The organism is Methylobacterium sp. E-005, from assembly GCF_022829725.1.
In the GTDB taxonomy this organism is placed as follows: Bacteria; Pseudomonadota; Alphaproteobacteria; order Rhizobiales; family Beijerinckiaceae; genus Methylobacterium.
On record NZ_JAKSYG010000240.1, the window covers coordinates 1 to 55,620 of the forward strand.

Consider the following 55,620-nt stretch of genomic DNA (forward strand, 5'->3'; position numbering starts at 1 on the left):
GCCCGGGCGGCCCGACGAACAGGACGTGGTCCAGCGCCTGGCCGGTCTTGCGGGCGGCCTCGATGAAGATCTGCATGTTGGCCCGGGCCGCCCGCTGGCCGATGAACTCGGCCAGGCTCAGCGGGCGGATCGTCTGATCCACGTCCTCGGTCCGCTTCTCCGGAGTCAGGAGCGCATTCGTCGGCGGTTTCGGCTTGCTCATGAAACTCTAGTTTCCGGACCCGCGCGTCGCAGACCGAGCCCGACCGATCCCCAGGCCGAGACCGCTGCAACGCGCCGGGCGCCGCGTGTGGGCCGGATCTCCTTAACGGCGATTGGCGGGAAGTCTAAGCGCCGCCATCGGATGCGCGGCCGCACACATCATCCACCGCGCGCGATGAAACCGAAGCGGCGGCCCGCGCATTTCTGCACCGAACCCCCAAGCACGGCCGTAGGGCGCCCCTTTCGCATGACTTTCCGAACGACCGCACTTGGCGCGGCCAGCGCCGCGCTTCTTCTCATGACCGCGACCGCACAGGCGTCGGGTGAACCCGCAAACACCAAGGTCGCCGATGCCGGCCCGCAGGTGCATGCCGTCGCCGCCGACCGGGACGACGAGGTCAGCTGCAGCCGGGCCCGCCGGCGTCTCTGGATCGAGGGGGAGGGTTGGGTCGTCCGTCGCATTACCACCTGCCGCTGACCGCGATCCGACCCGCCATCGCGGTCCAGGGCGCCGACGTTACGCAGTCTTCGCGACTGGAGCATCGGAACGGGCTGGGGTCGGGTCGGTTCTCCAGGCTCCTGCGCGCCACGCGCGCCGACAGATCGGAACCGGCCCATGGCGATCCGGACAATCCTGCCTCTCCTGGCGCTCGTGGTCGCGGCGCCCGCTTCGGCCCAAGGTTACGGGGCCGCCCTTCCGTATGCGCCGGCCTACGCGGACGGGTATGGCTTCGCCGGGGAATTCGTGCGGGGCGATTATATCGGCGCCCCGCTGACCCGGGTCCCGAGCCCGACGCAGATCGTCCCGTCGCCCTGGAGCTACGGCACCTATGGCGTCCCCACGGTCTCAGGCATCGCGCCGGCCCCCGCGGCACGGCCGACGCTCACGGTGATCCGCGCCGCCGGCCCCAGGGGGCGCCAGCACCTTGGGGCCGTGGCGGAGGAGCGGACGGCCGGCGCGCAGATCATCACGGTTCAGGTTCCCCGTCGCTGAGCCCGGCGTACCAATCCGCGTAGGGTGTGGTGCGGACGAGGTGCCGGTTGAGATCCGGCGCCCCGTCGCGCCACCAGACCGGTCCACGCTCCCCCAACCCGACCTTGGCTGCATCGACCTGAGCGCGGGCGGCCGCGAGGGCCCCGGCGGCACCCGCATCGCCGTCACGCTCGGCCTGCTTGGCCGCTTTCACCGCACGGCGCGCCGCCATCAGTTCGGCCACCAGATGGGTTCGACGATCCGCCGAGAGATCGGGATCGGCGCAGCGCCAAAGTCGTCCACGGACAATGATATAGCGCCGGTCAGGGGTACTTATTGACCTACTCATATTGTTATCCAAACCGTTTGTAGTGAGTTAAGTCTTGCGCGGTAGACTGCGGATATCGTGTCCAGGTCACGCCATGCAGATCGTCATCGTCGATTCAAGCCGCGTCGTTCTCCAGATTATCGCGTCGCTGATCGAGCCCCGGGGTCACGCCGTGCACGCCTTCACGGATTCGGTGCAGGCCCTCGCGTTCCTCAGATCGGCACCCGAGGTGCGCGTCCTCATCACCAGTCTCGAGGTCCGGCCGCTGTGCGGGCTCGAGCTGTGCTGGTCGGCCCGCCTGCTCGCGGAGGAACGGGGGCCGTTGCACGTGATCACGATGTCGTCTGCCCGGAACGTCCGCAGCCTCGCCGAAGCCCTCGATAGCGGCGCCGACGACTTCATCGAGAAGCCGCCGAGCGCCGAGGAGCTGAACGCGCGGCTGCGCGCCGCCGAGCGCCTGACCACCATGCAGGAGGAACTGATCCGCCTCGCCGAGACGGACCCCCTGACCGGTGCCCTCAACCGGCGCGCCTTCTTCAACCGGGCCCGCCTCGCTGCGGAGCAGAATGGTCGAGAGGGCGGCGTCTCGGCGATCCTAGCCGATATCGACCATTTCAAGCGCATCAATGACCAGTATGGACACGATGTCGGCGACCGCGCGATCACGGCCGTAGCCGATCTGATCGCTCAGGAGGGCATTGGCGGTCGGCTCGGGGGCGAGGAATTCGCCCTGGTCCTGCCAGGATGCGGCATTGCCGGCGCGACCGCGCAGGCCGAGCGCCTGCGCGCCGGCGTGCAGGACCTTCGGATCCGCGCGGGCAACGCCACGGTCTCGATGACGTGCAGCTTCGGCGTCAGCAGCTGGACCAACGGCGACAGCGTCGAAGCGTTGGTCAAGCGTGCGGATGTCGCCCTCTACGCAGCCAAGACCAGCGGACGAAACCGCGTCGTGGCGTCCTCGCGGGACACAATGCCAGTCGTCGCGTAATGAACCAGCCGCGCTGGCCCATATTGGCACGCCCGCATTAAGCATGACGCGACCATTTCCCGGAATGGGACGCAACCTCAAAGAAATACCCGGATTTGGCGGCTTATATGCCGATATAAAGCTTAATATTTCCCAATTCGTGTTGGAACAGTTCTTGGAACTAATCCTCCGATCCCAGTCGCCTGTATCGAGCTGGGAGAGCGGAGTGCGAGGCAATGAGTACCGCCGTTGGCGTCCTGATCTTGGATGAGCCGCAGGACCTGAGCGCGACTGTTCGCGCAACCCTGGAACACATGCCGGAATTCCACACGATCGGCGAGGCTGATCTGGAGATGGCCGATGCCGGGTCCGCGGTCGCCCTGGTCTTCCTCGATGAGATCCGGCTCGCCGACGGGATCGCCCGCATTGTCGGCCTGAAGGAGCGGCAGCCGAACCTGCGCACCCTGGTGGTGTTCGGCGCGCTGACGGCCGACGACCTGCGCGCCCTGCTGGCCGCGGGGGCCGACGCCTTGGTGGCGCGCTCGAAAGCCCCACGGGACCTCGCAGCGGCGCTGCTCGCCCTGGCAGAGGGCTCAGACTGTCTCGTGCCGCCGGAGCAGCCCCTGGCGCTGGTGCATGAGCCGGCCGACAGCCTCGGCCTCACGCCGCGGGAGGCGGAGGTTCTGCGCTTTCTCAGCTCGGGCTTCAGCAACAAGGAAGTGGCCCGGCGCCTCGCGCTCAGCGTGCGTACGGTGGAGACGCATCGGCTCAACCTGCGCCGCAAGACGCAGACCGGCCGGCTCAAGGACCTCGTCTCCCTGGCGCGCCAGCTCGGGCTGGCCCCGGTGGTGGACACCGCCGATCAGGTCCGACGCAACCCCGACCGGCGCTCGGCGGGTAACGACAGCCAGTCCCGGCACTGATCGGGATGTGGTGAGGTCGCGCGGCCACGGTGGCGCCTCAGGCGGCACCGGCCCGCGCGTCGGCCCCGGCGCGCGACGGGCGTTGCGTCTTCGTGGCCGATGGCTTGCGACGCACCGTCCCCGGCGAACCCAGCTTGGCGGCCGGCTTGACCCGCTTGCCGCTCCGGGCCGCGCTTTCGCTGGCCGACAGCCGCGCCTGGAGCAGTGCCAGCACCGCGGCCTCCTCGGAGCGGAGGCTGGAGAGATCCTCGCTCAGCTCGGATTCCACGACGTCCTTCACGTGCAGGAGCAGCCCTCCCTCCATGTAGCTGTCGAGGATCTGCGGATGGATGTAGCACTTGCGGCAGATCGTCGGCGTGTTGCCCAGACGCCCTGCGACGCTCTCGATCGCGGCCCGGACGTTGCGCTTGGCGGCCGCGTCGCTGTCGAAGCTCTCGAACTCCCGCAGGGCCAGCGCGGCCAGCACCGTGCCGGCCCAGGTGCGGAAGTCCTTGGCGGTGAAATCCTCGCCCGTGACCTCGCGCAGATACGCGTTCACGTCCGAGGAGGTGACGTCGCGCTGCGTGCCGTCCGCGTCGATGTACTGGAACAGCTCCTGCCCGGGCAGGTCCTGGCAGGCCTTCACGATCCGGGCGACGCGCCGGTCCTTCAGGGAGACGTCCCAGATCTTGCCGCTCTTGCCCTTGAAGCGGAACGACAGGGCCGAGCCCTCGATCCGGACATGGGGGTCGCGCAGGGTGGTGAGCCCGTAGCTCTTGTTGGTGCGCGCGTAATCATCGTTGCCGACGCGGATCAACGTCGTCTCGAGCAGGTGGACGACGGTGGCGAGCACCTTGTCGCGGGAGAGACCCGGCCGTCTCATGTCGGCACCGACCCGCTGGCGGAGAGCCGGCAGGGCGTTGGCGAAGGCCATGATCCGCGAGAACTTGTCGGCCTCCCGGGCCTGCCGGAAATCCGGATGATAGCGGTACTGCTTGCGCCCCTTGGCGTCCCGGCCGGTCGCCTGGATATGGCCGTTGCGCCGGGGGCAGATCCAGACATCCGTGTAGGCCGGGGGGATGGCGAGCGATTTGATGCGGGTCAGCACCGCCTTGTCGCGCACCGGGGCGCCCCGGGCATCGAGATAGCGGAAGCCTGTGCCGCTGCGCTTGCGGGTCAGGCCCGGCCGGCGGTCATCGACGTAGGTCAGCCCGGCCTCCTCGGCCGCTTCGCGCAGGTTCCTGCCGCCCTCTTCCGTCTCGACAGCCGCCATCGCCCATTCCTCCCGCATACGCCGCCGGATGCCCGCCCGGCGAGAAGGCTCTGGTCAACCGGTCGCGCGCGCGCGCTGTTCCGAGCCCTGATCGGGCCTGCGCATCCGCCGCAGGCCCACCGGCCGCGGCGTGCTAGAGGGTTGTGATGGATTCTGACGCCCCCCCCGGGAACACCTCCGCAACCTTGCCCGCCCCGATGCGCCACCTCGCCTTCGTGGTGACCGAGGATTGGTTCTTCGCCTCGCATTTCCTGCCGATGGCCCGGGCCGCCATCGCGATGGGGCTATCGGTCTCGGTCGTCACGCGGGTGCGCGCGCATCGCGCCGCCATCGAGGCGACCGGCGCCCGGGTCGTGCCCCTGGAGGCAGAGCGGTCGAGCCTCAACCCCATGGCGGCGGGCTACGCGGCCGGGCAGCTCGCCGGGAGCCTGAAGGCGCTCCGGGCCGATATCGTCCACTGCATCGCGCTGCGCGGGATCCTGATCGGCGGCACGGCCGCCGCGATGGCGGGCATCCCGGCGCGGGTCTACGCCCTGACCGGGCTCGGCCTCGTGGGGGCCCGCAGCGACCGCCTTGGATACGCGGCGCGGCTCGCCCTGCGCACGCTGATCCGTGGCCCGCTCGCCTCTTCGCGCACCCGCTTCCTGTTCGAGAACCCCGACGACGCCCGGGCGCTGGGCCTCGATCCGCTGGACCAGTCGGTCACCGTCATCGGCGGCGCCGGAGTCGACCCGGCCGCCTACGGGCCGCAGCCGCTGCCCCCGATGCCGCCCCTGCAGGTGGCCGTGGTCGCGCGCATGCTGTGGTCGAAGGGGATCGACGTCGCCGTGGAGGCCGTTCGCCTCGCCCGCGCGCAGGGGGCCCCGGTCGCGCTGGACCTCTACGGCGCGCCGGACCCGTCGAACCGGCGCGCGATCACCGAGGCGACGCTGCGAGACTGGAGCCGCGACGGCGTCGCGTGGCACGGGCCCACCACCGATGTGGCCGCTATCTGGGCATCACACCACGTCGCCTGCCTGCCGTCCCGGGGCGGGGAGGGGCTGCCGCGCACGCTGCTGGAGGCCGCCGCCTGCGGCCGGGCGCTGGTCGCCTCGGACGTCCCGGGTTGCCGCAGCCTCGTGCGCGACGGCGTCGAGGGCCTGCTCGTGCCAGCCGATGACGCGCCGGCTCTGGCCCAGGCCTTGGTTCGGCTGAGCCGCGATCCGGCGCTCGTGGCCGGTCTCGGTACGGCGGCGCGGGCGCGGATTGAAGCCGGGGGCTTCACCGAGGTCGCGGTGACCGAGGCCGTCTGCGCCCTCTGGCGCGACCTGCTGGAGGGTTGAGGATGCGCCCGCCCGACGATCCGGAAGGCTTCATCCGCGCCAACACGCGCCTGCTGCCGGTGCCGCACGCCCCGGAGATCCGGCTCCACGTCGCCGACGAGGCGACCGCCCTGTGGGAGAAGACCGAGGAGGAGCTGGGGGCGATCGGCCTTCCGCCGCCGTTCTGGGCCTTCGCCTGGGCGGGCGGTCAGGCGCTCGCGCGCTACATCCTCGACAATCCGGCGCTCGTGACCGGCGCCAGGATCATCGACTTCGCGTCGGGGTCCGGCCTCGTGGCGATCGCCGCGGCGCGGGCCGGCGCCCGGACCGTGACCGCCAGCGACCTCGACCCCTTCGCCATGGCGGCGATCCGCCTGAACGCTGCCGCCAACGACGTGGCAGGCGTGATCGAGCCGACCTCCGACAATCTCCTCGGGACGGAGCCCGCGGTCGACATCGTCCTGGCGGCCGACGTCTTCTATGAGCGCGACCTCGCCGAGGCGGTGACGGCGTGGCTGTGCAGGCTGCAGGCCCGTGGCGTTCAGATCCTGATCGGCGATCCGGGCCGGACCTACCTGCCGCGCGAACGGCTCGAGTGCCTGGCGAGCTATTCGGTTCCGGTCTCGCGATCCCTGGAAGATGCCGAGATCAAGCGCAGCCACGTTTGGCGGTTGCGGCCATGAGCATCGCCACGAGCATCGCCACGAGCATCCATCCCGATCGATTCACCCAATCGCGACCTGCGGGCGCGTCGAGGGTTCTTCCGGGACCGAAATGCGCTACCCTCGATCGGGCCGACGCGGCGTGTCGGGCAGGCGCCAGATCGTTTGACGACCCGAACCCGGGCGTCCCGCCGCGAAAGGTGATCCGATGAATAAGCCGTTGAGCGCCATGCCGCATCCCGCCCGCGTCGTTGCCTTCTCGGGAAGCGCCAAGCGCCCGTCCCGAACCCGCATCCTGGTCGAGGCGCTCGGGGCCGAACTCGGCCGCCTGCGCCGGATCGACCTGACGGTCTACGACCTGATCGATGCCGGACCGGGCCTCGGTGCGACGCAGCGCGACGAGCTCTCCGCGCCAGCCGCCCGGCTGATCGAAGCGATCGAGGGCGCGGACGCACTGATCGTCGGAACGCCTGTCTATCAAGGGGGTTACGCCGGTTTGTTCAAGCACGTGTTCGACTTCGTGGATCCCGCCCGCATGGCCGGGATGCCGGTGGCGATCACCGCCACGGGGGGCGGATTGCGCCACGCCCTGGTGGTCGAGCACAGCCTGCGGCCCCTGTTCGGCTTCTTCGCCGCGCACGTGGCGCCGACCTCGGTCTATGCGGGCTCCGACGACATGGCCGACGGCCAGATCCTGGACCCGACGGTCGCGGCCCGGGTCGGCTCGGCGGCGGCGGAACTCGCAGCCCTGATCGACGTGGCGCGGCCGGTGGATGTGGCCGTCCTGAACGCGCGGTAAGGCGCTCTGGAACCGGGGCACGGTGGTCAGGTTTCGAGGCACACGCTGAACCCGCCTCTCGCTCCCCCCTCCGCGGGCTACGACGCTCCGCATCGGGATCGGACGCCGCGGAACCGCGGCAGAGCGCGACGCTCCCCCTCTCTCGAGCGGGGGGTCGGGGTGAGGGACGAGAACTTTCCGTATGGGGCACGCCAGCGACGCACCGGTCAGGTGCGGCTCGCTCGAAGGGAATCCGCTCTCTCACCCGGCTTTCTGCGAAGGCAGGCCTCTCCCCCGCGGGAGCGGGGACCCGCGCTCGATCCTGAACCAGCATGTCCCGACCTGTTGCGTGAACCCAAGAACCCGCAGCGGAGGGAGGAATGCGGATGCAACCATGCCCATGCTCGGCCCCGAACCTGTGCGTTCGTGGGTTGCTGATCCGCATCGCCGCCCTGCCGCGGACTCGAAATCGCTTTCGGAAGCGATGCTGTAGCGCACTCCCCGGGATCGCAGCCGGCCCTAGGTCCTGACGGGACCACGCACACGGGCGAGGGATGATGTCAGGTTCTCCGATCACGATCGGCAAGGCCGCACCGACGGCACTGCCCGCCACATACGTCACGGCCACCGGAATGCCGCGCTACAATCCGGTCTCGCAGGCCCTGCATTGGCTGACAGCCGCCCTCGTGCTTGCGGTCCTGCCGCTCGCCTGGGTGGCGATCAGCCTGCCGCCCGCGCCCGCCAAGGGCACCATGTTCACCCTTCACAAGTCGGTCGGCCTGACGATCCTGGCGATCGTGGTCCTGCGGATCGTCTGGCGCATGATCCGGCCCGCGCCGCCGGATACCCAGGCGCCGCGGCTCCTGACGCTGATCGGACGCGTCAACCACTACCTGCTCTACGCGATCTTCCTGATCATGCCGATCAGCGGCTACCTGCTGAGCGCCTTCTCGGGGCGCGACACGCCGTATTTCTGGCTGTTCACGATCCCCGGCCTGACCAAGGACGAAGGCCCGCAGAGGATCGCGGAATCGATCCATGTCGTCGGACAATGGTTCGTCTATGCCCTGGTGCTCCTGCATCTCGCCGGCACCGCGTGGCACCTGATCGTCCGCCGCGACGGGCTTCTGGAGCGGATGCTGCCGGTCCAGGATGGCCGGAATTCGTCGCTTTAGGACTACTCAACGCGGCGCAGCACGAAGGTCGTGCCGACCTCCGGATCGCGCCGCCAGCGCCCGTCGCCGCCCGGCACGAGGTCGATGGTGTGCCCGCGCTTGGCCGTAAGGGTCATCCGGCCGTTGGCGTAGCGCCAGCGGACCGGATCGAAGACCTCCAGCCCGCCGTCGTGGCAGCCCGGGACGATGTGGACGCCGCCGCCGGCCCCATCCAGCGTGACCCGACAGGTATCGCGTTCCTGGAAGCGGTCGAGGGCGTAGGTTCCCGGGGCGGGCGATGGCCCGGCCGTCGCTACGGGCGCCTGGAGTTCGGCCGGAACCGGTGCGGCTGCCTGGAGGGCCGCGGGCTTCGAGGCCGCCGCCGTTTCCGGCTCGGCCTCCGCGGCCGCCGCGCCGCCCGGACGCATCGCCACGGTATCGAGGGGTACGAGGCTGTACGTCTCGCCGTTCTCCAGCTTGGCCACGTAGCTGCGCTTGTCAGGGCGGTGGAAGAATTCCAGGATCGGCCGGACATTGCGGTCGACGAGCCGAAGACCCCTGTCGACGAACAGCCAGCCGGCCATCCCGTTCATGATCGGCAATGCCCGCCGGCACCCGGCGGGGAAGCGCAGGCGTCGCCCGGCCTCGCCGCTGTCGAGGACGAGTGTCATGACGCAGCGCCGGTTGGTGCCGTCGCGCGACAGGTCCCAGGTCCCAGGAACCTCCCCGACCCTCTCCGGTAGGCCCGGCGGGGCAGGGGACGCGGACAGGGGCGCGGCGGGGGGCGTGGCGGCCGGTGCCGCGAAGATCGGCATGTCCGTCGCATCCGGTTCGGATGGGACCGCGGGATCGTCCTGCGCCGTGGCCGGCCATGGCGACAGGGCGAGGGCAACCAGCAGGGCGACCGATACCGGCTTCACGATTTCGGGCTCCACGGCGTCTCGGCGACGGGCGTCAGCGGGCCCCGCCCCTCGAACCACGAGACGACGTTGTCGACGACGAGCTGGGCCATCGCCGCACGGGTGTGCTCGGAGGCCGAGCCGACATGCGGCAGCAGCACCGTGTTGTCGAGGGCGGCGAGGTCCTCCGGCACGTGCGGCTCGTTCTCGAACACGTCGAGGCCCGCCCCCAGGATCGTTCCGGCCTTCAGAGCCGCGGTGAGCGCCGCCTCGTCGACCAGGGTGCCCCGCGCCACGTTGATCAGGATGCCCTCCGGCCCCAGCGCCTCCAGGACGGCGGCATCGATCAGCCCGCGGGTCTCGGGCCCACCGGGCGCGACCACGATCAGGATGTGGACCGCCCTGGCCATGCCGATCAGGCTGTCGTGATAGGTGTAGGGCACATCCGCCTGCCGGCGGCGGCCGTGATAGTCGATGGCGACCCCGAAGCTCTCCAGCCGATGGGCGATCGCCCGCCCGATCCGGCCCAGCCCGAGGATGCCGACGCGCCGCCCACGCAGCGAAGCGGTGAGCGGGAAGGGGGCCTTCGGCCAGTGGCCGGCGCGCAGGTAGCGGTCGGCCTGCGGCAGCCGCCGTAGGGTGGCGAGGGTGAGGCCGATCGCGAGATCGGCAACCTCGTCGGTCAGCACGTCCGGCGTGTTGGTGACGACGATGCCGCGCGCGTGCGCCGCCCCGGCATCGACCGCGTCGTAGCCGACCCCGAAATTGGCGATGAGTTCGAGCTTCGGCAGCCGGTCCATGAGGGCGGCATCGGCCCCGCCGCCGACCACCAAACCCCGGATCTGCGGTCCGACCTCGGCGAGCAGCGCGTCGGGATCCGCCGCCTCCGCGAGCCTGTGGACGACGTGCCGCCCCTCGAAGGCCGCCTCAACCAGCGGGTGCATCTTCCGCAGGAACAGGATCTCGGCCGGCGCATCAGGCATCGTTCACTCCCACGTTCGGCCGTTCGGCACCGCGGCCGGCTCCCTGCTTCCGGCATAGGGCCTCGACGGGGTGAAACGCCAGCGGGATACGATGGTGACGGTGACATCCATCCGCCGGCGCCGGGCGGCTATCTGACAGGGGCGGGGCTCGCCTCTTTCGCAAACCCCGCGCGATGCCTACTAAGGAAGCCGCACCATCGCGAGAGTTCTGCACCGCTCCATCTGAAGACGAAGCCCGATGACCAGCCCGCGCACCCTCTACGACAAGATTTGGGACGACCACGTCGTCGATGTCCAGCCGGACGGCTCCAGCCTCCTCTACATCGACCGGCACCTCGTTCACGAAGTGACGAGCCCGCAGGCGTTCGAAGGCCTTCGCGCGGCTGGCCGAAAGGTCCGCCACCCGGAGAAGACTCTGGCGGTGGTGGACCACAACGTCCAGACCTCCGACCGCTCCAAAGGCATCGACGACCCCGAGAGCCTGACCCAGCTCGAGGCGCTCGCCGAAAACGTGCGCGACTTCGGCATCGAGTTCTACGACGCCTTCGACCGGCGCCAGGGCATCGTCCACATCATCGGGCCGGAGCAGGGCTTCACGCTGCCCGGCCAGACCATCGTGTGCGGCGATTCCCACACCTCGACGCACGGCGCCTTCGGGGCCCTGGCCCACGGCATCGGCACCTCGGAGGTCGAGCACGTGCTCGCCACCCAGACGCTGGTGCAGCGCAAGGCCCGGAACATGCGCGTCACCGTCGACAACACCCTGCCGCCGGGCGTGACCGCCAAGGACATCATCCTGGCGATCATCGGCGAGATCGGCACGGCGGGCGGCACCGGGCACGTGATCGAGTATGCCGGCGAGGCGATCCGTGCCCTCTCGATGGAGGGCCGGATGACGATCTGCAACATGTCGATCGAGGGTGGTGCCCGCGCCGGCATGGTCGCCCCCGACGCCGCGACCTTCGCGTACGTGAAGGACCGGCCGAAGGCCCCGAAGGGCGCGGCCTTCGAGGCCGCATGCCGCTACTGGGAAAGCCTCGTCACGGACGAGCGCGCCTTCTTCGACCGCGAGGTGCGTCTCGACGCGGCCAACCTGCCGCCGATCGTCAGCTGGGGCACCAGCCCCGAGGATGTGATCTCGGTCCAGGGCCGTATTCCCGACCCGTCCGAGATCGTGGACGAGAACAAGCGGCAATCCAAGGAGAAGGCGCTCGCCTATATGGGCCTCACGCCGGGCACGCGGATCACCGACATCACCCTCGACCGGATCTTCATCGGCTCCTGCACCAACGGGCGGATCGAGGATCTGCGCGAGGTCGCGCGGGTGGTCGGCGACCGCAAGGTGCACGAGGGCGTCTCGGCGATGATCGTGCCGGGCTCAGGGCTGGTGAAGGCGCAGGCCGAGGCCGAGGGTCTCGACAGGATCCTGAAGGCGGCGGGCTTCGACTGGCGCGAGCCGGGCTGCTCGATGTGCCTGGGCATGAACCCGGACAAGCTGCGGCCGGGCGAGCGCTGCGCTTCGACCTCGAACCGCAACTTCGAGGGCCGCCAGGGTCCGCGCGGGCGCACGCATCTGGTCTCGCCCGCGATGGCGGCGGCGGCGGCTGTGGCCGGACGGTTCGTCGACATCCGGGAATGGCCACGGGGCTGAAATCGTGATTGACGGCGGCGGCCCGGTTGCCTAAACGGAGCCGTCGCCGGCCGATAGCCGGCGGCATGCCCAGGTGGCGGAATTGGTAGACGCGCTGGTTTCAGGTACCAGTCTCGCGAGAGGTGAAGGTTCGAGTCCTTTCCTGGGCACCAATTGACGGATGTGAGCCCGCCAAATTGTTGGCGGGCTTTATCTTTTTCGGGACATGGCATCCCGGCGCACGCCAACCGGGCCCACCGACCGGCGATATCCTCGGCGCGACCCCGTTGCCGGATGGCGGCACCGTCGCGGTGTAGGCAGGGGTGACCGGTTCGGCGCAGGAAAGCGCGCATCCCGTCAGGCGCGCATGGGCTACGCCATCTCTTCGGCCGTCATCACGATGTCCCGGTAAGATTCGATCGGGCGCGGGCGCCCGGTCAGATAGCCCTGCATCTCGGTGCAGCGATGATCGCGCAGGAAGGCGAGCTGTTCCTGCGTCTCGATGCCCTCAGCGATCACCGGCATACCGAGACTCTGACCGAGCGCGATGATCGCCTTGACGATCGTCATGCCCTTATGCGTGATGCCAATCTGCCCGATAAACGTCCTGTCTATTTTGAGGCGGTCGAACGCGAAGGATTGGAGCGTCAGCAGGGAGCTGTAACCGGTCCCAAAGTCGTCGATCGCAATACGGACGCCGTGAGTTTTGATGTTCTGCAAAACACGTCGCGCGCGTGTCGTATCTTCAAGAAACAAGCTTTCCGTAATCTCCAGTTCAAGCCTGCGCGGATCCAGGCCGGTTTCGGCCAGAACCGAGCGCACGAATTCCGGCAGATCCGATTGCCGGAATTGGGCGATGGACAGATTGACCGCGATGCCCAACGGCCGTGCCCATCCTGCAGCTTCGTCACAAGCCGCGCGCACCACCCACTCGCCTAACGGCAGGATCAGGCCCGTCTCCTCGGCAAGCGGGATGAATTGCGCCGGCGGGATCGTCCCGCGGATCGGGTGATTCCAGCGCAGCAGAGCCTCGAATCCGGTGACGTCACCCGCCGCGACCTCGACCTGCGGCTGGTAGTGCAGCTGCAACTGATCGGTGCCGATCGCCGCACGGAGATCGCGGGCGAGCTGATGACGGTCGCGCGCCGCGCTATCCATCGCGGGCTCGAAGTAGCTGAACGTGCCCTTGCCCTCGCTCTTGGCCCGGTAGAGGGCCATGTCGGCAGCCTTGAGCAGTTGCGTGTACGTATCGCCGTCCCGCGGGAAGACCGCCACACCGACGCTGCACCCGACATCCACGCGGGCTTCATCCAGCTGGAACGACGCCGTGAGGGAGTCGATCAAGGCGCGGGCTGCGTCACCCGGCGCGTCGGCCGATGTGAGACCCGTCGCCAGCACCGCGAATTCGTCGCCGCCGAGGCGCGCGGCGGCATACCGTACGCCGATCTTGCGACGCAGGCGGTTCGCCACCTCGATCAGGAGCGTATCCCCGGCGGGGTGGCCAAAGACGTCGTTGATCTGCTTGAAGCCGTCGAGATCGACGCACAGAAGCGCGGCCTCGCCCTCCGTTGCCGCGAGGGCTGCGAGTTCGCGTTCAACGGTTTCCTGGAAGAGCCGCCGATTCGGCAGGGCGGTCAACGCATCGTGCCCCGCCAGGAAGCGCAACTGCTCTTCGGCACGCCGCCGTTCGGTTATGTCCTCGTGGGTGCAAACCCAGCCGCCGCCCGGAACCGGGGCCCGAACGATATCGATGGCCCGACCGTCGTCGAGTTCGGCGACCGTCCAGGCGCGTTTATCCCCCGGCGGCTCGACCAGAAGGTTCGCACCATCCCGCACGGCGACCAGACGCGACGCGACGTATCCGCGGATCGCCTCGGCCGTGACCCCCTGACCGCGCAGGTGATCGGGTATCGTGTAGAGTTCGGCGAAACGCGCGTTCATGATGACGAGATGTCGCCGGTCGTCGAACAGACAGAGCCCCTGGGCCATGTTGTCGAGCGCGACACCGAAGGCGGCATGCTGGCGCCGTGACTCGCGTTCTGCGCGGCTGCGTTCGTCCGCACGACCCTGGTGCTCGCGGTCGCGCAGCCGACGCGCGACGGAAAAGCTCAAGCCGATCAGGCAGGCCGCGAGCAGAGTCGCACTGACGATCACCGCTGCGGCCTGCTGACGGAAGGGGGCCAGCGCCGCTTCGGCCGTGCGGCTCACGATGAGCATCATGGGATAGTTGTTGAGCGCCTGCACCGCGACGACGCGGTCGCGTCCGTCGATCGGACTGACGAGGCGCATGGTCCCGTTGGGTGTGCCCTCGGCGGCCAATAACGTCGCCGAACTCCTCGGAAAGACGTTGCCGGTGGCATCGTCCCGGCGCGGATAGCGCACCAGCAGCACGCCATCCCGCCGGAAGACGCCGATCACGTAGTCTTCGGCCGGGACGATTCGGCGATACAGGTCCTCAAAGTAGTTCAGCTCGACTGCGCCGAGAATCATGCCCAGGAACGCACCATCTGGAGCCGAGACCTTGCGGGCGACATAGATCGTCCACACCCCGTTGCCGCGGTTGCGCACCGGCTGACTGACGAAACGCTGCAAGGATGGATCGGACGCCAGAGCCTGGAAGTAGTCGCGATCCGATAGATCGACCTCGGGAATCGGCCAGTAGCGGCTGAAATTGAGGAGCTTGCCCCGGTGATCCAAAATCGTGATGGCGTTGACCTGCGGCAGGGAGGCGATGCGGGTCTTCAATTCCTGATGGAGATTGTGTCCGCTGGCGGCAGCTGCATAGGTAACCGCATCGGTGACATGAGCCTCGTGGAACTCGCGGATGACCTCCTCCTGCGCGAGTTCCATGGCCTGGAGCGAGCGGTCGGCTTGATCGGCCAGAATCGTCGCGAGGCTCGTCAGACCGCGCGTGACGTCGCGCGTCGACTGATGATGAAGATTCACGACCGTCGCGACCGCCGCGAAGGCGATCACCGCTGCCAGGATGCCGCAACTCGTGATCGGCGACCTTCGCAGACGGGTCGACGCGTCTCCCAGCACTGAACGGAAGACTCGCATCTGCGCCGGACTCAGCTCACTCAAAATGCCTCGGGGACATTCAGATGCAGCTGAACCGACGAATGAAGTGTTACGGATCAGAATGAAGCGGAGGCAACTCTTGGTCACATCGTCTTAAGCAAGACCTGCGCTTGGTTTTGTCGATCGGCGGCTGACGGTTCGAGAACTCGAGGGTGGCCGGCATCCCCTGGACAGCCGCTTGCGCCGCGGAACGGCGCATCGGACGCCTGATCGATGGGTAGAGGCCAAGGGCTGTCGACTGACGTAGCGGAGCCCAAGCTCGACTGGATGGGAAGCTGGCGGACCGGCCTACCGGCGCGACAGCGCGTCCTTCGCGGCGTGCGACCAGATCGGGCGGCGGATCGTCAAGGCGAAGGGCTGGGTCCCGGGGCACTGCTGGCCTTCGAGAGGGGCCGCCCTGACGAACGGCGGAGCTCACGGGGCCATGCGAGACCGGACCCGGCCCCAGTTTGCATTCCGGTTCCGTGCGGTCGGCCGATCCTGGTCATCGAAGGAAGAGGCGGGCCCCGAGGCCGAAGCCCCGGGTTCTGTTGCTAGGCGTGCCCACGCCCCGGAAGATTACGCCGCGAGGCGCATCTCCATGCCGACGTTGTCGTTGGCATTTAGAGTTTTGGTCAGGTGCTCGGAACGGGGGTTACCCGCGCTGAGCCGGTCGAGTCCTTACCGAAAGCCGCATCTTACCCTGCCGAAGCAGGCCAGAACTCGCGATCCCTTTACCGCCCAGTCGAACCTGTTTCACCCCCACAAGAAGCACCCTGGTAGCGCGCTGTCCGCAACGCCGGACGCGAACCCTTCCCCCGTGCGGTATCCGGGGCAGGATGCTTCTGGTGGAGGCGCCGGGTACCGCCCCCGGGTCCTGAAGCGTTATTATGAACCGGTCATCAACCTCACGAGCACCTTACGCTGAAAGGTGCCCCCCGTCTACGGTTTGAGTTGCAGCCCGGGCCGGCACCGCGCGGAGCTCTTTCGTCCGACGGGGCGAGTTCGGGCTGTCCCCATCCCCTGTGCGAGGGGGAGGCCGGCACCGGCTGGCTGATCGGTCCGATACGACGCGCACAACCCGGAGCCTCCCCACCGACTTGTCGCGCGATCCGTCCTGACCCGCCCCATCACCCGGTCGGCGGCGCGGCTTCAGTACCGAACGTTGGCGAATCCGGACCCACTCCGGCCGACGATTCTCTGGATGACGTCCCGGGTTGATGGGCTGAGGCCGCCGTCACCGCGCAGGCGGCGCCCATCCGCGCGTTCGAGGCGCGCGACATCGTCCGAGCATCGGTTTAGCGCGTCGCGGACCCGCGACGAGAGCGGCGCACCCCGCGGCGCCGGGGCGCCACCCATCTCGAACCGGAGGCAGGACGCGAGATAGCCCTTCAGGTCGTCGAAGGCGGCGGCATCCGCGCTCGATGTGAGGACGACGAGGAGCAGGACGGATCGTATGAGCATGGGACGCTCCGGACGGAATCGAACGACGCTGACAACGCGCGGACGGAGTTTTGGTGGCGGGGGGAGGGTTCGGAGGATTGACCGCACCCTCTCACAGCTCCGCTGACCGGCGGAACGCGACGCGTGCCCATCCTGTCGATCGGGGCCCGCACCGCCGCCCGTGACCGGTGCGGCTTTTCGGTCGATGCGCGCCCGACGTGGTCATCGGCGAGGCGCGCATCGCCGAGATGCGCTTAGCTGTCCGCCTTCCGACCGGCGAGCGTCAGGTCGAGATAGGTGCTGGTGACCGGCTCGATCAGCGCCGCAATCTCCTCCGCTGCCTTGGTCTCCTCATCGGCAGCCTGGCGGAAGGTTTTGGCCTGATCCGACTTCCCGGCCCGCTCGGCGATGACAGCCAGCGACCGGTAGGCGGCAACCTGATCGTACTGGTAGGCGTACCCCGCGTAGAGGTTCTTGAGCGTCTCGTCCTGTGCGGCGGCGTGGACCACCGCCCCGATCGACCCCGCCACCTTCGTCACTGTCTCCTTCAGCGTCGAGGGACTCTCGCCGAGGGTGGCCAGAGCCTGTTCGAGACGCGCGATCTGCGTTTTCGTGGCCTCGGCGTGCCGGCGCAGGACGGTCGCATAATCCGGATATTGCTCGAGGCCCGACAGCTGGCGCTCGATCTGTTCCAGGCCCTGCTTCTCCAGAGCGCGGGTGTTGCGAAGCGCGGTCGCGTAGATCGATCCGATATCCGTGGCTGACATACAGTCGTATCTCCGTAATATTACTATTTCCGGCTGCAAACGCCCCGGTGTTACTGCCGTTCCTCACGATTGATGCGACGAAAGCGCCGCACGCTCGACCCTCGCCCGCGCGAGATCTTCACATCGCGCCCCGATTTCGGTGGTTGACGGCGGAGACGTGCGGATCCCCTGCGGCAAGTGGCGCAGCAACCCAGCCCCATGCCCCGCGGTTGGCGCAGGGATTCGTTCGAAAACGGGGTGGCGGCACGCATGTTCGAGAGCGGTTACAGCCGGCCCGCGATGGCCGACGCAGCGTGAGCCGGCCCCTGCTGGAACGACGGGCGTGACGGACCTCGCCGCCCATGGCGCCGCATTCGTTCGGGCCGTCGCCGGCTTCGGACCGGAGCCAGCCATCCTCTGCCACGATGACGCGGACGGCCTGTCGGCCGGCGCCATCTTCGGACGCGCCTTGGACCGCGCCGGATTGGGACCGGGCGAGATCCGGATCGTCGGCCGTGGCGAGTCGGCCTGGTCGAGCACGCTGCGCGATGAACTGGTGGCCCGGAGGCCCGGCGACCTCGTGGTGACCGACCGCGGCGTGCAGGCCGGCGCCGTTCTGCCCGGTGTACCGACGGTGCTGGTCGATCATCACGTCCCGCACTCCCGGCCCGAACCCGCGGGCGCGATTGGGATCAGCGGCCATGCGGAGGAACCGGTCCCAACCTCCAGCCTGCTCGCCTTCGCCTATGCGATGGCCTTGTCGACCGCGGGCTCGGACGGCCCCGCGGATCTCGCGTGGCTCGCCGGGATCGGCCCCGTTGGCGGTCTCGGGGATCGCGGCGCGTCCAAAGACTTCCCCGGTCTCCTGGGGCCGCTGCTAGAGACCCATACCGCCAAGGCGCTGCGTGAGGCCGTGAGCCTCGTCAACGCGCCGCGGCGCCCGGCCTCGGGCGGTGCGCGACCGGCCCTGCGCCTGCTCCTCAAGGCGACGGCCCCCGTGGATATCGTCGAGGGGACCGATCCGGATGCCGCCCGCCTGCGTGACGCCCGCGCCGAGGTGAAGGCGGCGCTGGACGCCCCCCGGAGCGTGCCCCCGCTCTTCGCCGGACCCGTGGCGCTGATCCGGTGCGACTCGCCCTGCCAGATCCATCCGCTCGTCGCGCAATCCTGGACCGGCCGGCTGCGCCGACAGGTGGTGGTCGGCGCCAATGCCGGGCTCCGGCCCGGCTTCGTGCATTTCGCCGCGCGGAGCGCGGCGGTGCCGGACCTGATCGCATTCCTGCAGGAGCGTGCGCCACCGCTCGGGCCGGACGACCAGTTCGCCCAGGGGCACCGACGCGCCACCGGCGGTCAGGTGCGGGTCCAGACCTGGAACCGCTTCGTCGCGGGTCTCGGCTTCGGGCCGGAGGCTCAGGTCCCGTGAGCCGGCGCCGGGCCCTGATCGTCGGAGCCTCCCGGGGGCTCGGCCTCGGCCTCGTCACCCGGCTGCTCGAACAGGGCTGGGACGTGACCGCTACGGTGCGCCGCCCGTCGGCGGCCCTCGCCGATCTGGCGCGACTCGGCCCCCTTCAGATCGAAACCGGCCTCGATATCGACGACGATGCCGCGGTGGCCGCGCTCGCGGGCCGGCTCTCGGACGCGCCGGACTTCGAGTGCGTGTTCGTCGTGGCCGGCGTGGCCACCCAGGCCGGCACGCCGGCCGGTCTGATACCCCGCGCGGTCGCGGGCGCGGTATTCCAGACCAACGCCCTGAGCCCGATCCGCTTCGCCGAGGCGTTCCGCAAGCGGGTCACCCGGGACGGCCTGATCGTGCTGATGACGTCGAAGCTCGGATCCGTTTCCCTCAATCGCGGCGGCGGCTGGGGTAGCTATCGGGCCAGCAAGGCGGCGCTCAACACCCTGGCCCGTTCGTTCGCGGGGCAGCATTCCGGTGCGGAATGGGGACTCGTCCTCATGCACCCCGGATGGGTCCGGACCGACCTCGGCGGCCGCCGCGCGGCTCTGGATGTCGAGACCAGCGCGCGCGGGATGGTCAGCGTGATCGAGGCGCGTCTGGGCCAACGCGGCTGCGTCTTCCTCGACTACACGGGCGCGCCATTGCCCTGGTGAGGGCCGCGCGCACCGGCGGAAAGGATCTCAGGCGTTGTCGCCGCGGATCGCCGCGATGACCGCATCGGTGACCTGCCGGGTGGTGGCCGTGCCGCCGAGATCGGGCGTGTGCAGGGTCGGATCCGCGGTCACGCGCTCCACCGCGCGCATCAGTCTTTCGGCAGCCGGCGCCTCGCCGAGATGCTCCAGCATCTGGCACGCCGTCCAGAAGGTCGCCACCGGGTTGGCGATGCCCTTGCCGGTGATGTCGAAGGCCGAGCCGTGGATCGGCTCGAACATCGACGGGAAGGTGCGTTCCGGGTTGATGTTCGCCGTCGGCGCGATGCCCAGGGAGCCCGCCAGCGCCGCCGCGAGGTCCGACAGGATGTCGGCGTGGAGATTGGTCGCCACGATCGTGTCGAGGGTCTCGGGCTTCATCACCATCCGCATGGTCATGGCGTCGACCAGCATCTTGTCCCAGGTGACGTCGGGAAAATCCTTCGCGACCTCGGCGGCGATCTCGTCCCACATCACCATGGCGTGGCGCTGGGCGTTCGACTTGGTCACCACGGTCAGCAGCTTGCGCGGGCGGGATCGGGCCAGCTTGAAAGCGTAGCGGATGATCCGGTCGACGCCGGAGCGGGTCATCATCGAGACGTCGGTGGCGACCTCGCTGGGATGGCCCTGGTGGACCCGGCCGCCCACGCCGGCATACTCACCCTCCGAGTTCTCGCGCACGATCACCCAATCGAGTTCCGGCCCCGAGACATGGCGCAGCGGGCTGGTGATGCCCGGGAGGATCCGGGTCGGGCGGACATTGGCGTATTGGTCGAAGGGCTGGCAGATCGCGAGCCGCAGGCCCCAGAGGGTGATGTGGTCGGGCACGTCCGGCGCCCCGACCGCCCCGAAGAAGATCGCATCGTGATTCCGGATCCGGTCGCGGCCATCGGCCGGCATCATGACCCCGTGCGCCTTGTAGTAATCCGAGCCCCAGTCGAAATGATCGAACTGGAACCGGAAGGTCCCGGTCTTCTCGGCCAGCGCGTCGAGCACCTCGATACCGGCGGCGATGACCTCGACGCCGATGCCGTCCGCCGGAATGGCCGCGATGGTGTAGGTCTTCATGGTGTGCCTCCCAGGACAATCAGCCTCGGGCGATGCGGGCCGGCGCTTCGCCTAACTGGGGTCGCGACGATCCCCAATGACCCGCGACCGTCTCCGCGTAACCCGCTCAGGGCAGCCGCGGGGATCCCAGGCGCCACGCCCCCCGCGGGAAGCGCCAGCCCCGCTTCCGCCCGAACGACCGGCGCGGATCGGGCGCAGCCGCTTCCGCGTCCCGCCGGGCCGCCCGCGGCCCGTAAGCCGCTCCGATCGCCACCAGGGCCGCGGCACCGATCAGGGCCGTCAGCGTCGCGCCCCAGAACAGGTTCTCGAACATCGCGCGCCCCGGCCGAGGTTTTTGGTCCCTTCCTATTAGACCACAATCAGTCGCGACCGAAACTGGACAGCCGCAGCCCCTCATCCTCACCAAAAGTATTTCGGTGGGTATTTGTGGATATCGACGATAGGGGATGCGTCCACCGCGCGGAACCCGGCCTGACCGCAGGAACCGAACCGCGGATTTCGCCCCCTCCGGAAGACGGGGGCGGACCCGCTTCCGGCGATCCTGCGCATTCACATCGTGAAAGCCGACCGTTTTAATCTTCGGATAGAGCGCCGCCATCCCGGGCATCGGATTCTGAGCCCTGACGAGCGAGGGCACCCGGGCAGCGCAGGATATCATCACGGCCGGGGGCCAGTCGGACCCGCTCCGTCAGACCAGGGCTCGTGCCGCCGGTGCGCTTGTGCTGGCCTGAACCAGGATCGCAGCCGGCTACGAGGGGGCGCAAATCGTCGACCCTCTGAGCAAAACCCTTCACCCGGAGCGATCCCGGATCAAGACCATCAATGGCGGCCGGTTTGTCCGCTGACCGATGTCGGGCGGGGGCGAGGGGTTTCATAGACCCGCTCCGGGCGACATCCCGGGACATTTACGAAGCGTTCATCCTCCGGGTGTCCCCTTCGGGCTTCAGAGGCCCGAGCGAGGACGCGATGCCGAGCGATACGACCCAGCCGAAGGGCCCGATCCTGGAACCCTGGCGCATCCTGGCGCTCGCGCTGATCGTCGCCGCCAGCATGCTGTTCGTCCATTTGATCGTGCCCGCCGACGCCGCAGCGGATCCGGCCGAAGCGGTGCCGGCCACTGTTCATAGCCGGCTTCCGTAGAGCGGCGGCCCGGAACGTCACTCGCCCGGGGGTCGGGGGCCGCTGGCCTTGTCGAGGGCGGTCGCTGCGTCCTTCAGATCGCGCCGAGCCTGGGCGATCGCCGTCGCCCTCTCGGATCCCTGCGCGTTGAGCGCTTCGAGAAAGGCGGTCCATTCGGCGCGGGCGCTGGTCGGAATCACGCCGTCGAGCCGCTGGCGGAGTTGAGCGACACGGCCGTCCGCCGTCGCCACCTGGGGCGCCGCGACGTCGGCGTCGTAAACGCCGACCGCACAGGTCTGATCGCCGGCCTTGGTGTAATATGTGGTCTTCGGCTCCTCGACGGTGCTGCCGGGCTTCGGAAACAGGTAACGGATGACCGAGATCTGCCCGGGCTTGGCGGTGTCCATCATGGTCCGGATGAAGTAATTGCCCGTCCTGTCGTGAAGGTCGCGGACGTCGTGCCCCTTCAGGATCGGGTTCGGATGGGCCGACATGACACCGTCCGGTCCGACGCAGAACACGTAGGTGTCGGCGGTGCGGAAGCCCCGGGCCCCGTCGGTAAAGTCCTGAAGGGCCCGTGCCCTATCGGCTGCAAGGGCACGATCGACCCGGCCAAGCATCCAGGACGCGAACCCGTTCGGACTCGGATCGTCGCAGGCGGTGGGCGCCTCGCCGTCCCCGCACGCCCAGGTCGGATCTGTCGGTGCCAGTCCGAAGAGCAGCATGGCAGCAAGCGTTGCAGCTTTGCGCATAACGACGCCCCTCGAATGCAGCATATTCCGTCGAATCACTGCAATCAGAGACTGCATTCGCGAGCATTGCAAGCTGCGAAGACAGTTTTCACACGAACGTCAGTCCCGTCGCGCTCGGGAACGGCCTATTGCAGCGGCAATGGGATCGCTTCGACCGCGACCTCGCCGACCCCGTGGGCCGCCAGCGCGTTGCGCAGGGGATCGGTCAGGCAGGTCCCGGCCGTGAAGGAACCATGCGCTGCACTGTGACGGTCCGCATCGCGCGGCGCCGGGCCGATCAGCTGCACGACGCGCCGGGCGATGGCCGGCGCCGGGTCGATCCAGGTCACGGGCCAGGGCGCGAGGGCTTCGAGGCGCGGCAGCAGCAGCGGGTAGTGGGTGCAGGCCAGGCAGACCACGTCGGTGCGCCGCCCGTCCGCCCCGGTGACGAAGCAGGGCGCGATCTCGGCCGCGAGGGTGACATCGTCCACGGGGGCGCCGGCGAGCTCGGCTTCGGCATAGCCGGCGAGGTTCTGGGCGCCGACCAGGGTCACCGTACAGGCGCCGGCATAGGTGGCGATCAGGTCTCGCGTGTAGGAGCGGGCCACCGTGCCGGGAGTCGCCAGCAGGGAGACGAGCCGCGAGCGCGTGGCCGCGGCGGCCGGCTTGATCGGCGGCACCACGCCGACGAACGGCGTCGTGAAGCGCTGCCGCAGGGCGGGCAGCACCACGGTCGAGGCCGTGTTGCACGCGATCACCACGAGGTCGGGGTGATGGGCCGCGACCATCCGCTCCATGACGTCCAGCACCCGGGCCACGAGGGCCGCCTCCGTGAGCCGGCCGTACGGGAAGGCGGCATCGTCGCCGACATAGACGTAGCGGGCATCGGGGCGCGCACGCCGCAGCGCGTCGAGCACCGTGAGGCCGCCAAGCCCGGAATCGAACACGAGGATTGTCGGTTCGGCGCCGCCGCACAGAGCCGCGGCAGAGAGGCTGGCCCCGGCCATCAGATCAATCCGCATGTGAGGTCCGGACTCCCCGCGAGGGTCCCGAGATTCCGCATCGCTGGTTAAGGCTATCTCACTGCGGCGAGAGAAAGACCCGCGATCCCCGATCCTCTGGGTTAACCGCGCCGCCGCGACGGCGAATACCCCTCGAACGACATGAGGCCGGCCTGACTCCGCTGGTGGAGGTTGTCGGACCACGGCCAAGACATATCTTCTGCGCGCCAACCCGGGGCCGAGGATACGGCTCTCGGGGCGGCCGGAAAAAGAGGACGATCGTCATGGCAGCGACGGCCGCACGGCGCACGGACGACACGCGTGATCCCGCAGCGCCGGCCTTTCCGCCGCCGCCCGTCTCGGCGCGTCCGATCGACCGGGCGGCCTGGATCGCCGCCTACCGGCAGGTCCGGGGCGAGACCGAGCGCCGCGCCGGGCCGCTCTCCGCCGAGGATCAGCAGGTGCAGTCCATGGCGGATGCCAGCCCGACCAAGTGGCACCGGGCGCATGTGACATGGTTCTTCGAGCAGTTCCTGCTGCGCGAGCACCTGCCGGGCTACGCGATCTACGATCAGCGCCTGCACTACCTGTTCAACTCGTACTACGTGGCGGCCGGGCCGCGGCAGCCGCGCATCCAGCGCGGCATGATCACCCGCCCGACGCTCGTGGAGGTCACGGCCTATCGGATGCATGTCGACCGGGCGGTCGAGGCCCTGCTGGGCCAGGCCTCCGAGCGCGCGCTGGAGGCGATCCTGCCGATCCTGGAGATCGGGCTCTACCACGAGCAGCAGCATCAGGAGTTGCTTCTCACCGACATCCTGCACGCCTTCGCACAGAACCCGCTGAACCCGGCCTACGATGAGAACTGGCGGTTCCCGAAGCCCGCGGCGCAGCCGGGCCAGACCCGTCTCGACCGGGGCATCGCCTGGATCGGACACGAGGGGCCGGGCTTCTCCTTCGACAACGAGTCGCCGCGTCACGAGACGCTGATTCAAAGCGGCCGGATCGACCGGGCGCTGGTGACCAACCGCCAATGGCGCGCTTTCATGGAGGATGGCGGCTACGCCAAGCCCGAGCTGTGGCTCTCCGACGGCTGGTATGCCGGGCCGGCCGAAGGTTGGGAGGCCCCGGGCTACTGGCGGCGCGCCGGCGACGGCTGGGCCACCATGACGCTCGGCGGCGAGCGTCCGGTGGATCTCGACGCGCCGGTCACCCACATCAGCTACTACGAGGCCGACGCCTATGCCCGCTGGGCCGGGCGCTCCCTGCCGACGGAGTTCGAGTGGGAGGTCGCGGCCCGGGACGGCGGCCTGCCGGACGCGTTCGGACTCGTCTGGCAATGGACCCGCAGCGCCTACGTCGCCTATCCGGGCTACCGACCGTTGCCGGGCGCCCTGGGCGAATACAACGGCAAGTTCATGAACAACCAATTCGTGCTGCGCGGCTCCTCGGTGGCGACGCCCGAGGGCCATGCCCGGCTGCCGTATCGCAACTTCTTCTATCCGCATCAGCGCTGGCAGTTCACCGGCCTGCGCCTCGCCGATGCCGCCTGACGCGCCCCGGAGCGACCCGTGACCATCAACCCGACCTTTTCCGACCCGACCCCGGTCGCCCCGGCCTTCCTCGACGATGTGCGCGAGGGCTTCTCCCGCCCGCAAAAGGCGCTCTCGCCAAAATACTTCTATGACGCGGCCGGCTCGGACCTGTTCGAGAAGATTACCCGGCTGCCGGAATACTACCCGACCCGCACCGAGATCGGGATCCTGGACGGGCGCGGCCCGGAGATCGCTGCGCTGCTGCCGGCGGGGGCTGCCCTGGTCGAGTTCGGCAGCGGCTCGACCGTGAAGCTGCGCCGCCTGCTGCGGCACCTCGACAAGCTGGCGGCCTACGTGCCGGTGGACGTCTCCGGCGAGTTCTTGCGTGATCAGGCCGAGACCCTGAGCACCGATTTCCCGCACCTCCGTGTCGAGCCGGTGGTGGCTGATTTCACCCGGGACTTCGATTTGCCCGAAAGCCTCGCGGGCCTGCCGCGGGCTGGCTTCTTCCCGGGCTCGACCATCGGGAATTTCGAACCCGAGGAGGCCGAGGCGCTGCTCGCGCGGTTCGGGCGGATCCTGGGATCGGGGGCTCAAATGATCGTGGGCGTCGACCTCGTGAAGGACGCCGCCACCCTGGAGAATGCCTACGACGACGCCGCGGGCGTCACCGCGGCGTTCAACCTCAACCTCCTGACGCGGATCAATCGCGAGCTCGCGGGCCGGTTCGACCTCGACGCCTTCAGCCACCGGGCGGTGTTCAACCCGCAAGCCTCGCGGATCGAGATGCATCTCGTCGCCCGGGACGCGCAGGACGTGGCGGTGGGCTCCGACACGTTCGCGTTCGCGGCCGGCGAGACGATCCATACGGAGAGCAGCTACAAGTACACGGTCGACACCTTCCGGGCGCTGGCGGAGCGGGCCGGCTGGCGGTGGATCCAGGTTTGGACGGACGCGGACGGCCTGTTCTCGGTCCACGCCCTGCGGCTGGATTGAGGATCGGGGCGGCGGCCGGGCCGATGGGCTTCCGGCCGCCCTGGTTCGTCCTCGTCGCCCCCGCGCTCGGGGCGCTGGCGGGCCTGCTCTACGGGGCGATCTTCGATGTCGGCCCCCTGACCGGTGCGGCGATCCGTGGCGCGATCATCGGCACGCCGATCATGCTGTACGAGCGCCGGTTCCTGTTTCCCGCCCTGCGGGAGCGCATCCGGGGCCTCGCCACGCCCCTGTTCCTGCTCGCCACCGTGGCGCTCTACATCGGCCTGATCGTGGCCGGGAACGCCCTCGCCAGCACCGTGCTCAACCGCCTGTTCCGCTTCATGTACAGCGAGCGGAACGCGATGCTGATGACCGATACCGGCCTGCTCTACGCGCTCGCCATCTCGGCTGTCGTGGTGTTCGTGTTCCGCGTCCGCGACCTGATCGGCCCCGGCGTGTTCGCCAACCTGCTGATCGGGCGCTACCACCGGCCGATCGGCGAGGAGCGGATCTTCCTGTTCCTCGACGTGACCGGCTCGACGCGCTTCGCCGACCAGCACGGCGACCGGGCGGCGCAGGCCTATCTGGGGCAGGTGTTCAACGCCCTGGCGCTGCCAGTCTCCCGGGCCCGGGGCTCCATCGACGATTATATCGGCGATCTGGCATTGGTGACCTGGACGATGGAGCGTGGCATCCGCGACGCTGCCTGCCTGCGATGCGTGTTCGATTTCCAGGCGCGTCTTGCCGCCGAAGCCGAGTCCTGGCGCAGCCGCTTCGGACAGGTCCCGGAATTCCGGGCCGCGCTGCATTGCGGCCCGGTGGTCACCGCCGAGATCGGGCTGGAGCGGCACAAGATCGCGTATTTCGGCGATGCGGTGAACACGACCGCGCGGCTGGAAGCCCTTTCCAAGACGCTGGGGGTCCACGTGCTGGTCTCGTCCGATCTGCTCGACCGGATCGGGCCGCTGCCCGAAGATCTCGTGGCGTATGATCTCGGCGCCCATACCCTGCGCGGGCGGGAGGCACCCCTGGCTGTTGCCGCGATCCGGCAGCCCGCAACGGGGGCCATCAGGACCACCTGAGGCCGGGGCAGGGCGCAAGCCCCTATCCCCGGTATCCCCGCTATCGGCGACGCGGCGCCGTCAGTTCAGGTAGGTGCGGATCCAGTTCGGCGAGAGGATCTCGCCCTCTTCGGTGATGATCCAGGGCTGCTTGGCGGGATCGCTGAGCGCACCGGCGGCGGCGCTGATCGCCTCGCGCAGGGTGTTGAACCGCTCGGGCTGCGCCAGCGGGGCGCTGGCCGGAGCCGTGCGCCAGATCGTCAGATCGGCGGGCCGTTCCAGAGCTTCGGTTTCCATAAGTCCTCGTCCTTCCGAACCGTGTGCGACCGTTCAGATACCCGCCGCCAGCCTCAGTCAGGCCGGCTCGGGGATCGATGGTCTGAGCGTCAAAGCAAGCATCTCTGCGGCGGCTTTGCGATCAATTCGGGCGGCTTCCGAAACCAGCATCCCTCACGAAAGCATGATGGACGCAGCGGTTGCGTTTACCCAATCCGTAGTGAGCGCGTACAAGCTGCCGAGAACTTGCGAGAATTGTGGCTCTCGAATGATGACCATTCCGTTAGCCAGTTCGTTCCGCCCGTCGGCGTGCGCCAGAACACGTCTGAGGCCCACCGGCGGCGGCACGCATCTGTGTTGACGCTGCGATCCTGAACGCGCACTTAAGACCGGCGCCCGCCGACCTCGCCCGTCGGTTTTCTCTCGGAGTCCTTCGTGCCGGATCGTACCGTGCGCTTCGTGCTCGCCGCGGTCCTGGTCCTGCTGGCGCTCTACGTCGCCCAGCCCTACCTGCAGCCGCTGCTCTATTCCGCGGACGCACCCCGGGCCGTGACCGCCCGCGGCGATCTTGCGCAGTCCGAACAGGCCACGATCCGGCTGTTCGAGCAGGCGAGCCCGTCGGTGGTGCACGTCTTCGCGCAGGGCGCGGCGCAGAACCGCGACTTGCTCGACCTCGACGACGAGGGCAACGAGCAGGGCGGCGGCACGCAGACCGGCACCGGCTTCGTCTGGGACGGGGCCGGCCACATCGTCACCAACACCCATGTCGTTCAGAACGCCGCGCAGAGCGGGGGCAGCGTCTCGGTCCGGTTGAGTGACGGGACCGTGGTGCCCACGACATTGGTCGGCCTCGCACCCTCCTACGACCTCGCGGTCCTGCGTCTCGGGCGCGTCACCCGCATGCCGCCGCCGCTGGCGATCGGCAGTTCAGCGGATCTCAAGGTCGGGCAATCGACCTTCGCGATCGGCAACCCGTTCGGCCTCGACCACACGCTGACCACCGGCGTCATCAGCGCGGTCCGGCGGCGGATGCCGACCAGCGAGGGGCGGGAGGTGTCGGGCGTGATCCAGACCGATGCGGCGATCAACCCCGGCAATTCCGGCGGCCCGCTGCTCGACTCCGCCGGAAGGCTGATCGGCGTCAACACCGCGATCGTGTCGCCCTCGGGGGCGAGCGCCGGCATCGGCTTCGCGATCCCCGTGGACGTCGTGAACCGGATCGTCCCGGAGCTCATCAAGGTGGGCCGGGTGCGCAACCCCGGCATCGGCATCATCGCCGCCCAGGAGGCCGCGACCGCCCGGCTCGGCATCGACGGGGTGGTGATCGTGCGGGTCCTGCCCGGCTCGCCCGCCGCCCAGGCCGGCCTGCGGGGGGTCGATGCCCAGACCGGCGATCTCGGAGACGTGATCGTGGAGGCCAACGGCAATCCGGTCCATCGGCTCGCCGACCTCACCGCGGCGATCGAGGAGGCGGGGCTCGGCGCGACCGTAACCCTCAAGGTCGAGCGCGACGGCCGGGTCCGACAGGTCCGGATCACCACGACGGATGTGGCGGAGAATCGCCAGTGAGACCCGTGTTCGGACTGGCCCTCATAGCCCTGACCGGCGCGGCACATGCCGCCGAGCAGCCCACGCGTTCCCGCCTCTGCCCAGAGGATCTGCCCGAGGGCGTGCGGCTGCCGGCGCAGCCCGGCTGCACGGCCGGCGCCCGCCCGGCGCCGACGCGCCAAGACGGGACCTACGATCTGGGCAACGGCACGACGGTCCGGATCGATGGCCGGACCTCGGCCGAGTACGGCGTGCGACGCTGAGCATGGCGCTGTTCGCCGGCCTGCTCGCGTGCCTGACGCTCTGGTGGTTGTCCAAGAACGGCAACGGCCTGGGCCGGCGCCTGCGCCGCGCCCTCGGTCAGGGCCTCGGTGCCGTGACGGGCGGAACGCGCACGCTCGGCGCGGTATCGCTGCTGGCCGGCGGCTTCCTGCTGCTGCACGGCAACCTCGTCCTGGCGGCACTCCTGGGTCTGAGCGGCGTCTGGATGATCGAGGGGCAAGAGTCGATGACGGCCCGACTGCGCCGCCTGATCCGGCCGGGCACCGCCAACAATCCCCGAACGCCTCAGGGATCCGAGATGCCCCCTGCGTCCCAGGATCCCTACGGATCCCAGGACCGCCGCTTGCGCACGACGCTGATCGAGGCGCATCTGCGACCGGACGGCAGCCTGCGCACCGGCCGCGTGACCGCGGGGCCCTTGGCCGGGGCATGGATCGACGCCATGCCGAACGAAGCCGTGATCGGGCTGCTGCGGCTCTGCCGCGTGCGCGATCCGATGGGCGTCGCCCTGCTAGAGCCGTATCTCGACCGCCGGACGCCCGGCTGGCGTGTAGACGCTGAGCGAAATCGCGACCCGGGGCCGCGCAGTACGCCGAACCCAGGGGCGCTGACGCAGGAGGAGGCGTACCAGGTCCTGGGGCTTCAGCGCGGGGCGACCGCTGAGCAGATCCGGACGGCCCACCGGACGCTGATGAAGCGCGCCCACCCCGACCAGGGGGGAAGCGCCGAGGGTGCGGCGCGCGTCAACGCCGCCCGGGACAGGCTTCTGAACCGACATCGCTGATACTCCACGCGCGTTGTCAGGGGATGAAGGATGTCTCGGCCGCGGCGGAACAGCACCGCGGCCTGTCCTGCCGGCGCGACGGGCGCCGGCGGGTCCTGATCGGTCAGCTCCGGGTGGCGAAGCAGCTGAAGCCGCTGCGCTTCAGGGCCGTACAGGCCTCCTGGGCGGAATCCTGCTCGGCGAAGCCCGAGAACCGGGCGCGGAACAGGGTCGTGCCGCCGTGCTCGACCTTCACCGTATAGGGGGCGGCCTTCGACAGGCTGCCGCCGACTTTGGCGCGCGCCTCCGAGAGCATCGAGCGGGCCTTGGTCTCGTCGTCCATGGCGCCGAGCTGGATCACCCACGGGGTCGGCACGACGCGGGCGCCGGAGACCGCCTTCGGCGGTTCGTCGCGCTCGACCGAGGCGACGCGGGCCGTCGACTTGCTGGCCCCGGGGAAGGGCGCCTGGGCGCTGCTCGCCCCGGCATAGGCCTGGGCGGCCTTCGGGATGCCCTGCGGGCCAACCTTCCAAGTGCCGCCGGGCGTCGTGGTGGTGCCCGTCGTCGTGGTGCCCCGGGGCGAGAGGTCGAGGGGCTCGCCGGTGGTGCCGGTGGTCTCGACATCCTCGTCGTCCGCGGAGGCGACCTGGGTGCGCGTCCGCGACACCGCGTCGGCGACGACCGCGGGCCGCGCGCGCTCGGCGACCTCGGTGACGGGCGCCGAGATCCGGGCGCCGGCATAGGCCTTCGGCAGGCTGCCGCGCACGAGGTCGGCCATGATCCGGTCGCGGCTCGCGCCGGACTTGCCGCCCAGCACGATCGCCACGATCTGGCGGCCCTCCGACTTGGCGGCGGTCATCAGGTTGAAGCCGGAATCCCGGGTGTAGCCGGTCTTGATCCCGTCCACGCCCTGGACGTTGCCGAGCAGGTGGTTGTGGTTGCCGATCACCCGGCCGCGGAACGCGAAGGAGCGGGTCTGGAAGTAGCGGTAATAGTGGGGGAAGCGGTCCTGGATCGCCCGGGCCAGCACGGTGAGATCGCGGGCCGTGGTGAGCTGGTCGGGATCGGGCAGGCCCGAGGCGTTGGCGTAGTGCGTCCGGCTCATGCCCAGCGCATGGGCCTTGGCGGTCATCATCTGGGCGAAGCGCTCCTCGGAGCCCGCGATGTTCTCGCCGATGGCGCAGGCCACGTCGTTGGCCGACTTGGTCACGATCGCCTTGATGGCGTCCTCGACCGAGATGGTCTGGCCGGGGCGCAGGCCGAGCTTCGAGGGCGCCTGGGCGGCGGCATGGGCCGAGATGGTCAGGTCGGAATCGAGGGCGAACTTGCCGCGCTCCATCTGCTCGAACAGCAGGTAGAGGGTCATCACCTTGGTGATGGAGGCGGGATGCCGGAGCGCATCCTCGTTGACCGCGTGCAGGGTCTTGCCGCTCTTCACGTCGACCACCATGGCGGCGTAGGGCGGGTTGTAACCGCCGCCGGCCGCGCGGGCATGGTGATGGTGCCGCCCGCGTCGCGCGTCGGCCGGGGAGGCGAGGGTCGAGAGAACCGCGGCGGCCAGGATGGCGGCCGGCAGCGCGGGAATCGTCCGGGAGCGGCCTACTACGCTACGCATCACGCCTGATTGCCTCGCGAGACCGGCACGCGCCGGTCGTGTCCTTTTGAGCGGAGCGGGACCGGTCGCGTGGCCCCGCTGCATCATCGGAGAGTTAGGCAAGTGCAGTTACAGGGCCGTTAATGCGATCGCCGCGCGTATCGGATTGTGGGGTTTCTGCCGACGGTTGCGGAGGCCGCGGAACCGCGACACACCCTCCCTCCGCTGCGGCTTGCGGATCACATCCATCGCCAGCCGCGCCGACGATGGCCGCGGGCGGGGGGAGGGGGGCGCCTCGCCAAGACCGCGCTCCGACCGAACCGTGGCCGCTTGACGCTGCCCGGTGCGGCGCACACAGTCTGCTCCGGATCCGATACCGCCGCCCGGGCCTGACCAGTCGGCGGCGGCCGGGAGTGCGGCCATGACAACACGCGACGCCCATCCGTCTTATCCGTATCCGGCCGGCTTCGGTTCGCCGTGGCGGCGGCTCGGGGTCGCCGGCCGGATCGCTCAGACCCTCGGGATCGAATGGGGCGATTCCACAAAGCAGGGCCTCGACGATCTCGCGGCCACAGCCAGGGCCCTCGCTGCGTCCCGCGGCCCGGCCGAGATCCTGGCCATCCAGTGCGCCTATCTCCAGCGGGCCGGGGAACGCTGGGCGGCGCGGTCGGCGATGACCGCCGATCAGATCGCGGGACTGGCCGCCGATCTGCTGCGGCCGCCGGCACCAAATCCGACCCCGGCGCATTAGCGGGGCGTCGGCCGTGCGCCAGGCGCAAGCTCAGCGGGACGGACAAGTGCGCGCAGGCGTCTGGCGAAGTCGGCTCACCGTCTGTAGATTAGCGACAGCGGAGCCGCGCGTTGCTCCGGGCCGGGCCAGGACAGCTTCGCCCGCCAGGATCGGCGACGCCCGCTCCAATCGAGGGATCGGTTCGACGCACATGATACAGGTCCCCCAACAGGGCACCGCACGTTCGATAGGGATTGATCGACCGGCCACGGCTTCCGGCTCGCGCGCGCCGGGCGGCGACGACCGGTCCAACACGGCGATCATCACCCGCACGAAGCCCCGGACGAAGCGGCCGAGCCTCTACCGGGTTCTGCTCCTGAACGACGACTACACGCCGATGGAGTTCGTCGTGCTGGTGGTCGAGCGGTTCTTCAACAAGAGCCACGAGGACGCCTACCAGATCATGATGCACGTGCATCAGAACGGGGTCGGCGAGTGCGGGGTCTTCACCTACGAGGTGGCGGAGACCAAGGTGACGCAGGTCATGGACTTCGCGCGCAAACACCAACATCCTCTCCAGTGCGTTATGGAAAAAAAGTAGGCGCCGTTCGCGGTAGGCACGAAGGACAGAGGCCAGCTTTGCCAAGCTTCTCACGCAGCCTAGAACAAGCTCTCCACCGCGCCCTGGCGCTGGCGGGAGAGCGCCGGCACGAATACGCGACGCTGGAGCATCTCCTGCTCGCCCTCGTGGACGATCAGGATGCGGCCGCGGTCATGCGCGCCTGCAACGTCGAGGTCGACACGCTCAAGCGAAGCCTGATCGACTACGTCGACACGGAACTCTCCAACCTCACCGGCGACGGGCGGCAGGATGCCAAGCCGACGGCGGGCTTCCAGCGCGTGATCCAGCGCGCGGTGATCCACGTCCAGTCCTCCGGCCGCGAGGAGGTGACCGGGGCGAACGTGCTGGTGGCGATCTTCGCCGAGCGCGAGAGCCACGCCGCCTACTTCCTGCAGGAGCAGGACATGACCCGCTACGACGCGGTCAACTACATCAGCCACGGCATCGCCAAGCGCCCCGGCGCCTCCGAGTCGAAGCCGGTGCGCGGGGCCGAGGAGGAGGGCGCCCCCGAGCGTCCGAGCGACGACGGCGATCCGCGCGGCGCCAAGAAGAAGGGCGATGCGCTGGACGCCTATTGCGTCAACCTCAACAAGAAGGCGCGCGACGGCAAGATCGACCCGCTGATCGGCCGCCATTCCGAGGTCGAGCGCACGATCCAGGTCCTGTGCCGCCGGCAGAAGAACAACCCGCTGCTGGTCGGCGATCCCGGCGTCGGCAAGACCGCGATCGCGGAAGGCCTGGCGCGCAAGATCATCCAGCACGAGGTGCCGGAGGTTCTGGCCGACGCGACCGTCTTCTCCCTCGACATGGGCACGCTGCTCGCCGGCACCCGCTACCGGGGCGACTTCGAGGAGCGCCTCAAGCAGGTGATGAAGGAGATCGAGGCGCACCCGAACGCCATCATGTTCATCGACGAGATCCACACGGTGATCGGCGCCGGTGCGACCTCGGGCGGGGCCATGGACGCGTCGAACCTGCTCAAGCCCGCCCTGGCCTCGGGCACGTTGCGCTGCATCGGCTCGACCACCTACAAGGAGTACCGCCAGTACTTCGAGAAGGACCGTGCCCTGGTGCGCCGGTTCCAGAAGATCGACGTCAACGAGCCGTCGATCCCCGACACGATCGAGATCGTGAAGGGCCTGCGGCCGTACTTCGAGGAGTTCCACAAGCTCAAGTACACGACCGAGGCCGTGAAGGCTGCGGTGGAGCTGTCGGCCCGCTACATCAACGACCGCAAGCTGCCCGACAAGGCGATCGACGTGATCGACGAGACCGGCGCGTCGCAGATGCTGGTGCCGGAGGCGCGCCGCAAGCGCACCATCGGCATCAAGGAAATCGAGGCGACCATCGCCACGATGGCCCGGATCCCACCGAAGACCGTCTCCAAGGACGACGCGGTGGTGCTCCAGCACCTGACCGAGAACCTGAAGCGGGTGGTTTACGGCCAGCCGAACGCGATCGAGGCCCTGACCTCGGCGATCAAGCTGGCGCGTGCGGGCCTGCGCGACCCGGACAAGCCGATCGGCTCGTACCTGTTCGCGGGTCCGACCGGCGTCGGCAAGACCGAGGCCGCCAAGCAGCTCGCCGCCTCCCTCGGTGTCGAGATGCTGCGCTTCGACATGTCCGAGTACATGGAGCGCCACACGGTGAGCCGCCTGATCGGCGCGCCCCCCGGCTATGTGGGCTTCGACCAGGGCGGCCTGCTGACCGACGGGATCGACCAGCACCCGCACTGCGTGCTCCTCCTCGATGAGATCGAGAAGGCGCATCCGGACCTGTTCAACATCTTGCTGCAGGTGATGGACCACGGGAAGCTGACCGACCACAACGGCAAGCAGGTCGATTTTCGCAACGTCATCATCATCATGACGACCAATGCGGGCGCCTCGGACCTGGCGAAGTCGGCCTACGGCTTCACCCAGACGAAGCGCACGGGAGACGATGTGGAGGCGATCAACAAGCTGTTCGCGCCGGAATTCCGCAACCGTCTCGACGCGATCATCTCGTTCGGCCACCTGCCGAAGGAGGTGGTGGCGAAGGTGGTGGACAAGTTCGTCCTCCAGCTCGAGGCGCAGCTCGCTGACCGCAACGTCACGATCGAGCTCTCGGACGAGGCGCGCGCGTGGCTGGTGGAGCACGGCTACGACGACGCGATGGGCGCCCGACCGATGGCCCGGCTGATCCAGTCGACCATCAAGACGCCGCTCGCCGACGAAGTGCTGTTCGGCAAGCTGAAGGATGGCGGCGCGGTCCGGGTGATCGTGCGCAAGCCGGAGGATGCTGAGGCCAAGGCCGGCGCCAAGGACAGCCTGGGCTTCGACTTCCCGGCCGGTCCCGTCACGCCCAAGCCCGAGGCCGATGTGACCAACGCCGCCAAGCGCCACAAGCGGGCCAAGCCTCGTACGGCGACGCGGAAGAAGACGCCGAAGGACGACAAGGGCGGGGGCTCGGGCGGCGGCGTCCGGACCGTGCCGAAGGTGCCACTCGTGCGCGCCTAATGGTGCACACGCCGTCCGGCGGCCTTCCGGAGTAGGGGCTGCCGGTCTATGACCGCCGCGACGCGACAGCGCCGCGGCGAGGAGGCGCCCGATGACCGACAATCTGCACGAGGCTCCGCTCTCGTCAATCGCGCAGCCGGCGACTTCGAAAAAGCTGGCGTGGCGGGAGGAGCGGCGCCTGCGCCGCCGCCGCCGCAAGCGGGGCGAGGAAATCCTGGCCTGGGTGCTGGTGCCGTTCATCTGCTTCGGCATCTATTGGGGCATAAGCGCGAGCTTCGACTTCTTCGGGACCTCGCCGGGTCAGGTCTGGGACCAGCTGATGCAGGTCAAGGCGATGATGGAGAAGCGCTCGGGTAATCCGGGCGCGCGGGGCTAGCGCGCAGGTCCCTGATCGGCAGCTCCGGTGTCTAACCGAGGAGCCGCCATGCGACCGACCCGACGCGCGATCCTCGCTGCCCCGCTGCTCGCGGCCCCGGCACTGCGCGCGGGTGCCGGCGGCGGTACCGTGGTTGTAATTGGCGCCGGGTCCGCGGGTCTGGCGGCGGCTGCCCGCCTGCGGGATGCGGGCCAGAGCGTCACCCTCCTGGAGGCGCGGGACCGGATCGGCGGCCGCGCCTTCAGCGACACGGCCCTGGGTCCGGACTGCCGGTTCGATGCCGGCGCTGAATACATCCACTGGGCCGAGCACAATCCCTGGGCGCCGATCGCCCGGGCCGCCGGGGCCCGGTTTGCCCGCGAAGACGGCTGGGCGCGCACCCTTACGATTAACGGCCGCCCCGCCACCGAGGCCGAGCGGGCGGCCCGGCGGGCGGGCTTCTCCGGCCTCGACGCGCTGCTGCAGCCGAAGGGCGGCGACCCGTCGCTCGCCGAGGCGGCCCGGGCCGGCGGCCCCGACGCCGAGCTGGCCGCGGCGGGCCTGAGCCGCCTGTCGCTCGGCGAGGATCCCGAGCGGGTCTCGGCGGTCGATTACGATCGGCTCTGGTCCGGCACCGACCTCTGGGTCGACGGCTACGGCGCCCTCGTGGCGCGCCACTTCGCCGACGTCCCGGTGAAGCTCGGCTGTCCGGCGCAGGCGATTGATTGGTCCGGGCCGGAGGTCCGGGTCGAGACGGCGCGGGGCATCCTGGCGGCGGCAGCCGTCATCGTCACGGTGCCGGTGGGCGTGCTGCACAGCGGCGCCCTCAGGTTCGCACCCGGCCTGCCCGAGGCCCACCGGACGGCGCTGGATGGGCTTCACATGGGCGCCTACACGAAGATCGGCCTGCGCCTGGACCTGGCCAAGATCGATCCGGCGGCGTTCGGTGATGCGGTCTCGATCGCGACCGGTGGCCCGACGCTCTACTTCGAGATGGGCCCGTTCGGTCGCCCCCTGGCGGTCGCCAATCTCGGCGGCGACGGCGCCCGGGACCTGTGCCAAGCGGGGGAGGCGGCGGCGGTTGCGCTCGCCACCGAGCGCCTGGGCGCGATCCTGGGCGGCAAGGCCCGTGGTGCGGTGCTGGCGGGACGGCTCGCTGCGTGGTGGACGGATCCCTATGCCCACGGGTCGTACGCCATCGTGGCGCCGGGCCACGCGGAGGCACGTGAGCAGCTGCGCGCGCCGGTGGGTGGCCGGGTGTTCCTCGCCGGCGAGGCGCTGGCGGGCGGCGGCGCCATGACGGTTGGCGGGGCGACGCTGGACGGCGAGCGCGCCGCGCGGGACGTGCTGAAGGTGCTGGGAGCGTGATCGGAGCGAGCGCTTCCGGGTCTCTGTCACACCGTTTTATCGGGCACTGACGGCGCAAGAAACGAGCGCTTTTCCCTCCCCCTTGTGGGAGGAGAGAGCCTCAGCGCCGCGGGGTAGGCGCCTCGCCTCACTCCGCCGCATCTGCCTGCCGGAAGCCCTCAATCCCGACCTGGTCGGGGTTGATCGCGTGGAGCGCCCGCCGGGCCGCCTCCAGCGGGTGTTCGGCCTCGATCCGGACCGAGGTGAGGTCCGGGCTCTTGTAGACGGTGACGATGGTGTCCATCACCTCGGTGAGCGTGGTGCGCTTATCCTCGGGGGCGGCGATCAGGAGTTGCAGGCCCCAGGCCCGGTAGAGATCGACCAGCGCCTGGCTGTTGCGCACGTCGAGCTTCGAGAAGGCCTCGTCGAGGAGGCACAGGCCGAGGCCCGGGTTCTCGTCCCCCGGCCGGTCGCCGGGATAGTAGGCGCTCGCCAGCGAGGCCGCGATCGCCACGTAGAACGGCGCCTGCGCCTCGCCGCCCGAGCCGCGCAGCGCCCGCGCCGACATGGTGGTGCGGTTGCCCGCCCGGTCGCGCATGCCGATCTCGTAGACGAAGTAGTTGCGGTAATCGGCCAGCCGGGCCGCATCCTCCTCGCCGGCGATGAGGGCGGTGATCTCGGCGAGCGCCGCCGCCATCGGGCCCTCGGCCGCGCCGTCGAGCAGCGCCTGCGCGGCCTCGGGGGAGCGCGCGGTCTCGGTGGCGAGCGCGTGGACCGCGGCGTAGCGCCGGTCCACCGCCGCCTCGAACGCGTAGGTCTGGCCGGTGAAGCTGCGGGCCGAGAGCCGCTCGTTCAGCGCCTCCAGCCGGGCCTGGACCCGCTCGAACCGGTCGGCGAGGCGGGTCAGCAGATCCTCGGTCATGAGGCGGCGCATCTCGACCTCGGCCCGTTCGGCCTGGGCCCGGTAGCGCCGCAATTCGTGGCCCTCGACCGCCTCGTATTCCCGCCGGACCCAGGCGAAGCCGTCGATGGCCGGCGCGTCGCCCTGGTTAAGGGGATTCTCGACCCGCCACGCGGCACAGGCCTCGGCGAGCTCCCGCTCGGCGATCCGTCCGTGTGAGCGGGCCGCCTCGGCTGCTTCCCGGGCCAGGCCCCGCTCGGCCGTCGCCCGGGAGCCCGCGGCCTTGGCATCGAGGCCCGCAAGCGCGCGGCGCGCTTCGGCGATCACGCCCACGTCGAACGTCTCGGAGCGGGCCACGCGGACCCGGGCCGCATCGCCGCCCATGAGCTGGCGCAGGGCCGCGCGCCGGGCCGAGAAGGCGGCGCGGGCGGCCTCGCGCATCGTAACCAGCCGGGCGCGGAGCGCCGCCTCGTCGGCGAGCAGGCGATCGAGCTTCGGCTCCAGCTCCTCCGACAGTTCGCGCAGATAGGCGACCCGTTCCGTCGTCAGCGCGGCGATCTCGGCGGCGAGCCCGGCGGTGTCGCGCTTCTCGATCCCCTCGCGCTCGGTCTGGAGGGTGCGCCGCCGTCCATCGAGCCCGTCGAGCTCGGCGCGCAGCGTATCGATATCGTCGAGGCCCCGGGCGATGCGCGCCCGGATCGCGGCCGCCGTGCGGGCGGCCTCGCGCAGCACCGCCGCCTCGCCGCGCAGCCGCCGCGCCTCCGCGACCGCCGCCTCGTGGACGCGCCGGCTGTCGACGGTCGGCCCGCGCTGACCGCGGGTCATGAGCAGATCGACGCTGCGCGTCACCGAATAGGCCATGCCGGCGGTGGTTCGCCCGCTCGGCGCCACCGCCCGGGCGAGGCGGGCCAGTTCGGCATCATCCTTCGCCAAGTCGTAGCCACCGAGCCGCACGCCCAGGAACGCCTCGGCGTGCGGATCGCTGGTCTCGATCACCGTGAGCGGGCCGTCATCGTAGCGGCGCGCGCGCTGCTTGGCGGTGTCGGTGGTCTTGACCAGGATGCAGCGGTGGAACCGGTCGCGGCCCCCCTGGAGCACGCCGAGCGCCTCGTTCAGCCGATCCGGCGCCACCACCAGGGCTTCCCGGGCGCGCCCGAGCAGGCCTTCGAGGGCCGGCCCCCAGGTGGGATCGATGATCTCGGCCAGCTCGCAGATCGGCACGGCGTCGATGCCGCGCCGCTCCAGCTCGCCGCGGAACGCCAAAGTGTCGGAGGACAGGCGCGCGGTCGGGCCGGCGCCGGTGCGCGGCGCGGTGCGCTCGGCTTCACTCTCCTGGGCGCGGGCCTTGAGCGCCGCGTCCTCGGCGGCCCGCTCCAGCGCCTCGTCGAACTCGGGCAGCCGGGCCAGCCCGTCGATCAGCTCGGCGAGCGGCCCCTCCGGGCGCAGAATCCCCTCGGGCGGCGATTCCCGGCGCAGCCCGGCCCGGGCGCAGGATTCGGCCAAACGCGCCGCCTGCGGAAAACCCTGCTGCAGGATCGGGGCGACCGGCTGGAGCTTGCCCATCTGGCCGACGAGCGCGACCAGATCGGCGATCCGCCCAACCAGCTCCTTCCGGTCGCGCTCCAGCATGGACAGGCCGAGCGTCGAGGCGGCGAGACGGCCCTCGGCGGCGCTGGCGGCGGCGAGGGCCTTCTTCTCGGCGATCTCCCCATCGATGTCGCGGACGAAGCCACGGCTGGCCGCCACGCGCTCCCGGGCGATGCGCAGGGCGTCGGACCCCTCGCGCAGGCGCGTGCGCACGGCGACGAGGTCGAGGCTGCGGCGGCGCAGCTCGGCGGCGGCGGCCCGCAACTCGTGGGTCGCCGCGGCGAGCACCGACTCGCTCCAGGCCTCGTAGCGGTCGCGCAGGCGGCGCAGGCGCGCGAGGCGGCTCTCCAGCTCGGCGATCGTCTCCAGCAGGCGGCGCCAATTGGCGATCGACTGGCGGACGCGGTCGACGTCGAGGGGCTCCGGCTCCAGCACGAAGGCACGCACGAAGGCGCTGGTGTCGAAGATCGGCTTGAACGCCACCGCGTTGGCGAAGCTGCGCAGGAAGTGGCGCGGCTCCGGTGCCGGCGCCCCCTCCCGCAGGGTGGCCAGCACATCGGCCGTGAACCGCTCGCCCGAGGTGCGGTACTCGGTGAAGCTCGCCGCCTTGGCACGCAGATCCCCGGCGATCTCGCTCCAGGGCGCCGTGTAGGTCCCGCCGGGGGCGGTGCGGGCGTAATCGGCAATCTCGAACCGGTGCCCGACCGCGATGAAGCGCGACAGGACGGCCTCCTTCGGCTCGACGGCCCGGGCCGCCAGCGCCAGCCCGACCGTGACGACGCGGCCCGAAGCGGGGTTCTCGAACACCAGGGCCAGCACGGTCTCGCAGGATTCCCGGGTCGGGCGGCCGCCCTCCGCGGGGTCGCTGATCCAGCCCAGGCAATAATCGCGCACCGTGCGGGCGCTGCGCCCGGAGGCCGAGGCGTTCAGCGCGAGGCGGCTGGCATTGTTGCCGGCCAGCACCGTGCCGACCGCGTCGAAGATCGTCGACTTACCGGCGCCGGTCGGCCCGACGAGGGCCGCGGCACCCCGCAGCCGGATCTGTTCGCGGCGGATCAGATACCAGTTCGAGAGGGCGATGTCGGTGAGGACGTACACGATGTCGGTGAGCCGGCCCGGGATTGGAAATCAACCGGCCCAGTTGGCCGGACTCGGCGGCGTATGCAAGCCGGTGACAGAGGCCGTGACGACTCAAGTTCTGCGCGAACCCGCAGCTTGCCCGCGCAAGCACCACCGATATCGTGTCCGAGGGACAGAGATCTGGCAAGACTATGCGCGCGAGCATAAAGACAAAACTCAGCAGCTTGTTCCTGTTTCTGCTTGTCGCGGCGGCGATACAGGGTGGAATGACGATCGTTCGGATGAAATTTGTCGATCACCAATTAGCCGAGCTGCTTGACAAGGCAATGCCATCTTTGGATGCGGTGGAAACCATCAGCGCGCTGACTGTCAAAGCGCGCCTGCTGCAGGTGCGCGTCGCCACGGCGGACACGGAGGCCGAACGCGATGCGGGCCGCGCGGCGGTGGAAGAGATGCTCAAGGATCAGTCCGCCCGGGTCGAGGCCTACAAGGCTCGGATCACCGCGCCGGACGAGCAGACCCTCTACGACACCCTGGTCGCCAAGCTGAAGGCCCAGCACTATGCCTGGGAGCGGCTGCGCGGGATGAGCCTCAGCCAGCGCGAGGCGGCGATGGCCTATTACCGGGGGGCCATGAATGCCCGTTACCAGGATGTGGCGCAGGCCGCGCGCGCGCTGGTGGATCGGCATGTCAGGGCCGTCGAGGAGGCGGGCCGGTCCGCCCGGGAGAGCCAGGCCAGCGCGGTCTCGACGACCATCACGATCCTGGCCGCCATGCTGATGGTCGGCCTCGGCGCCTTGCTGTACGCGCTCCGCGGCGTCTCGCGGCCGATCACCGTGATGACCAACGCCATGCGCCGGCTCGCGGACGGCGATACGGGCTCGGCGGTGCCCTATGCGGGGCGGGGGGACGAGATCGGCGCCATGGCGGCGGCCGTGCAGGTCTTCCGTCAGAACCTGATCCAGACCCGCACCCTGGAGGCCGAGGCGGCCCGCGCCCGGGCGGGGGCCGAGGTGCAGCGCCGCCAGGGCATGCGCGACCTCGCGGAACGGTTCGAGACTGCCATCGGGGGCATCGTCCGCGCGGTCACGGCGGCGGCGACACAGCTCCAGGCGACTGCCCGGGCGCTCACCGCGACGGCGACCCGGACGGCCGACCGCTCCGGCGATGCACGCGCCGCCGCCGCGGAGGCCGCCGCCAACGTCAACACCGTGGCGGCGGCGGCCGAGGAGCTCGGATCCTCCGTGGACGAGATCGGCCGGCAGGTGGTGGCTTCGGCGGATCTGGCGCAGGTGGCGGCCCGGGAGGCCGGAGCGACCACCGATCTGGTGCAGGCGTTGAGCACCGGCACCCGGTCGATCCGCGAGGTGGTGACGCTGATCTCCGCGATCGCCGGGCAGACCAACCTTCTGGCCTTGAACGCCACGATCGAGGCGGCCCGGGCCGGCGAGGCCGGCAAGGGGTTCGCGGTGGTGGCCGCCGAGGTGAAGCAGCTCGCAGAGCAGACCGCCAAGGCCACCGGGGAGATCAGCCGGCAGATCGATCAGATCCAGGGCTCGACCGACCACGCCGTCCGCGCCATCGACGGCATCGCCGGGCGGATCCGCGAGATCGACGCCACGGCGACCACGATCGCCAGCGCGGTGGCGCAGCAGGGGGCGGCCACGCAGGAGATCGTTCGCAACGTCGCCCAGGCGGCGGCCGGGACCGGCGCGGTCACGGACAACATCTCGGAGGTCGCGGGCGCGGCCGACGAGACCGGCGCGGCGGCCGGGCAGGTGCTGCGCGCGGCCTCCGCGATGGCCGAGCAGGCCGCCCGGCTCGGGAGCGAGGTGGAGCATTTTCTTGAGACGGTGCGGGCGGCCTGACCACGTCCCTTCAGAGCCTGTTTGCCTCGGCCGATCCAATTCTCAGCCTCATCCTGAGGTGACCGCGTCAGCGGGTCTCGAAGGAGCCCTCCAGCCAGCCGCGCGATCCCTGGAGGGCTCCTTCGAGGCCTGCGCTGCGCTCGGGCACCTCAGGATGAGGAGGTCGGGTTGGATTTCGGCCGCTTCGAGCGGGGTGCGACCGCAGTCGGACAGTGAACAGATTCTCAGGTCAGGCCTCCCCGGCCTCCGTCCAGGCCCGCAGGCGCTCCAGCCACGCATCCGAGGCCAGCACCGCCACGCCCGGCAGGAGTGCGAGCGGCGTCACCCGCTCGACCCGGTCGCGCTCGCCGAGCCGCAATCCGCCCCGTCGCGCGTAGAGCCGCAGGATGTCGGCGAGCCGCCCCTCCTCGGGGGGTTCGTTGCGGGCGACCGTGCGGATTTTTTCCACGATCTCGTCGGTGGTGCACTCGACGATCCCGTCGGTGCCGACGCGATGGTCGCGCAGACCCTCCTCGTAGAGGAGCCGCAGCGCCAGCAGCACCAGGGTCTCGTCCTTGCGCAGCCGCTCCGACACGATGTCGTGGCGCGGCGCGTCGGCGGCCGGGCTCAGCGACACCATCTGGTCGCGGTGCGAGACCGTCAGTGCGTAGCCCAGGCAGGCGAAGTAGTCGGTGAAGAACGGCGCGTAGTGCCGGGCCAGCTCGTAGGAGCGGCCGATATTCGGCGTGTCGGCGTAGATCACCTGTCCCTTCAAGAGGACCTGGAGGGCGCGGCTCAACTCCTCGGCGTCCGGCGCCCGGGCGCCGGGGGGCGCGGGCTCGTCGCCGTCGATGATGGCGCGGAATCCCTCAAGCACCGGGGCGCCGCTCCAGTACGAAATCCGGGCAGTCGAGCCAGCCATTGGCGATGCGCTCGGGCAGGCGGGTGAGGGCGTAGCGGTCGCCGAGCTGCGCGTCGAACAACACGTCGATCTCACGCAGGCGCTGGAACACGATGAAGTCGTCGACGCCTGTGATCGTGATCTGGGATCCGCGCAGCCGCACCGCTCGGCCGAGCCGGGCCTCCACGAAGGCGCTCATGCTTTCGGGCGTCACGGTGGTACGGCGGCGGAACTCCGCCTTGGCGGCCGCGAAGGCGTCGACCACGGGATCGTCCTCGATGTCGGGCAGGGGCTCCATGTCGATGGCGAGCTTGCGGGCCCGGGGCATCTGGAGATGCGCGTGGCCGATCGGCGGGCGCAGCAGCGACACGTCGGACGGCACGTCGGGGGCGATCTCGGCGCCGCCGACGGCGCGCAGCATGGCGGCGGCGCGCTCGACGCCGCCGGGATCCGGCCGGTCCATGACGTGGAGGGCGGCCGCGATCCGGCGCTCCAGCCGCGCCACCACGGCATCGACCGCGTCGAGGTGGTTGTCGAGCCCCTCGAATACCGACAGGATCTGGGCGAGGTCGGCCCGCACCGCCCGCTGGGCGGCGTCGAGATCCGGGCTGCGGCCCTCGCGGATCTGGCCCTCGGCCAGCGCCCGGATCGTGAGGGCGTCGCGCAACGCCCGGCCGGCCTCGCGCACCACGCTGGCCCGGAAGCGGAACGGGTTGAAGCGCGTGTGCAGCGTCCGGTAGTCGCTGATCAGGTGGCGCTCGACGAAATCCTTGAAGAACAGCCGGAACGTCTTGGCCCTGTCGGGCTCGCGCAGGATACGCTCCTCGACCTTGCGCATCCCGGCCGCGAGGCCGCGCACATGGGCCAGGAAGGCGGCCGATGCCCGGGCGGCGTTCGCCAGGGCCTCGGAGCGGCTGCCGGGATCCGACAGGGCGCTCTCCAGTCCGCCCAGCACCTCCAGCACGGCGCCGCCGTAGGAACGGGTCTCGCCCCGTTCGAGCCGGGACAGTTCTTCCAGGAGAAGCCGTGCCTCGGGGTCGAACTCCACCACCGGCACGTAGCGCTCGCGGCGCTCGATCAGCCAGCCGGTGTCGAGGAGGCGGCGGTAGAGGGCGGTGCGGCGCTCGGTGGGATCGGCGGAGATCGGCTCGTCGCCGCTGACTTCCGGGTCGCTCCAGCCCGCCGCGAAGTCACCGATCTCAGCGAGCAATTCGGCCTTGCGCACCGGCTCGGCCCCGAGGACGCGGCGGTGCAGGTGCAGCAGGAGAGCCGCGTTGAAGCCGCGGCTCGGGGACGCCAGCGGCTTGAACAGCTCATCGGGCAGCTGCGCGAACAGCATTTCTTGGGACTCTCGCCGTCCGCGCAGACCGACCGTTACTTCGCGCCGAGGAGCTCGACGTCGAAGATCAGGGTGGCGTTCGGCGGGATCACGCCGCCGGCGCCGCGGGCGCCGTAGCCGAGCTGCGGCGGGATGATGAGGGTGCGCTTGCCGCCGGTCTTCATGGTGGCGACGCCCTCGTCCCAGCCCTTGATCACCTGGCCGGCGCCGAGGGGGAACGAGAAGGGCTGGTTGCGGTCGCGGGAGGAGTCGAACTTCTTGCCCTTCTTGCCACCCTCGTCGAGCCAGCCGGTATACTGGACGGTGACCTGCTGGCCGGGCTTCGGCTCCGGTCCGGTCCCGACGACCTCGTCCTGATACTTCAGCCCGGAGGGCAGCGTGACGGTTTCGGCAGTGGCGGCAGTGCTGGCGGCAGTGCTCATGGCGATCAACGCGGCTCCGGCGATGAGGGACAGGCGAGGCATGGTTTCTCCCTGGAACCGGCGCCGTGCGCGCCGGCCGTCGCCGCGCCTTCTAGCGACTCGCAAAGGTTGAGGCCAGGGAGGCCGCCGGAGATCCGGTCGAAGGATCCGAGCCGTTCCCGTCGCTTCATCCTCGCCGCACGCTCCGCACCGAACCGGCATCCGGATCGATGCGGAGCGCGCGGGCTCAAGCCGCCTGCAGGCCGGCGAGGAAGCGCCCGACCTCGGTCGTGAGATGGTCGGACTGACGCGACAGCGCGGATGCGTCGCCGAGCACATGCTCCGCCGCCCGCCCGGTTTCCTCGGCCGCGCCCGCCACGCCGGCGATGTTGTCGGTGACCTCCGCGGTGCCCTGCGCCGCCTGGCCGACGTTGCGGACGATCTCCTGCGTGGCGGTGCCCTGCTCCTCGACCGCCGCGGCGATCGAGGTCGCCACCCCGTTGATCTCTCGGATCCGCTCGGTGATCGCACCGATCGCCGACACCGCCTGCCCCGTGGAGGCCTGCACCCGGGCGATCTGATCGGCGATCTCTCGGGTGGCCCGGGCGGTCTGCTCGGCCAGCGCCTTCACCTCCGAGGCCACCACGGCGAAGCCCCGCCCCGCATGGCCGGCGCGCGCCGCCTCGATGGTGGCGTTGAGCGCCAGCAGGTTGGTCTGCCCCGCGATGGTCGAAATCAGGCCGACCACGTCGCCGATCCGCGCCACCGCGCCGCTCAGTTCCTGCACCAGCGACGCGGTCTGATCCGCCTCGGAGGCGGCCGCCTTCGCGAGTTCCGCCGACCCCTGCACCTGCCGGCCGATCTCCTGCACGGAACTCCCCAATTCCTCCGCGGCAGCCGCCACGGTGTTGACGTTGCTGGCCGCCTGTTCCGCTGCGGCCGCGACGGCCGTCGACCGGGCGGCGGTCTGGCCCGCCGTGTTCGTCATGCTCTGCGCGGTCGCCTGCAGCTTGGAGGCCGAGCCTGAAACCTGCCTGATGATATCGCCGACGGCAGCCTTGAAGACGTCGGCCATCTGGCGCATCCCGGCCCGCCGCTGCTCCTCGGCGGCGCGCCGTACCGCCTCCGCCTCCGCCTCCAGGGTCCTGTTGCGGATCAGGTTGTCCTTGAACACCTGGACGGCGGCCACGATCGGGCTGAACTCGTTCCGGTAGGCGCTCACCGGCACCTCGACCTCCATGTCGCCCGCCGCCAGCCGCCGCATGGTCGCCGAAATCGTCCGGATGGGTCGCAGCACCCCGCCGAACAGACAGAGCAACCCGAGGACCACGAGCACCGTCACGGCCAGCAGGGCGGCGGCGTTGCGGACGAGGGTGCCCTGCGCGTCGGCGGCCAGGGTCTCGGCCCGCGCCACCATCGCGTCGAGGGCCGCATAGGCGAGTTCGACGATCGCCATCTGATCGGCGGTGTTGCGCGGCCGAAGCTGCTGGAACGAGTAGGGCGAGGCCGTGTTCTGGCTCAGGGCATCGAAGACCGCCCGGGCCACGCGCTCGGGTTCACCCTCGAAGTTGCTGGTCTTGGCCTTCTGGAACGCGGCCCTCACGCTGTCCGAGACGCCGGAGGCGGCCTCGGTGGTGGCGATCCAGGCCGTCTGAACGCGGGCGCGCTCCTCGGCGGCCGCCACGGTCTCGGGCAACGACCATCCGGTCTTGGCCGCGAGGGACGCATGCACCCGGAGGGCGACGTTCCCGATCGCAATTCGGGTCGCCCAGGCCGAGCGCTTGAGCGCGAGATAGCGCTGAAGGACCACGTCCGCGCGCGGGATGGCGGCATCCACGGCGTCGATCGTGCCGGTCAGCGCGTCGAGCAGATCCTGAAACGCGGTCAGGACGGCGGGCATGAGCTTGGGATCGCGCTGCGGCTTCGACACGCGCAGGGCCTCGTCGATCCGGGGACGCAGGGCCTGCACGGCCTCCTGCGCGGCGTTCAACCGGGCGAGCGTCGCCGACACAGACGGCACATCCAAGGCTTGCAGAAGGTCCTGAGCCGTTCGGAAACTCGCGAGCATCGACTCCCGATACGTCGCGACGCCCGAGAGGGTATCGGGATCCGCGGGGGTCTCCGCTCCGAGGGCCAAGGCCGAACCCCGCTCAAGGCGCAGCGGCAGGATCGTCTTCAGCAGTGCCCGGCTCGCCTGCGCCAACGTGACGGCTTCCGCCGCTTGGCGCACCTGAAGACGCGCCTCGACGAGAGAACCGACTGCGCCGGTCAGCAACATCAACGCCATGGCAAAGATGGCCACGCACATTGTCGCGCGAACCGACAGGCGTCCAAGCACATTCATAGCCTTTTTCCCGGGTTTTGTAGTGTCACATCATCACTCATCGTCGATCTGGCACGAATGATTGAGGCTTTCGCGACATAATCTGCAACAGGTCGACCGCGCACGGATTTGCAACTCGAGCCTGCGCGATGTTCACGATCAGCGCCGGTGGATAGGGGCCTCCCGGTTCGGATCGAGACTCGCGCGGGCATGGCCGACCACAACCCAGAGCCGCCGCATGCGGACTGCGCCGGACTGGGTTCCGGCGCAGGTGCCGCGTCCCGCAGGCCGCCTTTTCGGGACAAGGCGTCAGAACGTCACCAGAGATTTCACGCCGAACACGACGACGTCGGGCTTGAGCTCCGGGCTTCCCCGCCGCGTAATGTATTGGATGTTCGGCCGGATGACGACATCGTCGGCCACGTCGATGCTGTAGAACGCCTCGAGGAAACGCTCCTGCGTCGGCATTCGCCGCGACGTCTTGGAGTATAGGGCGTCCAGGGCGACGGCATTGATCAATCGGGGATTGGGCGTCGTCTGGCCAACACCGAAGCCGATCCAGTCGTTCGGTCGGCCCTGGCAGATGCCCTTGTAGATGAAGCCGGACGTCACCTGCGCCGAATAGGCGGCCGTGGCCTCCTCGCTCGCCACCGCCCGCAGGAAGGCCGAGACGGTCCGCTTCGGGTTGGCGGGATCGGGGCGGTACACCTCCTGAACGCCGACGAAGTAGAGGCCGTGGCGCTCGTCCTGGTGAAGGGGGGGCCCCTTGTACAGGGGCATGGGCAGCCGCGCGGCGTTCAGGAACACGTCGGACCCACCGCCGGTCTCATACCAGCCGCCGAGCTTGTAGCTCCCCGCGTATCCGTCCGCCCCGAATTTCGGGAACCATCCGGCCTCCGAGAGGATGAGGGCACCCGTTCCCTGGCTGAAGTTGAAGCTGAACCCGTCGACCAGATTGTCCGGGTTGACCTGGTAGGCACCGACCTGGAGATAGGCCGTGTCCGGCGTCCCGACGCGCAGGCGCGTGGCCCATTGAGCTACCGGGAACTGGAAAATGTAGGCGCCGGCGATCTTGCCGGCCACGGCGCCGCACAGGGCGTTCAGCTGGAACTCGCAGGCGAAGGCCGCGAAATCGTCGCTCGTCGGCATGCGGCCGATCTTCAGGTCGACCCAGGGGCCGAACTTCTGATCGTACCAGAACTGGCTCAGCCGCCAGATCCGGCCGCGGCCATAGATCTCCTCCACGCTCGTCTGCGTGCCGAGCCCGGCATCGAGCGTCACGTCGCGCCCGTGCCGGTGGCTGAGCGTGACGGTCGCGGAGGCATCTTCCAGGCCGAGCATGCGCTCCAAGTCGAAGGCGCCCCGCACCGCGAACTGACCCGCACCGCGCACGAGAGGCCCCCGGACGCCCCCGGCGACATTGGCGGCCGCCTCGTACACGTAATCGAGGTTCAGCAGAATGCCGCGCTCCCACAGCAGATCACGCAGCCCCCCCATCGATCCGAGGATACCGAAATGCGGCTTGAGGCTCTGCGTGTCGGCGGAACCGGCGGCGGGACGAGTCTCGGGGGCGGGCGTCGAGGGCCGGACAAGGGGCGCGCGCTCCGGCGCAGTCGGACTCGGAAGATTCGGTGAATTAGCCGTATCGACATGCTGAGATGGCTGCGCATTGCTATGCGTTGCAGACAAAATCAAACAGACAGCAATCAGGACTTCAAAAATACCGAGCCATGATGTTTTAAACATGATATTCTTACGGCTACCACCGATTTAAATTCTCGGATCTACGTAGCTCTCATGTTTTCAAACTATGCAAGAAAATTATACTATTTGTATATACGGCGTTGAATTCCAGTATTTTGATATTAGATCATGGCGCCAGTTTTTTCTGGGCATGAGTCGGAAGCAAACTGCTGTTAAGAACTGTATGATGGCCTATTTAATATTCATGAGATAGCGCAATAGCTAAGAATATGAATTTGAAGGTGGTGTCTTATAAGATGCATGCTAGACGAGACATTAGAGCGGCGTAAAAAACAAATCCCGACCGTTCAGTAGGACGCGCTGGACTTTGGGGCCTCGCCACCTGTGATTCGCGGAAGCGCGGGAGAGAAGGATTCCCCAGCGGCAGCCCGAGCACGTCCCGCGGATCCGCATCGGCCGTCCGCGTACCCGGCCTCAGCCGGCCAGTATCGCGGCGAGAAAAGCGACCAGCCGCCGGGCGACTTCGTCCTTGCCGAGGCGCGGCCAAGTCTCCACCGCGCCGTCCCGGCCGATCAGATGAACCGCGTTCTCGGAGCCGCCCATCACGCCGCTCTCCGCCGACACATCGTTGGCCACGATCAGGTCGCAGCCCTTGCGGGCGATCTTGGCCCGGGCATGCTCCAGCACTGTATCGGTCTCCGCCGCGAAGCCCACCACCAGGGGCGGGCGCCCGACCGTCTTGCGCGCGATCGTGGCGAGGATGTCGGGGTTCTCGGCGAGCGCCAGCGGGGCCGGGCCGGTCCCGTCCTTCTTGATCTTCTTGGCGCCGGCCTCGTGCTCGGGGCGCCAATCCGCCACCGCGGCGGCGAAGATCGCGATATCGGCCGGCAGCGCCGCCTCGACGGCGGCCATCATCTCCCGGGCGGTCTCCACGCGGATGACAGTGACGCCCGGCGGATTCGGGATCGCCACCGGCCCGGTGACCAGCGTCACGGCGGCGCCGGCCCGCGCGGCGGCCTGCGCGATGGCGTGGCCCTGGCGGCCGGAGGAGCGGTTGGCGATGTAGCGCACCGGGTCGATCGGCTCGTGGGTCGGGCCGGAGGTGACGAGAACGCGCCGGCCGGCGAGGGGGCGGTCGGCGCCCAGGCCCAGCATCCGCTCCAGGGCGTCGGCGATCTCGTGGGGCTCGGCCATGCGGCCGGGTCCGGTCTCGGGTTCCGCCATCCGGCCGGCATTGGGGCCGACGATATGCACGCCGTCGCCCTCCAGGGTCGCGCGGTTGCGGCGCGTTGCCGGGTGCGCCCACATCTGCACGTTCATGGCCGGCGCGATCAGGATCGGCAGGGTCGTGGCCAGCAGGATCGTGGTGGCGAGATCGGCGGCGTGGCCACCCGCCATCCGGGCCATCAGGTTGGCGGTGGCGGGCGCCACCACCACGGCGTCCGCCTGCCGGGCGAGCTTGATATGGCCGATCTCGGCCTCGCTGGCACGGTCGAACAGGTCGGTATGGGCGCGCTCGCCGGCCAGTGCCGCGGCGGCCAGCGGCGTCACGAATTCCTGTGCCCCCTGGGTGAGGACCGGGCAGACGCTGGCGCCTCGCTCGCGCAGGCGCCGGATCAGGTCGAGGGCCTTGTAGGCCGCGATGCCCCCGCCGATGACGAGGAGCACGCGGCGGTCGGCGAGGGTCTCGTTCATGCCGGAAACCCTCTGCGCGGCGCGCGGCGCGCGTCAAGCGTCGCTCAGGCCGCCGCCGGAACCGCCGCGGTCTTCAAGCCGCCGAACCGGCGTTCCCGGCGCTGGAATTCCGCCATGGCGGCGGCGAGATCCTCGGGGCCGAAATCGGGCCACATCCGCTCGGTGAAGTGCAGCTCGGCATAAGCCGCCTCCCAGAGCATGAAATCGGACAGGCGCTGCTCGCCCCCGGTGCGGATCAGCAGATCCACCTCCACCGGCGAGCCGTGCATCGCGCCGGCCACCAGCGCCCCGAAATCCTCGCGCGTCACCGGCTCCTCGCCCTGGAGGCGCCGCGCCGCCGCGATGATCGCGTCGCGGGCGGAATAGTCGACGCAGATCCGCAGGTGCAGGCGGGTCCCGGCTTCGGTGGCGGCCTCGGCAGCCGCGATCGCCTCCGGGATCCCCGCCGGGAGCCGGTCGCGGCGGCCGACGACGCTGAGCCGCGTGCCGGTACGGGCGAGCCGCTGGGTCTCGTTGCGCAGGTAGGAGCGCAGGAGCCGCATCAGCCCGCCGACCTCCTCGGCCGGGCGCTGCCAGTTGTCGGCCGAGAAGGCGTAGAGGGTCAGCGTGCCGATGCCGAGATCCGGGCAGGCCTCGGCGGTCCGCCGGATTGCCTCGACGCCCCGGTGATGCCCGGCGAGCCGGGGCAGGCCGCGCTGCGTCGCCCAGCGCCCATTGCCGTCCATGATGATCGCGGCGTGCAGGGCCTTCGGCGCCGCCTCACTGTGCATCGTATCGTCTCCCGGCCAGAGCGTATCGGTGAAGTTTATCGGTGCGGCATGAACAGTCTTGGAACGATTCAACGGTCTCATGCCGGTTTCGTGGCCGGATCGAGGCCACGCCGGCCCGATTCCGGCCCGGACTCGGCGGCCTCCGCGGCGTCGCGGACGACCTGCTCGAGAACGCCGAGATAGCCGATGAAGCGCTGGCGGCCGCTGGCGGTCAGCCGGCACACGGTCTGCGGGCGGTTCTGTGCGAACCCCTTTTGAAGCGTCACGAAATCCGCCTCGCTGAGAACCGCGAGGTGGCGGCTCAGGTTGCCGTCGGTCAGGCCGCACAGGCGCTTCAGATCCGGGAAGGGCAATCCCTTCGGATGGGCCACCAGGGAGGTCAGAACGGAGAGCCGCGCCCGCTCGTGGATGACCCGGTCGAGCCCCTCGTAGGAGAAGCGGCCATCGTCTCGATCAGAGGCCGTCATCGTAGGTCCGGGCACCGTGGTGAATGATCGCAGCCAGCCAGGTCTGACCGACCAGGAAGGGCAGGCCCATGGTCCAGGGGGAGAGGACGCGCGTCTCCGCCGAAAAGGCCAGCACGGCGAGCCCGGCGAGGAGGTACCATGCGCCCACGCCCTGGACGCCCCGGGGCAGGATGCGCGCCGAGGCGAACAGGCCGAGGCCGACCAGAACCTGCCAGAGGCCCGGCAGCATCCAGACCTCCTGGGGGGCGAATCGGGCGATCACCAGCGCCAGGCAGGCCCCGGCGCCGGCCGCCGGCAGGAAGACCTCGATGGCGTTCCACACCATGGCGTCGGCGAGGCCGGAGTGCAGGCGACGCGTCCGCCGCACAGCTTCGATGCCGATCATCGCGAAGGCCGCCAGCGCGGCAGCCACCCACAGACCGAAGAACAGGCCGGTCCGCACCGCCGGGTCGCCGAGCCACAGGGCCTGTCCGACCGCACAGGCCAGGGCGAGGCCGCCGGTGGCGGCGACCGTCGCCGCGCCCACGCCGCGAAACGTCGTGTCGCGGGCGATCTGCGAACGGATCGCCACGATGTCGGCCAAGGCCTTATCCAAATCCTGCATGCGTCTCACGCCCCGGGCTGCACCATGATCACGCGTGCTTTGCACCGCAAAGTAACGGCCCGACCGGACCATCGCAAGCCAATTCGGGCCGCTCGAACGCCGGTTTTCAAGACATGAGATCGGCGCAACGCGTTCAGAGTAAAGCGAAGACTACCTAACGGTTGTATTGCGTTGATCATCCTCCGGGGTTGGCGGGAGCGCGACAGGCTAACCGCCCCTCCTCCGCTCCCCTTTCGCGCGACGGCCCGGCGCGGAAAAACTCCTGCCGCGACAGGGTTTCTCGCGGCGCCCGACGGGCCCATATTGGACCTATGCCCGCTCCGAAGAAATCGCGCGCCGCGTCCGTGTCGACCACGTCCGCCAAGGCGTCGAAGCCCGAGCTGAAGCCGCTCGACACCTATCTCGCCGCGTTGCTGAACCCGGCACTCAACCGCAACCGGCCGGCGCCGATCGAAGCGCCGCCCCCCGAGGCACCCGCGCGTCCGGGCAAGCCCAAGGGGCGCGGCGGCAAGGGCGGCCCCGCGCAGGCCGCGACCCGCCGAGCGGAGATCGCCCGCGACGGCTTCGCGGAGGCGCCCCAGGCCGGTTTCGCGCTGGGCGACGCCGCGGATGTCGACCCGCGGCTGGCCCAGGCCCTCGGCCTGACCCCGCCGGAGGACGGCCCGGTGCCGGAGGGCGCCGACCTGCCCGATCCCGGCGGCGACGGCGGGGCGTCGGCGACGGTGACGGCGCTGGAGCGGCTGCTCATCGAGGGCAACCCGCTGTTCAAGGACGGCCAGACCTGGGTGCCGCACCGCCCGGAGCGGCCGCAGAAATCCGAGGGTGGCGTCCGTTTCACGCTGAAATCGGAATTCACGCCGGCCGGCGACCAGCCGAAGGCCATCGCCGAACTGGTCTCCGGCGTGCAGGCCCATGAGCGCGATCAGGTGCTGCTCGGCGTCACCGGCTCCGGCAAGACCTTCACGATGGCCAAGATCATCGAGGAGACGCAGCGGCCGGCCCTGATCCTGGCGCCCAACAAGACGCTGGCGGCGCAGCTCTACGGTGAGTTCAAGGCGTTCTTCCCCGACAACGCTGTCGAGTACTTCGTCTCCTACTACGATTATTACCAGCCCGAGGCCTACGTTCCGCGCTCGGACACGTTCATCGAGAAGGAATCCTCGATCAACGAGCAGATCGACCGGATGCGCCACGCCGCCACCCGCGCCCTGCTGGAGCGGGACGACGTGATCATCGTCGCCTCGGTCTCGTGCATCTACGGTATCGGCTCGGTCGAGACCTATACGGCGATGTCGTTCACGGTGTCGCTCGGCGAGCGGATCGAGCAGCGCCAGCTCATCGCGGATCTCGTGGCGCTCCAGTACAAGCGGATCCAATCCGACTTCGCCCGCGGCACCTTCCGGGTGCGCGGCGATTCGATCGAGCTGTGGCCGGCCCACTTGGAGGATCGCGGCTGGCGGATCGGCCTGTTCGGCGACGAGGTCGAGAGCATCGTCGAGTTCGATCCGCTCACCGGCAAGACCCTCTCCGAATTGAAGTTCGTGAAGGTCTACGCCAACTCGCACTACGTCACGCCGCGCCCGACGCTGCAGCAGGCGATCAAGGGCATCAAGACCGAGCTGAAGGGCCGGATCGAGGAGTTGACCAAGATGGGCCGCCTCATCGAGGCGCAGCGCATCGACCAGCGCTGCACCTTCGATATCGAGATGATCGAGGCGACCGGCGCCTGCAACGGCATCGAGAACTATTCGCGGTATCTCACGGGGCGGAAGCCGGGCGAGCCGCCGCCGACCCTGTTCGAATACCTGCCCGACAACGCCCTGGTCTTCACCGACGAGAGTCATGTCACCGTGCCGCAGATCGGCGGCATGTACCGGGGCGACTTCCGCCGGAAGGCGACGCTGGCCGAATACGGCTTCCGGCTGCCCTCCTGCCTCGACAACCGACCGCTCCGCTTCGAGGAATGGGACGCGATGCGGCCGATGACGGTCCACGTCTCGGCAACGCCCGGCAAGTGGGAGATGGAGCAGACCGGCGGCGTCTTCGCCGAGCAGGTGATCCGGCCGACCGGCCTCGTCGATCCGGTGATCGAGATCCGTCCGGCCCGCAGCCAGGTCGATGATCTGCTGGGCGAGGTGCGCGAGGTGGCGCAGGCCGGCTACCGGACGCTGGTGACCACGCTGACCAAGCGCATGGCCGAGGACCTCACCGAGTACCTGCACGAGAACGGCGTGCGCGTGCGCTACATGCACTCCGACATCGACACGCTGGAGCGGATCGAGATCATCCGCGACCTGCGGCTCGGCGCCTTCGACGTGCTGATCGGCATCAACCTGTTGCGCGAGGGCCTCGACATCCCGGAATGCGCCCTGGTGGCGATCCTCGACGCCGACAAGGAGGGTTTCCTGCGCTCGGAGACCTCGCTGATCCAGACTATCGGCCGCGCCGCCCGCAACGCCGACGCGCGCTGCATCCTGTACGCGGACAACATCACCGGCTCGATGGAGCGGGCGATGGCCGAGACCGAGCGCCGCCGCGTCAAGCAGCTCGCCTACAACGAGGAGCACGGGATCACGCCGCAGAGCGTGAAGCGCGGCATCGCCGACATCCTGAGCAGCGTGTTCGAGCGCGACCACGTCCAGGTCGATACCGGGCTGGCCAAGGACGCCATCACGGTCGGCCACAACCTCAAGGCCGTACTGGCGGATCTGGAGAAGCGGATGCGCGCGGCCGCAGCCGATCTCGATTTCGAGGAGGCGGCCCGCCTGCGCGACGAGCTGAAGCGGCTCCAAGCAACCGAGTTGCTGGTCTCCGACGATCCGATGGCCCGGCAGGGGGACGTGGAGCGCGAAGCCGGCAAGTTCGGCCGGAAGCCGCCGCGTGGTGGCGGGGGCAGCCGCATCGCCAAGCCCGACCTCGACAATATGGGCCCGGGCACGGACCGGGAATTGCCGGTCGGCGGCCTAGCCCCGTCTTGGCAGGAGCGGCCAAAGCCGCGCTCGACGCAGGGGCTCGGCGGGCAGAAGCCCAAGTACAAGGGCGGCGGGGGAC

The 55,620-nt window shown here is 69.6% G+C and carries 48 protein-coding genes, 1 tRNA gene, 1 other RNA gene and 1 pseudogene (1 of these 51 only partly in view); 26 read left to right on the forward strand and 25 right to left on the reverse strand.

The annotated features are described in order from the left end of the window. A pseudogene (locus MKK88_RS29555) lies at window positions 1-202 on the reverse strand (Holliday junction branch migration DNA helicase RuvB); the annotation flags it as partial. Between the two features lie 246 nt (window positions 203-448). On the opposite strand from MKK88_RS29555, the gene MKK88_RS29560 reads away from it, so the two are divergent. After that, a complete protein-coding gene (locus MKK88_RS29560) occupies window positions 449-679 on the forward strand; it encodes a hypothetical protein (protein ID WP_244006423.1) in 231 nt (76 codons plus the stop codon). A gap of 138 nt (window positions 680-817) precedes the next feature. Next, complete coding sequence (locus MKK88_RS29565; protein WP_244006430.1) at window positions 818-1,195, forward strand: hypothetical protein; 378 nt, start codon at window positions 818-820, stop codon at window positions 1,193-1,195. On the opposite strand, the gene MKK88_RS29570 is transcribed toward MKK88_RS29565, so the two are convergent. Next, window positions 1,170-1,523 (reverse strand): hypothetical protein, encoded by a 354-nt coding sequence (locus MKK88_RS29570; RefSeq protein WP_244006437.1) that lies wholly within the window; start codon window positions 1,521-1,523, stop codon window positions 1,170-1,172. The genes MKK88_RS29565 and MKK88_RS29570 overlap by 26 nt on opposite strands. Window positions 1,524-1,596: 73 nt before the next feature. Here MKK88_RS29570 and MKK88_RS29575 point away from each other — a divergent pair, with 73 nt between their 5' ends. Further along, window positions 1,597-2,490 carry a GGDEF domain-containing protein gene (locus MKK88_RS29575; RefSeq protein WP_244006444.1) on the forward strand — a complete coding sequence of 298 codons (894 nt, stop codon included), beginning with the start codon at window positions 1,597-1,599 and terminating at the stop codon, window positions 2,488-2,490. A gap of 215 nt (window positions 2,491-2,705) precedes the next feature. Continuing rightward, window positions 2,706-3,392, forward strand: a complete 687-nt coding sequence (locus MKK88_RS29580) for a response regulator transcription factor (protein ID WP_244006446.1) — start codon at window positions 2,706-2,708, stop codon at window positions 3,390-3,392. Window positions 3,393-3,429: 37 nt separating this feature from the next. Here MKK88_RS29580 and MKK88_RS29585 read toward each other — a convergent pair whose 3' ends face one another. Continuing rightward, the gene (locus MKK88_RS29585) at window positions 3,430-4,644 is read right to left on the reverse strand and encodes a DNA topoisomerase IB (protein WP_244006448.1); all 1,215 of its coding nucleotides are present in this window, start codon (window positions 4,642-4,644) and stop codon (window positions 3,430-3,432) included. A gap of 146 nt (window positions 4,645-4,790) precedes the next feature. Here MKK88_RS29585 and MKK88_RS29590 point away from each other — a divergent pair, with 146 nt between their 5' ends. The 4 genes from MKK88_RS29590 (at window position 4,791) to MKK88_RS29605 (ending at window position 8,560) form a co-directional block, all read left to right on the forward strand. Continuing rightward, entirely contained in the window at window positions 4,791-5,966 is a 1,176-nt protein-coding gene (locus MKK88_RS29590; protein WP_244006450.1) for a glycosyltransferase family 4 protein, read from the forward strand. 2 nt (window positions 5,967-5,968) lie between these two features. Beyond that, on the forward strand, window positions 5,969-6,628 hold the full coding sequence (locus MKK88_RS29595) for a class I SAM-dependent methyltransferase (protein WP_244006452.1): 660 nt from the start codon (window positions 5,969-5,971) through the stop codon (window positions 6,626-6,628). Between the two features lie 187 nt (window positions 6,629-6,815). Continuing rightward, complete coding sequence (locus MKK88_RS29600; RefSeq protein WP_244006453.1) at window positions 6,816-7,406, forward strand: NAD(P)H-dependent oxidoreductase; 591 nt, start codon at window positions 6,816-6,818, stop codon at window positions 7,404-7,406. A 536-nt stretch (window positions 7,407-7,942) separates the two neighbouring features. Further along, complete coding sequence (locus MKK88_RS29605) at window positions 7,943-8,560, forward strand: cytochrome b (RefSeq protein ID WP_244006455.1); 618 nt, start codon at window positions 7,943-7,945, stop codon at window positions 8,558-8,560. Window positions 8,561-8,562: 2 nt separating this feature from the next. On the opposite strand, the gene MKK88_RS29610 is transcribed toward MKK88_RS29605, so the two are convergent. Next, window positions 8,563-9,474, reverse strand: coding sequence for an AprI/Inh family metalloprotease inhibitor (locus MKK88_RS29610; protein ID WP_244006457.1), 912 nt, complete (start codon window positions 9,472-9,474; stop codon window positions 8,563-8,565). Then, window positions 9,456-10,421, reverse strand: coding sequence for a 2-hydroxyacid dehydrogenase (locus MKK88_RS29615; protein WP_244006459.1), 966 nt, complete (start codon window positions 10,419-10,421; stop codon window positions 9,456-9,458). The genes MKK88_RS29610 and MKK88_RS29615 overlap by 19 nt, the downstream gene beginning before the upstream one ends. 238 nt (window positions 10,422-10,659) lie before the next feature. Here MKK88_RS29615 and leuC point away from each other — a divergent pair, with 238 nt between their 5' ends. Further along, complete coding sequence (gene leuC, locus MKK88_RS29620; RefSeq protein ID WP_244006466.1) at window positions 10,660-12,072, forward strand: 3-isopropylmalate dehydratase large subunit; 1,413 nt, start codon at window positions 10,660-10,662, stop codon at window positions 12,070-12,072. Between the two features lie 67 nt (window positions 12,073-12,139). Beyond that, window positions 12,140-12,224: transfer RNA gene (locus MKK88_RS29625), tRNA-Leu, on the forward strand. Between the two features lie 199 nt (window positions 12,225-12,423). On the opposite strand, the gene MKK88_RS33980 is transcribed toward MKK88_RS29625, so the two are convergent. The 4 genes from MKK88_RS33980 to MKK88_RS29655 form a co-directional block, all read right to left on the reverse strand. Continuing rightward, a complete protein-coding gene (locus MKK88_RS33980; protein WP_279602613.1) occupies window positions 12,424-15,135 on the reverse strand; it encodes an EAL domain-containing protein in 2,712 nt (903 codons plus the stop codon). A gap of 522 nt (window positions 15,136-15,657) precedes the next feature. Beyond that, window positions 15,658-16,046, reverse strand: a transfer-messenger RNA (tmRNA) gene (gene ssrA / locus MKK88_RS29645). A gap of 217 nt (window positions 16,047-16,263) precedes the next feature. Further along, window positions 16,264-16,575: a hypothetical protein gene (locus MKK88_RS29650; protein WP_244006472.1), complete on the reverse strand. Its 312-nt coding sequence runs from the start codon at window positions 16,573-16,575 to the stop codon at window positions 16,264-16,266. 233 nt (window positions 16,576-16,808) lie between these two features. Then, window positions 16,809-17,321, reverse strand: a complete 513-nt coding sequence (locus tag MKK88_RS29655) for a DUF892 family protein (protein WP_244006474.1) — start codon at window positions 17,319-17,321, stop codon at window positions 16,809-16,811. Window positions 17,322-17,643: 322 nt separating this feature from the next. On the opposite strand from MKK88_RS29655, the gene MKK88_RS29660 reads away from it, so the two are divergent. Beyond that, complete coding sequence (locus MKK88_RS29660) at window positions 17,644-18,723, forward strand: phosphoesterase (protein WP_244006476.1); 1,080 nt, start codon at window positions 17,644-17,646, stop codon at window positions 18,721-18,723. Next, window positions 18,720-19,409 carry an SDR family NAD(P)-dependent oxidoreductase gene (locus tag MKK88_RS29665; protein WP_244006478.1) on the forward strand — a complete coding sequence of 230 codons (690 nt, stop codon included), beginning with the start codon at window positions 18,720-18,722 and terminating at the stop codon, window positions 19,407-19,409. The genes MKK88_RS29660 and MKK88_RS29665 overlap by 4 nt, the downstream gene beginning before the upstream one ends. Window positions 19,410-19,436: 27 nt before the next feature. On the opposite strand, the gene MKK88_RS29670 is transcribed toward MKK88_RS29665, so the two are convergent. Beyond that, window positions 19,437-20,513 (reverse strand): tartrate dehydrogenase, encoded by a 1,077-nt coding sequence (locus tag MKK88_RS29670; RefSeq protein WP_244006480.1) that lies wholly within the window; start codon window positions 20,511-20,513, stop codon window positions 19,437-19,439. A gap of 106 nt (window positions 20,514-20,619) precedes the next feature. Beyond that, window positions 20,620-20,826 carry a hypothetical protein gene (locus tag MKK88_RS29675; RefSeq protein ID WP_244006482.1) on the reverse strand — a complete coding sequence of 69 codons (207 nt, stop codon included), beginning with the start codon at window positions 20,824-20,826 and terminating at the stop codon, window positions 20,620-20,622. A 653-nt stretch (window positions 20,827-21,479) separates the two neighbouring features. On the opposite strand from MKK88_RS29675, the gene MKK88_RS29680 reads away from it, so the two are divergent. Then, window positions 21,480-21,653, forward strand: a complete 174-nt coding sequence (locus MKK88_RS29680; protein ID WP_244006484.1) for a hypothetical protein — start codon at window positions 21,480-21,482, stop codon at window positions 21,651-21,653. Between the two features lie 17 nt (window positions 21,654-21,670). Here MKK88_RS29680 and MKK88_RS29685 read toward each other — a convergent pair whose 3' ends face one another. Further along, on the reverse strand, window positions 21,671-22,384 hold the full coding sequence (locus MKK88_RS29685) for a cache domain-containing protein (protein WP_244006491.1): 714 nt from the start codon (window positions 22,382-22,384) through the stop codon (window positions 21,671-21,673). Window positions 22,385-22,509: 125 nt separating this feature from the next. Continuing rightward, entirely contained in the window at window positions 22,510-23,385 is an 876-nt protein-coding gene (murI, locus tag MKK88_RS29690) for a glutamate racemase (protein WP_244006493.1), read from the reverse strand. Window positions 23,386-23,648: 263 nt separating this feature from the next. On the opposite strand from murI, the gene egtB reads away from it, so the two are divergent. The 3 genes from egtB to MKK88_RS29705 are packed head-to-tail and all read left to right on the forward strand — an operon-like array spanning window position 23,649 to window position 26,956. After that, the gene (egtB, locus tag MKK88_RS29695; protein WP_244006495.1) at window positions 23,649-24,917 is read left to right on the forward strand and encodes an ergothioneine biosynthesis protein EgtB; all 1,269 of its coding nucleotides are present in this window, start codon (window positions 23,649-23,651) and stop codon (window positions 24,915-24,917) included. A gap of 18 nt (window positions 24,918-24,935) precedes the next feature. Further along, complete coding sequence (gene egtD, locus MKK88_RS29700; RefSeq protein WP_244006497.1) at window positions 24,936-25,895, forward strand: L-histidine N(alpha)-methyltransferase; 960 nt, start codon at window positions 24,936-24,938, stop codon at window positions 25,893-25,895. Between the two features lie 23 nt (window positions 25,896-25,918). Continuing rightward, window positions 25,919-26,956 carry an adenylate/guanylate cyclase domain-containing protein gene (locus MKK88_RS29705; RefSeq protein WP_244006498.1) on the forward strand — a complete coding sequence of 346 codons (1,038 nt, stop codon included), beginning with the start codon at window positions 25,919-25,921 and terminating at the stop codon, window positions 26,954-26,956. Window positions 26,957-27,016: 60 nt separating this feature from the next. On the opposite strand, the gene MKK88_RS29710 is transcribed toward MKK88_RS29705, so the two are convergent. Then, entirely contained in the window at window positions 27,017-27,232 is a 216-nt protein-coding gene (locus tag MKK88_RS29710) for a hypothetical protein (RefSeq protein ID WP_244006500.1), read from the reverse strand. Window positions 27,233-27,646: 414 nt separating this feature from the next. On the opposite strand from MKK88_RS29710, the gene MKK88_RS29715 reads away from it, so the two are divergent. From MKK88_RS29715 to MKK88_RS29725, 3 genes are read left to right on the forward strand one after another with little or no spacing between them, the layout of a single operon-like run. After that, window positions 27,647-28,780 carry a S1C family serine protease gene (locus MKK88_RS29715; RefSeq protein WP_244006502.1) on the forward strand — a complete coding sequence of 378 codons (1,134 nt, stop codon included), beginning with the start codon at window positions 27,647-27,649 and terminating at the stop codon, window positions 28,778-28,780. Then, on the forward strand, window positions 28,777-29,022 hold the full coding sequence (locus tag MKK88_RS29720; RefSeq protein WP_244006503.1) for a hypothetical protein: 246 nt from the start codon (window positions 28,777-28,779) through the stop codon (window positions 29,020-29,022). Before MKK88_RS29715 ends, MKK88_RS29720 begins: the two co-directional genes overlap by 4 nt. A gap of 2 nt (window positions 29,023-29,024) precedes the next feature. After that, the gene (locus MKK88_RS29725; protein ID WP_244006511.1) at window positions 29,025-29,825 is read left to right on the forward strand and encodes a J domain-containing protein; all 801 of its coding nucleotides are present in this window, start codon (window positions 29,025-29,027) and stop codon (window positions 29,823-29,825) included. 103 nt (window positions 29,826-29,928) lie between these two features. On the opposite strand, the gene MKK88_RS29730 is transcribed toward MKK88_RS29725, so the two are convergent. Continuing rightward, window positions 29,929-31,419 (reverse strand): D-alanyl-D-alanine carboxypeptidase, encoded by a 1,491-nt coding sequence (locus tag MKK88_RS29730; protein ID WP_244006513.1) that lies wholly within the window; start codon window positions 31,417-31,419, stop codon window positions 29,929-29,931. Window positions 31,420-31,819: 400 nt separating this feature from the next. Between MKK88_RS29730 and MKK88_RS29735 the strand changes: the two genes are divergently transcribed. The 5 genes from MKK88_RS29735 (at window position 31,820) to MKK88_RS29755 (ending at window position 36,971) form a co-directional block, all read left to right on the forward strand. Then, the gene (locus MKK88_RS29735) at window positions 31,820-32,149 is read left to right on the forward strand and encodes a phasin family protein (RefSeq protein ID WP_244006515.1); all 330 of its coding nucleotides are present in this window, start codon (window positions 31,820-31,822) and stop codon (window positions 32,147-32,149) included. Between the two features lie 190 nt (window positions 32,150-32,339). Beyond that, window positions 32,340-32,729: an ATP-dependent Clp protease adapter ClpS gene (clpS, locus tag MKK88_RS29740; protein WP_244006517.1), complete on the forward strand. Its 390-nt coding sequence runs from the start codon at window positions 32,340-32,342 to the stop codon at window positions 32,727-32,729. 38 nt (window positions 32,730-32,767) lie between these two features. Next, window positions 32,768-35,248, forward strand: coding sequence for an ATP-dependent Clp protease ATP-binding subunit ClpA (gene clpA, locus MKK88_RS29745; protein ID WP_244006519.1), 2,481 nt, complete (start codon window positions 32,768-32,770; stop codon window positions 35,246-35,248). Between the two features lie 91 nt (window positions 35,249-35,339). Next, entirely contained in the window at window positions 35,340-35,624 is a 285-nt protein-coding gene (locus tag MKK88_RS29750) for a hypothetical protein (RefSeq protein ID WP_244006521.1), read from the forward strand. Between the two features lie 48 nt (window positions 35,625-35,672). Next, window positions 35,673-36,971 (forward strand): flavin monoamine oxidase family protein, encoded by a 1,299-nt coding sequence (locus MKK88_RS29755; protein ID WP_244006523.1) that lies wholly within the window; start codon window positions 35,673-35,675, stop codon window positions 36,969-36,971. Between the two features lie 127 nt (window positions 36,972-37,098). On the opposite strand, the gene MKK88_RS29760 is transcribed toward MKK88_RS29755, so the two are convergent. Continuing rightward, complete coding sequence (locus tag MKK88_RS29760; protein WP_244006525.1) at window positions 37,099-40,536, reverse strand: SbcC/MukB-like Walker B domain-containing protein; 3,438 nt, start codon at window positions 40,534-40,536, stop codon at window positions 37,099-37,101. A gap of 173 nt (window positions 40,537-40,709) precedes the next feature. Here MKK88_RS29760 and MKK88_RS29765 point away from each other — a divergent pair, with 173 nt between their 5' ends. Then, window positions 40,710-42,386 (forward strand): methyl-accepting chemotaxis protein, encoded by a 1,677-nt coding sequence (locus MKK88_RS29765; protein ID WP_244006527.1) that lies wholly within the window; start codon window positions 40,710-40,712, stop codon window positions 42,384-42,386. 229 nt (window positions 42,387-42,615) lie between these two features. Here the strand turns inward: MKK88_RS29765 and MKK88_RS29770 are convergent, their stop codons facing one another. The 9 genes from MKK88_RS29770 to MKK88_RS29810 all read right to left on the reverse strand — a co-directional run bounded on the left by MKK88_RS29770 (window position 42,616) and on the right by MKK88_RS29810 (window position 52,569). Beyond that, the gene (locus MKK88_RS29770; RefSeq protein WP_244006529.1) at window positions 42,616-43,242 is read right to left on the reverse strand and encodes a DUF4194 domain-containing protein; all 627 of its coding nucleotides are present in this window, start codon (window positions 43,240-43,242) and stop codon (window positions 42,616-42,618) included. Next, window positions 43,235-44,605 carry a Wadjet anti-phage system protein JetA family protein gene (locus tag MKK88_RS29775; protein WP_244006531.1) on the reverse strand — a complete coding sequence of 457 codons (1,371 nt, stop codon included), beginning with the start codon at window positions 44,603-44,605 and terminating at the stop codon, window positions 43,235-43,237. Before MKK88_RS29775 ends, MKK88_RS29770 begins: the two co-directional genes overlap by 8 nt. A gap of 35 nt (window positions 44,606-44,640) precedes the next feature. Further along, entirely contained in the window at window positions 44,641-45,069 is a 429-nt protein-coding gene (locus tag MKK88_RS29780; protein ID WP_244006533.1) for an FKBP-type peptidyl-prolyl cis-trans isomerase, read from the reverse strand. A 184-nt stretch (window positions 45,070-45,253) separates the two neighbouring features. Beyond that, window positions 45,254-47,350: a methyl-accepting chemotaxis protein gene (locus tag MKK88_RS29785; protein WP_244006540.1), complete on the reverse strand. Its 2,097-nt coding sequence runs from the start codon at window positions 47,348-47,350 to the stop codon at window positions 45,254-45,256. A 288-nt stretch (window positions 47,351-47,638) separates the two neighbouring features. Further along, the gene (locus tag MKK88_RS29790; protein ID WP_244006541.1) at window positions 47,639-48,826 is read right to left on the reverse strand and encodes a carbohydrate porin; all 1,188 of its coding nucleotides are present in this window, start codon (window positions 48,824-48,826) and stop codon (window positions 47,639-47,641) included. Window positions 48,827-49,507: 681 nt separating this feature from the next. Beyond that, a complete protein-coding gene (gene coaBC / locus MKK88_RS29795; protein WP_244006543.1) occupies window positions 49,508-50,728 on the reverse strand; it encodes a bifunctional phosphopantothenoylcysteine decarboxylase/phosphopantothenate--cysteine ligase CoaBC in 1,221 nt (406 codons plus the stop codon). A 44-nt stretch (window positions 50,729-50,772) separates the two neighbouring features. Next, window positions 50,773-51,498, reverse strand: a complete 726-nt coding sequence (locus tag MKK88_RS29800; protein WP_244006545.1) for a di-trans,poly-cis-decaprenylcistransferase — start codon at window positions 51,496-51,498, stop codon at window positions 50,773-50,775. A 77-nt stretch (window positions 51,499-51,575) separates the two neighbouring features. Continuing rightward, on the reverse strand, window positions 51,576-51,965 hold the full coding sequence (locus MKK88_RS29805) for a transcriptional regulator (protein WP_244006547.1): 390 nt from the start codon (window positions 51,963-51,965) through the stop codon (window positions 51,576-51,578). Then, the gene (locus tag MKK88_RS29810) at window positions 51,952-52,569 is read right to left on the reverse strand and encodes a hypothetical protein (protein WP_244006548.1); all 618 of its coding nucleotides are present in this window, start codon (window positions 52,567-52,569) and stop codon (window positions 51,952-51,954) included. The genes MKK88_RS29805 and MKK88_RS29810 overlap by 14 nt, the downstream gene beginning before the upstream one ends. Window positions 52,570-52,880: 311 nt before the next feature. Between MKK88_RS29810 and uvrB the strand changes: the two genes are divergently transcribed. Then, a protein-coding gene (gene uvrB / locus MKK88_RS29815) for an excinuclease ABC subunit UvrB (RefSeq protein ID WP_244006550.1) crosses the window boundary here: on the forward strand, window positions 52,881-55,620 show its 5' portion. 14 nt of this gene lie beyond the right edge of the window; 2,740 of the gene's 2,754 nt are visible here — the first part of the coding sequence; it begins with the start codon at window positions 52,881-52,883; the stop codon falls past the right edge of the window.

Excerpts from the sequence above, each read along its gene's own strand:
- MKK88_RS29705 (WP_244006498.1), top strand. The coding sequence starts at position 25,919 with ATGGGCTTCCGGCCGCCCTGGTTCGTCCTCGTCGCCCCCGCGCTCGGG.
- MKK88_RS29750 (WP_244006521.1), top strand. The coding sequence starts at position 35,340 with ATGACCGACAATCTGCACGAGGCTCCGCTCTCGTCAATCGCGCAGCCG.
- leuC (WP_244006466.1), top strand. The coding sequence starts at position 10,660 with ATGACCAGCCCGCGCACCCTCTACGACAAGATTTGGGACGACCACGTC.
- MKK88_RS29560 (WP_244006423.1), top strand. The coding sequence starts at position 449 with ATGACTTTCCGAACGACCGCACTTGGCGCGGCCAGCGCCGCGCTTCTT.
- MKK88_RS29790 (WP_244006541.1), bottom strand. The coding sequence starts at position 48,826 with ATGGGGGGGCTGCGTGATCTGCTGTGGGAGCGCGGCATTCTGCTGAAC.
- MKK88_RS29685 (WP_244006491.1), bottom strand. The coding sequence starts at position 22,384 with ATGCGCAAAGCTGCAACGCTTGCTGCCATGCTGCTCTTCGGACTGGCA.
- MKK88_RS29600 (WP_244006453.1), top strand. The coding sequence starts at position 6,816 with ATGAATAAGCCGTTGAGCGCCATGCCGCATCCCGCCCGCGTCGTTGCC.
- MKK88_RS29605 (WP_244006455.1), top strand. The coding sequence starts at position 7,943 with ATGTCAGGTTCTCCGATCACGATCGGCAAGGCCGCACCGACGGCACTG.
- clpS (WP_244006517.1), top strand. The coding sequence starts at position 32,340 with ATGATACAGGTCCCCCAACAGGGCACCGCACGTTCGATAGGGATTGAT.
- MKK88_RS29580 (WP_244006446.1), top strand. The coding sequence starts at position 2,706 with ATGAGTACCGCCGTTGGCGTCCTGATCTTGGATGAGCCGCAGGACCTG.
- MKK88_RS29725 (WP_244006511.1), top strand. The coding sequence starts at position 29,025 with ATGGCGCTGTTCGCCGGCCTGCTCGCGTGCCTGACGCTCTGGTGGTTG.
- murI (WP_244006493.1), bottom strand. The coding sequence starts at position 23,385 with ATGCGGATTGATCTGATGGCCGGGGCCAGCCTCTCTGCCGCGGCTCTG.
- MKK88_RS29800 (WP_244006545.1), bottom strand. The coding sequence starts at position 51,498 with ATGCACAGTGAGGCGGCGCCGAAGGCCCTGCACGCCGCGATCATCATG.
- MKK88_RS29765 (WP_244006527.1), top strand. The coding sequence starts at position 40,710 with ATGCGCGCGAGCATAAAGACAAAACTCAGCAGCTTGTTCCTGTTTCTG.
- MKK88_RS29675 (WP_244006482.1), bottom strand. The coding sequence starts at position 20,826 with ATGTTCGAGAACCTGTTCTGGGGCGCGACGCTGACGGCCCTGATCGGT.
- MKK88_RS29565 (WP_244006430.1), top strand. The coding sequence starts at position 818 with ATGGCGATCCGGACAATCCTGCCTCTCCTGGCGCTCGTGGTCGCGGCG.
- MKK88_RS29810 (WP_244006548.1), bottom strand. The coding sequence starts at position 52,569 with ATGCAGGATTTGGATAAGGCCTTGGCCGACATCGTGGCGATCCGTTCG.
- MKK88_RS29775 (WP_244006531.1), bottom strand. The coding sequence starts at position 44,605 with ATGCTGTTCGCGCAGCTGCCCGATGAGCTGTTCAAGCCGCTGGCGTCC.
- MKK88_RS29785 (WP_244006540.1), bottom strand. The coding sequence starts at position 47,350 with ATGAATGTGCTTGGACGCCTGTCGGTTCGCGCGACAATGTGCGTGGCC.
- MKK88_RS29575 (WP_244006444.1), top strand. The coding sequence starts at position 1,597 with ATGCAGATCGTCATCGTCGATTCAAGCCGCGTCGTTCTCCAGATTATC.
- egtB (WP_244006495.1), top strand. The coding sequence starts at position 23,649 with ATGGCAGCGACGGCCGCACGGCGCACGGACGACACGCGTGATCCCGCA.
- MKK88_RS29670 (WP_244006480.1), bottom strand. The coding sequence starts at position 20,513 with ATGAAGACCTACACCATCGCGGCCATTCCGGCGGACGGCATCGGCGTC.
- MKK88_RS29730 (WP_244006513.1), bottom strand. The coding sequence starts at position 31,419 with ATGCGTAGCGTAGTAGGCCGCTCCCGGACGATTCCCGCGCTGCCGGCC.
- MKK88_RS29710 (WP_244006500.1), bottom strand. The coding sequence starts at position 27,232 with ATGGAAACCGAAGCTCTGGAACGGCCCGCCGATCTGACGATCTGGCGC.
- MKK88_RS29780 (WP_244006533.1), bottom strand. The coding sequence starts at position 45,069 with ATGCCTCGCCTGTCCCTCATCGCCGGAGCCGCGTTGATCGCCATGAGC.
- MKK88_RS29615 (WP_244006459.1), bottom strand. The coding sequence starts at position 10,421 with ATGCCTGATGCGCCGGCCGAGATCCTGTTCCTGCGGAAGATGCACCCG.
- MKK88_RS29680 (WP_244006484.1), top strand. The coding sequence starts at position 21,480 with ATGCCGAGCGATACGACCCAGCCGAAGGGCCCGATCCTGGAACCCTGG.
- MKK88_RS29585 (WP_244006448.1), bottom strand. The coding sequence starts at position 4,644 with ATGGCGGCTGTCGAGACGGAAGAGGGCGGCAGGAACCTGCGCGAAGCG.
- MKK88_RS29595 (WP_244006452.1), top strand. The coding sequence starts at position 5,969 with ATGCGCCCGCCCGACGATCCGGAAGGCTTCATCCGCGCCAACACGCGC.
- MKK88_RS29590 (WP_244006450.1), top strand. The coding sequence starts at position 4,791 with ATGGATTCTGACGCCCCCCCCGGGAACACCTCCGCAACCTTGCCCGCC.
- MKK88_RS29655 (WP_244006474.1), bottom strand. The coding sequence starts at position 17,321 with ATGTCAGCCACGGATATCGGATCGATCTACGCGACCGCGCTTCGCAAC.
- MKK88_RS29805 (WP_244006547.1), bottom strand. The coding sequence starts at position 51,965 with ATGACGGCCTCTGATCGAGACGATGGCCGCTTCTCCTACGAGGGGCTC.
- MKK88_RS29650 (WP_244006472.1), bottom strand. The coding sequence starts at position 16,575 with ATGCTCATACGATCCGTCCTGCTCCTCGTCGTCCTCACATCGAGCGCG.
- coaBC (WP_244006543.1), bottom strand. The coding sequence starts at position 50,728 with ATGAACGAGACCCTCGCCGACCGCCGCGTGCTCCTCGTCATCGGCGGG.
- MKK88_RS29755 (WP_244006523.1), top strand. The coding sequence starts at position 35,673 with ATGCGACCGACCCGACGCGCGATCCTCGCTGCCCCGCTGCTCGCGGCC.
- MKK88_RS29735 (WP_244006515.1), top strand. The coding sequence starts at position 31,820 with ATGACAACACGCGACGCCCATCCGTCTTATCCGTATCCGGCCGGCTTC.
- MKK88_RS29570 (WP_244006437.1), bottom strand. The coding sequence starts at position 1,523 with ATGAGTAGGTCAATAAGTACCCCTGACCGGCGCTATATCATTGTCCGT.